At 49.2% G+C, this 55692-nt stretch carries 62 protein-coding genes, 16 tRNA genes, 1 rRNA gene, 1 riboswitch and 1 other annotated feature (1 of these 81 only partly in view); of the genes, 17 read left to right on the top strand and 62 right to left on the bottom strand.

Annotated features, from left to right (window positions below):
- Window positions 1-117, bottom strand: the 5' portion of a protein-coding gene (sda, locus tag AK95_RS23870) for a sporulation histidine kinase inhibitor Sda (RefSeq protein ID WP_006212600.1). It extends 27 nt beyond the left edge of the window; only the first 117 of its 144 coding nucleotides appear in the window; the start codon lies at window positions 115-117; its stop codon lies off the left edge, out of view.
- A 299-nt stretch (window positions 118-416) separates the two neighbouring features.
- Window positions 417-1079, bottom strand: a complete 663-nt coding sequence (locus AK95_RS23865) for a YheC/YheD family protein (protein ID WP_071222402.1) — start codon at window positions 1077-1079, stop codon at window positions 417-419.
- A 221-nt stretch (window positions 1080-1300) separates the two neighbouring features.
- On the opposite strand from AK95_RS23865, the gene AK95_RS23860 reads away from it, so the two are divergent.
- Window positions 1301-1510 (top strand): hypothetical protein, encoded by a 210-nt coding sequence (locus AK95_RS23860; protein WP_071222401.1) that lies wholly within the window; start codon window positions 1301-1303, stop codon window positions 1508-1510.
- Window positions 1511-1600: 90 nt separating this feature from the next.
- Here the strand turns inward: AK95_RS23860 and AK95_RS23855 are convergent, their stop codons facing one another.
- A complete protein-coding gene (locus AK95_RS23855; protein WP_071222400.1) occupies window positions 1601-1882 on the bottom strand; it encodes a hypothetical protein in 282 nt (93 codons plus the stop codon).
- 241 nt (window positions 1883-2123) lie between these two features.
- Window positions 2124-2483, bottom strand: a complete 360-nt coding sequence (locus AK95_RS23850) for a HesB/IscA family protein (RefSeq protein ID WP_071222399.1) — start codon at window positions 2481-2483, stop codon at window positions 2124-2126.
- Window positions 2484-2876: 393 nt separating this feature from the next.
- Between AK95_RS23850 and mqnE the strand changes: the two genes are divergently transcribed.
- Together mqnE and AK95_RS23840 are read left to right on the top strand one after the other, a co-directional pair.
- Window positions 2877-3983 (top strand): aminofutalosine synthase MqnE, encoded by a 1107-nt coding sequence (mqnE, locus tag AK95_RS23845; protein ID WP_071222398.1) that lies wholly within the window; start codon window positions 2877-2879, stop codon window positions 3981-3983.
- 156 nt (window positions 3984-4139) lie between these two features.
- Window positions 4140-5198: an NAD(P)/FAD-dependent oxidoreductase gene (locus tag AK95_RS23840; RefSeq protein ID WP_071222397.1), complete on the top strand. Its 1059-nt coding sequence runs from the start codon at window positions 4140-4142 to the stop codon at window positions 5196-5198.
- A gap of 57 nt (window positions 5199-5255) precedes the next feature.
- Here the strand turns inward: AK95_RS23840 and AK95_RS23835 are convergent, their stop codons facing one another.
- Window positions 5256-5504 carry a YuzB family protein gene (locus AK95_RS23835; protein WP_071222396.1) on the bottom strand — a complete coding sequence of 83 codons (249 nt, stop codon included), beginning with the start codon at window positions 5502-5504 and terminating at the stop codon, window positions 5256-5258.
- Window positions 5505-5586: 82 nt separating this feature from the next.
- Here AK95_RS23835 and AK95_RS23830 point away from each other — a divergent pair, with 82 nt between their 5' ends.
- Entirely contained in the window at window positions 5587-5832 is a 246-nt protein-coding gene (locus AK95_RS23830; protein WP_006212609.1) for a NifU family protein, read from the top strand.
- 199 nt (window positions 5833-6031) lie between these two features.
- Here AK95_RS23830 and AK95_RS23825 read toward each other — a convergent pair whose 3' ends face one another.
- The 8 genes from AK95_RS23825 to AK95_RS23790 all read right to left on the bottom strand — a co-directional run bounded on the left by AK95_RS23825 (window position 6032) and on the right by AK95_RS23790 (window position 12609).
- The gene (locus tag AK95_RS23825) at window positions 6032-6805 is read right to left on the bottom strand and encodes an SDR family oxidoreductase (protein ID WP_071222395.1); all 774 of its coding nucleotides are present in this window, start codon (window positions 6803-6805) and stop codon (window positions 6032-6034) included.
- Between the two features lie 202 nt (window positions 6806-7007).
- Entirely contained in the window at window positions 7008-7850 is an 843-nt protein-coding gene (locus tag AK95_RS23820) for a MetQ/NlpA family ABC transporter substrate-binding protein (RefSeq protein WP_071222394.1), read from the bottom strand.
- A 68-nt stretch (window positions 7851-7918) separates the two neighbouring features.
- On the bottom strand, window positions 7919-8587 hold the full coding sequence (locus tag AK95_RS23815; protein ID WP_071222393.1) for a methionine ABC transporter permease: 669 nt from the start codon (window positions 8585-8587) through the stop codon (window positions 7919-7921).
- Complete coding sequence (locus AK95_RS23810; protein WP_071222392.1) at window positions 8587-9603, bottom strand: methionine ABC transporter ATP-binding protein; 1017 nt, start codon at window positions 9601-9603, stop codon at window positions 8587-8589. Before AK95_RS23810 ends, AK95_RS23815 begins: the two co-directional genes overlap by 1 nt.
- Before the next feature lie 107 nt (window positions 9604-9710).
- Window positions 9711-9857, bottom strand: a riboswitch (SAM riboswitch).
- 121 nt (window positions 9858-9978) lie between these two features.
- Window positions 9979-10698, bottom strand: coding sequence for a Cthe_2314 family HEPN domain-containing protein (locus tag AK95_RS23805; RefSeq protein WP_071222391.1), 720 nt, complete (start codon window positions 10696-10698; stop codon window positions 9979-9981).
- 46 nt (window positions 10699-10744) lie between these two features.
- A complete protein-coding gene (locus AK95_RS23800) occupies window positions 10745-10942 on the bottom strand; it encodes a hypothetical protein (RefSeq protein ID WP_071222390.1) in 198 nt (65 codons plus the stop codon).
- Window positions 10943-11046: 104 nt separating this feature from the next.
- Complete coding sequence (locus AK95_RS23795) at window positions 11047-12021, bottom strand: COX15/CtaA family protein (RefSeq protein ID WP_071222389.1); 975 nt, start codon at window positions 12019-12021, stop codon at window positions 11047-11049.
- A 243-nt stretch (window positions 12022-12264) separates the two neighbouring features.
- Window positions 12265-12609 (bottom strand): thioredoxin family protein, encoded by a 345-nt coding sequence (locus AK95_RS23790; protein WP_071222388.1) that lies wholly within the window; start codon window positions 12607-12609, stop codon window positions 12265-12267.
- A gap of 138 nt (window positions 12610-12747) precedes the next feature.
- On the opposite strand from AK95_RS23790, the gene AK95_RS23785 reads away from it, so the two are divergent.
- Window positions 12748-14145 carry a DUF2515 family protein gene (locus AK95_RS23785; protein WP_071222387.1) on the top strand — a complete coding sequence of 466 codons (1398 nt, stop codon included), beginning with the start codon at window positions 12748-12750 and terminating at the stop codon, window positions 14143-14145.
- Between the two features lie 82 nt (window positions 14146-14227).
- On the opposite strand, the gene AK95_RS23780 is transcribed toward AK95_RS23785, so the two are convergent.
- Genes AK95_RS23780 through AK95_RS23770 form a run of 3 tightly spaced genes read right to left on the bottom strand, consistent with a single transcriptional unit; the run spans window position 14228 to window position 17143 of the window.
- Window positions 14228-15853 carry a putative polysaccharide biosynthesis protein gene (locus AK95_RS23780; protein ID WP_071222386.1) on the bottom strand — a complete coding sequence of 542 codons (1626 nt, stop codon included), beginning with the start codon at window positions 15851-15853 and terminating at the stop codon, window positions 14228-14230.
- 56 nt (window positions 15854-15909) lie between these two features.
- A complete protein-coding gene (locus tag AK95_RS23775; RefSeq protein ID WP_071222385.1) occupies window positions 15910-16389 on the bottom strand; it encodes a DUF456 domain-containing protein in 480 nt (159 codons plus the stop codon).
- A gap of 7 nt (window positions 16390-16396) precedes the next feature.
- Complete coding sequence (locus AK95_RS23770; protein ID WP_071222384.1) at window positions 16397-17143, bottom strand: Cof-type HAD-IIB family hydrolase; 747 nt, start codon at window positions 17141-17143, stop codon at window positions 16397-16399.
- A 258-nt stretch (window positions 17144-17401) separates the two neighbouring features.
- On the opposite strand from AK95_RS23770, the gene AK95_RS23765 reads away from it, so the two are divergent.
- A complete protein-coding gene (locus AK95_RS23765) occupies window positions 17402-17863 on the top strand; it encodes an SRPBCC family protein (RefSeq protein ID WP_071222383.1) in 462 nt (153 codons plus the stop codon).
- Window positions 17864-17925: 62 nt separating this feature from the next.
- Here AK95_RS23765 and AK95_RS23760 read toward each other — a convergent pair whose 3' ends face one another.
- The 3 genes from AK95_RS23760 to AK95_RS23750 form a co-directional block, all read right to left on the bottom strand.
- On the bottom strand, window positions 17926-19983 hold the full coding sequence (locus AK95_RS23760) for a peptidoglycan D,D-transpeptidase FtsI family protein (protein ID WP_071222382.1): 2058 nt from the start codon (window positions 19981-19983) through the stop codon (window positions 17926-17928).
- Between the two features lie 143 nt (window positions 19984-20126).
- Complete coding sequence (locus tag AK95_RS23755; RefSeq protein WP_162487642.1) at window positions 20127-21275, bottom strand: transglutaminase domain-containing protein; 1149 nt, start codon at window positions 21273-21275, stop codon at window positions 20127-20129.
- Between the two features lie 109 nt (window positions 21276-21384).
- Window positions 21385-21831, bottom strand: a complete 447-nt coding sequence (locus tag AK95_RS23750; protein WP_071222380.1) for a hypothetical protein — start codon at window positions 21829-21831, stop codon at window positions 21385-21387.
- Window positions 21832-22011: 180 nt separating this feature from the next.
- On the opposite strand from AK95_RS23750, the gene AK95_RS23745 reads away from it, so the two are divergent.
- Together AK95_RS23745 and AK95_RS23740 are read left to right on the top strand one after the other, a co-directional pair.
- A complete protein-coding gene (locus AK95_RS23745; RefSeq protein ID WP_071222379.1) occupies window positions 22012-23184 on the top strand; it encodes an MFS transporter in 1173 nt (390 codons plus the stop codon).
- A 432-nt stretch (window positions 23185-23616) separates the two neighbouring features.
- On the top strand, window positions 23617-23964 hold the full coding sequence (locus AK95_RS23740; RefSeq protein WP_071222378.1) for a toprim domain-containing protein: 348 nt from the start codon (window positions 23617-23619) through the stop codon (window positions 23962-23964).
- 75 nt (window positions 23965-24039) lie between these two features.
- Here the strand turns inward: AK95_RS23740 and AK95_RS23735 are convergent, their stop codons facing one another.
- The 3 genes from AK95_RS23735 to AK95_RS23725 form a co-directional block, all read right to left on the bottom strand.
- Window positions 24040-24657: an SCO family protein gene (locus AK95_RS23735; protein ID WP_071222377.1), complete on the bottom strand. Its 618-nt coding sequence runs from the start codon at window positions 24655-24657 to the stop codon at window positions 24040-24042.
- A 79-nt stretch (window positions 24658-24736) separates the two neighbouring features.
- Window positions 24737-25675: a heme o synthase gene (gene cyoE, locus AK95_RS23730; RefSeq protein WP_071222376.1), complete on the bottom strand. Its 939-nt coding sequence runs from the start codon at window positions 25673-25675 to the stop codon at window positions 24737-24739.
- 284 nt (window positions 25676-25959) lie between these two features.
- Window positions 25960-26178 carry an alpha/beta-type small acid-soluble spore protein gene (locus tag AK95_RS23725; protein ID WP_015737431.1) on the bottom strand — a complete coding sequence of 73 codons (219 nt, stop codon included), beginning with the start codon at window positions 26176-26178 and terminating at the stop codon, window positions 25960-25962.
- 121 nt (window positions 26179-26299) lie between these two features.
- On the opposite strand from AK95_RS23725, the gene AK95_RS34585 reads away from it, so the two are divergent.
- Window positions 26300-26467 (top strand): hypothetical protein, encoded by a 168-nt coding sequence (locus AK95_RS34585; RefSeq protein ID WP_164817467.1) that lies wholly within the window; start codon window positions 26300-26302, stop codon window positions 26465-26467.
- A gap of 13 nt (window positions 26468-26480) precedes the next feature.
- Here the strand turns inward: AK95_RS34585 and trpS are convergent, their stop codons facing one another.
- Complete coding sequence (gene trpS, locus AK95_RS23720) at window positions 26481-27467, bottom strand: tryptophan--tRNA ligase (protein ID WP_071222375.1); 987 nt, start codon at window positions 27465-27467, stop codon at window positions 26481-26483.
- Between the two features lie 91 nt (window positions 27468-27558).
- Window positions 27559-27802: a binding site (T-box leader), on the bottom strand.
- A 176-nt stretch (window positions 27803-27978) separates the two neighbouring features.
- On the opposite strand from trpS, the gene AK95_RS23715 reads away from it, so the two are divergent.
- Window positions 27979-28968 (top strand): aldose 1-epimerase, encoded by a 990-nt coding sequence (locus AK95_RS23715; protein WP_071222374.1) that lies wholly within the window; start codon window positions 27979-27981, stop codon window positions 28966-28968.
- A 209-nt stretch (window positions 28969-29177) separates the two neighbouring features.
- Complete coding sequence (locus AK95_RS23710; RefSeq protein WP_007131961.1) at window positions 29178-29399, top strand: alpha/beta-type small acid-soluble spore protein; 222 nt, start codon at window positions 29178-29180, stop codon at window positions 29397-29399.
- A 93-nt stretch (window positions 29400-29492) separates the two neighbouring features.
- Here AK95_RS23710 and AK95_RS23705 read toward each other — a convergent pair whose 3' ends face one another.
- Together AK95_RS23705 and AK95_RS23700 are read right to left on the bottom strand one after the other, a co-directional pair.
- Entirely contained in the window at window positions 29493-29897 is a 405-nt protein-coding gene (locus AK95_RS23705; RefSeq protein ID WP_071222373.1) for an O-methyltransferase, read from the bottom strand.
- Window positions 29898-30184: 287 nt separating this feature from the next.
- A complete protein-coding gene (locus AK95_RS23700; protein WP_071222372.1) occupies window positions 30185-31978 on the bottom strand; it encodes a M3 family oligoendopeptidase in 1794 nt (597 codons plus the stop codon).
- 144 nt (window positions 31979-32122) lie between these two features.
- Between AK95_RS23700 and AK95_RS23695 the strand changes: the two genes are divergently transcribed.
- Window positions 32123-32308 (top strand): YycC family protein, encoded by a 186-nt coding sequence (locus AK95_RS23695; RefSeq protein ID WP_071222371.1) that lies wholly within the window; start codon window positions 32123-32125, stop codon window positions 32306-32308.
- Complete coding sequence (locus AK95_RS23690; protein ID WP_071222370.1) at window positions 32305-32535, top strand: hypothetical protein; 231 nt, start codon at window positions 32305-32307, stop codon at window positions 32533-32535. Before AK95_RS23695 ends, AK95_RS23690 begins: the two co-directional genes overlap by 4 nt.
- A gap of 78 nt (window positions 32536-32613) precedes the next feature.
- Here AK95_RS23690 and AK95_RS23685 read toward each other — a convergent pair whose 3' ends face one another.
- Together AK95_RS23685 and AK95_RS23680 are read right to left on the bottom strand one after the other, a co-directional pair.
- Window positions 32614-33309 carry a DUF2225 domain-containing protein gene (locus AK95_RS23685; RefSeq protein ID WP_233355083.1) on the bottom strand — a complete coding sequence of 232 codons (696 nt, stop codon included), beginning with the start codon at window positions 33307-33309 and terminating at the stop codon, window positions 32614-32616.
- 57 nt (window positions 33310-33366) lie between these two features.
- The gene (locus tag AK95_RS23680; RefSeq protein WP_071222368.1) at window positions 33367-33744 is read right to left on the bottom strand and encodes a globin domain-containing protein; all 378 of its coding nucleotides are present in this window, start codon (window positions 33742-33744) and stop codon (window positions 33367-33369) included.
- A 409-nt stretch (window positions 33745-34153) separates the two neighbouring features.
- Here AK95_RS23680 and ylbJ point away from each other — a divergent pair, with 409 nt between their 5' ends.
- Window positions 34154-35383, top strand: a complete 1230-nt coding sequence (gene ylbJ, locus AK95_RS23675) for a sporulation integral membrane protein YlbJ (protein ID WP_071222367.1) — start codon at window positions 34154-34156, stop codon at window positions 35381-35383.
- A 64-nt stretch (window positions 35384-35447) separates the two neighbouring features.
- On the top strand, window positions 35448-36251 hold the full coding sequence (locus AK95_RS23670) for an NAD kinase (protein ID WP_009591431.1): 804 nt from the start codon (window positions 35448-35450) through the stop codon (window positions 36249-36251).
- Window positions 36252-36311: 60 nt separating this feature from the next.
- On the opposite strand, the gene AK95_RS23665 is transcribed toward AK95_RS23670, so the two are convergent.
- Both AK95_RS23665 and lipA read right to left on the bottom strand, forming a co-directional pair.
- On the bottom strand, window positions 36312-36857 hold the full coding sequence (locus tag AK95_RS23665) for a YutD family protein (protein WP_071222366.1): 546 nt from the start codon (window positions 36855-36857) through the stop codon (window positions 36312-36314).
- 27 nt (window positions 36858-36884) lie between these two features.
- Window positions 36885-37778: a lipoyl synthase gene (lipA, locus tag AK95_RS23660; RefSeq protein ID WP_071222365.1), complete on the bottom strand. Its 894-nt coding sequence runs from the start codon at window positions 37776-37778 to the stop codon at window positions 36885-36887.
- A gap of 258 nt (window positions 37779-38036) precedes the next feature.
- Here lipA and AK95_RS23655 point away from each other — a divergent pair, with 258 nt between their 5' ends.
- Entirely contained in the window at window positions 38037-39083 is a 1047-nt protein-coding gene (locus AK95_RS23655) for a M23 family metallopeptidase (RefSeq protein ID WP_397376769.1), read from the top strand.
- Window positions 39084-39189: 106 nt separating this feature from the next.
- Here the strand turns inward: AK95_RS23655 and yunB are convergent, their stop codons facing one another.
- From yunB to AK95_RS23625, 6 genes are all read right to left on the bottom strand, one after another.
- Window positions 39190-40152 carry a sporulation protein YunB gene (gene yunB, locus AK95_RS23650; RefSeq protein WP_071222363.1) on the bottom strand — a complete coding sequence of 321 codons (963 nt, stop codon included), beginning with the start codon at window positions 40150-40152 and terminating at the stop codon, window positions 39190-39192.
- A 160-nt stretch (window positions 40153-40312) separates the two neighbouring features.
- Window positions 40313-40657: an ArsR/SmtB family transcription factor gene (locus AK95_RS23645; RefSeq protein WP_071222362.1), complete on the bottom strand. Its 345-nt coding sequence runs from the start codon at window positions 40655-40657 to the stop codon at window positions 40313-40315.
- Window positions 40658-40660: 3 nt separating this feature from the next.
- Window positions 40661-41086: an SRPBCC family protein gene (locus tag AK95_RS23640; RefSeq protein WP_071222361.1), complete on the bottom strand. Its 426-nt coding sequence runs from the start codon at window positions 41084-41086 to the stop codon at window positions 40661-40663.
- Window positions 41087-41275: 189 nt separating this feature from the next.
- The gene (locus tag AK95_RS23635) at window positions 41276-41701 is read right to left on the bottom strand and encodes a DUF1801 domain-containing protein (RefSeq protein ID WP_071222360.1); all 426 of its coding nucleotides are present in this window, start codon (window positions 41699-41701) and stop codon (window positions 41276-41278) included.
- A gap of 231 nt (window positions 41702-41932) precedes the next feature.
- Window positions 41933-42730, bottom strand: a complete 798-nt coding sequence (locus AK95_RS23630) for a TrmH family RNA methyltransferase (protein WP_071222359.1) — start codon at window positions 42728-42730, stop codon at window positions 41933-41935.
- 74 nt (window positions 42731-42804) lie between these two features.
- Window positions 42805-43467, bottom strand: coding sequence for a potassium channel family protein (locus AK95_RS23625; protein ID WP_071222358.1), 663 nt, complete (start codon window positions 43465-43467; stop codon window positions 42805-42807).
- A gap of 140 nt (window positions 43468-43607) precedes the next feature.
- Between AK95_RS23625 and sspI the strand changes: the two genes are divergently transcribed.
- Complete coding sequence (sspI, locus tag AK95_RS23620) at window positions 43608-43844, top strand: small acid-soluble spore protein SspI (protein ID WP_071222357.1); 237 nt, start codon at window positions 43608-43610, stop codon at window positions 43842-43844.
- Window positions 43845-43928: 84 nt separating this feature from the next.
- Here the strand turns inward: sspI and AK95_RS23615 are convergent, their stop codons facing one another.
- From AK95_RS23615 to AK95_RS23485, 27 genes are all read right to left on the bottom strand, one after another.
- Window positions 43929-45509, bottom strand: coding sequence for a peptide chain release factor 3 (locus tag AK95_RS23615; protein ID WP_071222356.1), 1581 nt, complete (start codon window positions 45507-45509; stop codon window positions 43929-43931).
- A gap of 121 nt (window positions 45510-45630) precedes the next feature.
- Window positions 45631-47178 carry a glucose-6-phosphate dehydrogenase gene (gene zwf / locus AK95_RS23610; protein ID WP_071222355.1) on the bottom strand — a complete coding sequence of 516 codons (1548 nt, stop codon included), beginning with the start codon at window positions 47176-47178 and terminating at the stop codon, window positions 45631-45633.
- Window positions 47179-47315: 137 nt separating this feature from the next.
- Window positions 47316-48164 carry a YwmB family TATA-box binding protein gene (locus tag AK95_RS23605; protein WP_071222354.1) on the bottom strand — a complete coding sequence of 283 codons (849 nt, stop codon included), beginning with the start codon at window positions 48162-48164 and terminating at the stop codon, window positions 47316-47318.
- Window positions 48165-48473: 309 nt separating this feature from the next.
- Window positions 48474-49118, bottom strand: coding sequence for a response regulator (locus AK95_RS23600; protein ID WP_006212655.1), 645 nt, complete (start codon window positions 49116-49118; stop codon window positions 48474-48476).
- A complete protein-coding gene (locus tag AK95_RS23595; protein ID WP_071222353.1) occupies window positions 49102-50175 on the bottom strand; it encodes a sensor histidine kinase in 1074 nt (357 codons plus the stop codon). The genes AK95_RS23600 and AK95_RS23595 overlap by 17 nt, the downstream gene beginning before the upstream one ends.
- Window positions 50176-50216: 41 nt before the next feature.
- Window positions 50217-50861, bottom strand: a complete 645-nt coding sequence (gene liaF, locus AK95_RS23590) for a cell wall-active antibiotics response protein LiaF (protein ID WP_071222352.1) — start codon at window positions 50859-50861, stop codon at window positions 50217-50219.
- Between the two features lie 169 nt (window positions 50862-51030).
- Window positions 51031-51717, bottom strand: a complete 687-nt coding sequence (locus AK95_RS23585; protein WP_071222351.1) for a PspA/IM30 family protein — start codon at window positions 51715-51717, stop codon at window positions 51031-51033.
- 1 nt (window position 51718) lies between these two features.
- Entirely contained in the window at window positions 51719-52198 is a 480-nt protein-coding gene (locus tag AK95_RS23580) for a PspC domain-containing protein (RefSeq protein WP_071222350.1), read from the bottom strand.
- Window positions 52199-52200: 2 nt separating this feature from the next.
- Complete coding sequence (locus AK95_RS23575) at window positions 52201-52878, bottom strand: PspA/IM30 family protein (RefSeq protein WP_071222349.1); 678 nt, start codon at window positions 52876-52878, stop codon at window positions 52201-52203.
- Window positions 52879-52946: 68 nt separating this feature from the next.
- A complete protein-coding gene (locus AK95_RS23570) occupies window positions 52947-53246 on the bottom strand; it encodes a LiaF transmembrane domain-containing protein (RefSeq protein ID WP_071222348.1) in 300 nt (99 codons plus the stop codon).
- 425 nt (window positions 53247-53671) lie between these two features.
- Window positions 53672-53751, bottom strand: a tRNA-Leu gene (locus AK95_RS23565).
- 8 nt (window positions 53752-53759) lie between these two features.
- Window positions 53760-53836: transfer RNA gene (locus tag AK95_RS23560), tRNA-Arg, on the bottom strand.
- A 12-nt stretch (window positions 53837-53848) separates the two neighbouring features.
- Window positions 53849-53922: transfer RNA gene (locus AK95_RS23555), tRNA-Cys, on the bottom strand.
- An 11-nt stretch (window positions 53923-53933) separates the two neighbouring features.
- Window positions 53934-54008, bottom strand: a tRNA-Gly gene (locus AK95_RS23550).
- Window positions 54009-54023: 15 nt separating this feature from the next.
- Window positions 54024-54098 (bottom strand) — tRNA-Gln (locus tag AK95_RS23545).
- Between the two features lie 16 nt (window positions 54099-54114).
- Window positions 54115-54190, bottom strand: a tRNA-His gene (locus AK95_RS23540).
- 24 nt (window positions 54191-54214) lie between these two features.
- Window positions 54215-54288, bottom strand: a tRNA-Trp gene (locus AK95_RS23535).
- Between the two features lie 6 nt (window positions 54289-54294).
- Window positions 54295-54379 (bottom strand) — tRNA-Tyr (locus AK95_RS23530).
- 4 nt (window positions 54380-54383) lie between these two features.
- Window positions 54384-54459: transfer RNA gene (locus AK95_RS23525), tRNA-Thr, on the bottom strand.
- Window positions 54460-54481: 22 nt separating this feature from the next.
- Window positions 54482-54557 (bottom strand) — tRNA-Phe (locus AK95_RS23520).
- 68 nt (window positions 54558-54625) lie between these two features.
- Window positions 54626-54702: transfer RNA gene (locus AK95_RS23515), tRNA-Asp, on the bottom strand.
- 30 nt (window positions 54703-54732) lie between these two features.
- Window positions 54733-54809 (bottom strand) — tRNA-Met (locus tag AK95_RS23510).
- Between the two features lie 87 nt (window positions 54810-54896).
- Window positions 54897-54972 (bottom strand) — tRNA-Val (locus AK95_RS23505).
- A gap of 176 nt (window positions 54973-55148) precedes the next feature.
- Window positions 55149-55223: transfer RNA gene (locus AK95_RS23500), tRNA-Glu, on the bottom strand.
- Window positions 55224-55239: 16 nt separating this feature from the next.
- A tRNA-Ser gene (locus tag AK95_RS23495) sits at window positions 55240-55331 on the bottom strand.
- A gap of 5 nt (window positions 55332-55336) precedes the next feature.
- Window positions 55337-55412 (bottom strand) — tRNA-Asn (locus AK95_RS23490).
- Window positions 55413-55568: 156 nt separating this feature from the next.
- A 23S ribosomal RNA gene (locus AK95_RS23485) occupies window positions 55569-55692 on the bottom strand; the annotation flags it as partial.

Raw genomic sequence — 55692 nt, 5'->3', positions numbered from 1 at the left:
GTCCAAGTTCCGTTTATGAATTTCGGCTAGCAGTAGAGTGATGAACTCTCGTTCCAACTTCAACTCAACAGCCATATGATAGGAATCGAGAAGCATCTCATCCGTCAACATAGCCATCCCTCTCACACCCCTTCCTCAAATTTCCTGAATCTATCATATCAGACATGCTAAAACGGAACAACTGTTCGCTTATCCACAACCTCTTGTGGAAATCCTGTGTATAATTTGTTGGTAAGTGTAAAAAACAGGGTCATATCAAAGTGGATTATGGGGATAAATGTTATACACAGGATATAGGGAACTTCTACTATAAAAAAAATTGATCAATTATAATATCGGTAGATTGTGGTTATTTTTTTATTACCCTATTAAAAAATCATATAAACGTCTCCATTTGGGAAAATTAAACAAAAAATTCAGCTTGGTCTTGTATTTACCTCCAAAATCCAAATCTTACCCTCGTTGTCTAGTCCGTAATCAAACCCCAGCTCCCCGATTCCTGGAAAGCGGGATTCCAGTATCGTTATGCACTGCCTGGTTAATTGGCGCATTTCATTGCGCTTTTCCCTCGCATTAATGTGGGGCAGTGACAGCCGGAGTGCAGGACCACAACGAAGCAGCGTCCCCCCTTTACAAATATTCGTCACAAAAAGCCCTGGGCTCGCGAGCCGCCCAAGCATGGCCCGGAATTCCCATCTCCCTCGATCCTTGACTACCTTTACACGGTAATCCAGCGGACGTCCCTGAATTCTAGCCAAATGAATGCCCTGCTGTATCATGTAGCGCCGTCTCAGCCTCATCCTGCTCAGTACGTATAACAGGGAATTCAATGTATCTACATGAACAGTACGCCTCTTATGGGTTACCAAGTATCCCGTTCCGTCTTTTTGTATTCGGATGACTCCGTTACCACCGGTTCCTATAATCGGCTTAATCACGACCATTTCGTGTTCGGCCAGCATTGAGACCAGGGTATCCCCTCCATACGACTCGGTAGCCGGAATGTAGGGAGCAACCTGCGGATCGGTCAGCAGCGCTTCCGTCTTCAGCCACTTGCTGGCCAGTTGTCTTCCCGCCATGCTGCTTTCGCCTCCTTTTATTCATGACATACGTTATCCTATTCCCCTATCCGCGCTTTGTCTTGGATGATTGTCCGTGATGGTATGCCTAATAATCGAGGTTCTTGCTGCCTCACGGCAGCCTCCCTTTGCAAATGCTGTGATCTATCGTATAGTAAGAAAAGAGCTTTGTCCGTATTAAATCCATCACCATGGATACCTATAAAGGAGGCTTTGTCACCTTGGCAGCGTTGTTTGAAATATTGTACTGGATTGCCATTGTCGGCATGTCGGTAGCCCTGGCAGCCATCACCGTTCTTATCTTTGTCATGGGCTTCAAGTTCATCAAGGATAAGCGCAGAGGGCTCGGAGCGGGCTGCATCGTATTTTCGCTTGTGGCCGCCGGCATGATCGTGCTGATGCTGAACGATACCTTCTTCTTCCCGGTCTGAATAGGAAGAACCCCCCAAAAAAGCAGCCTCTCCTTACCGCGGAGTTGGCTGCTTTTTTATGTTCTTGGAAAGGAAGCCTAACCATCGTGTTTATCTATTGGATGGTTCTCTAATTTCTATTTTATTGACCGTGATTTTCTCGGGGTCATATTGGTCTCCTTCTGCTTTACTCTCAACTTCTGCGAAGACCACATCACCAACATGATAAGTTTCCGCATTTTTTACCGGTAACCAAAAGCCGTCTACATAAATACATGCTTCCTTTAGATTTATCTCTTCAACGGCCCCTTCAATATGGAAGAGATTCTTCTCCCCCGCGCATCCTACTAAAACCAAGAATAGGAGTAACCGTGCGATCACCTTATTTCTCATGAGCAGGATTCCCCTTCATTTAGTTATATAACTTTATTATAAAAAACGACCTCCATAACGGTTATACACCGTCATAAAGGCCGTGATCCACAATCCCAAAACGCTAATTTTAGGGTTGGGTTTATTCCATATCGCGATTGAGGTCTGCGTATTTATCGGTGCATTCCGCAATCATGGCGCCTAGCTTCCGCAAGTCTTCCGATCGTCACATCCGAAACCGTTAACGCTAAAAACCCGCTGATTAGCAAGGCTCCTCGTTCGGTTTGCCCGCATCCGTTGCCGTACGGAATGACGAACCACAGCCGCAAGTGACGGTGGCGTTCGGGTTGTGGATGGTGAAGCCGCCGGTCATGCCGGATTCCTCGAAGTCGATTTCAAGACCGTTCAGGTACTTCAGATCGTCCTTCTCGACAACGACTTTCATGTCCTGCAGGTCCATGTACACGTCAGCTTCCGTTTCTTGATCGTCAAAGCCCATTGCATATGAAAAACCACTGCAGCCGCCGGCAGTGACACCCAGTCGAAGGAACATATTGGGCGTTTCCTGTTCAGCAAGCATTTCTTTCAAACGTTCTGCAGCTGAGTCGCTGATTGTAATCATAGGTCACCCTCCTTTTCGTTCACTCTTTCAGTATACTCCTCTTCGCGAATTCGCTCAAGGTTGTTATGATGGCGTTTGATATGTAATGAATAACCTATTTTCAATTCCTCTATTTGTATTGCTACCCCGAGGGGTCAGGTTTATAATAGGGAAGGAACATGGGCGGCAACTGTTGGATATTTGTCACATCCCTCAGCTAAAAAAGCGGCAAAGGTTATGGCTGGTCCACAGTTGTATATTTTTTCACAAACTTACTTATTTATTCAGCCCATTATTGATGTTTGTTGTTATACCACTATAAACGGACCGTTCCCTTAGGGGAGTGATTCACTTTATGATCGCTTTTTCTGCTGGATCTTCTATGCAGTTCAAGTGTGAACAGGAGGATTGAACATGTCCACAATTGTGACACCATTTACCGATCAGAGAATGGCGGAGATCGTTGCGAAAGTCCAAAACGGCGAACGCCTGAATCTTGAAGACGGTGTGTATTTGTACCAAACCGATGACCTGCTGACCCTCGGGCAGCTGGCTAATGAAGCAAATTTGCGCAAGAACGGGAAAAAAGTTTACTTCATTGAGAACATGAGTCTCTATTTTACGAATGTATGCGAATCCCACTGCGCTTTTTGCAATTTCCGGAAAGATCAAGGCGAGGAAGGCTCCTACACCCTCTCCGGCGCTGAGATGATCGAGTATGTCGAGCAGCATATTCATCCCGGGATTCGTGAATTTCACATCGTTGGCGGACATAATAACCATGTGCCGTTCCAGTACTATGTAGATTCCCTGAAGGCATTGAGCGCGCGTTTCCCGGAAGTAACCCTGAAAGCCTATACCGCGGCGGAGATTGAATTCTTCACTCGCATTAGCGGACTTAGCACGAAGGAAGTACTTCAAGAACTGCAAAAAGCGGGTCTTCAGTCTTTAACGGGCGGCGGCGCCGAAATTCTGTCTGACCAATACCGTCAGAAGATGAAGGTGGATAAAGCCAACGTAGATCAATACCTCGACGTTCACCGTACCGCACATAAGCTTGGCATGAAGACGCACACGACCATGCTGTACGGATCGATCGAGAGCCATGAGGACCGGATCCGCCATATGCTGCAAATTCGGGATCTTCAAGATGAAACCGGTGGATTCATGATATTCATTCCGCTGTCCATGCAGCCGAAGAATAAGAATGCAGGCATCATGCGCCGCAATTCGGCCTATGAGGATTTGAAGACCATTGCCATCAGCCGTCTGATGCTCGATAATATCGACCACATCAAAGCGTACTTCATTAATATCGGACCGCAATTGACTCAAGTTGCTCTCAGCTTCGGCGCTTCCGATGTCCATGGTACGATCCTCAAAGAACGCATCAGCCATGCTGCAGGAGCCTTGACTCCGGAGGGGCTGACACGCAAAGAGCTCGTCTGGCTCATCCAAGGCGCTGGCCGGATTCCGGTTGAACGCGATACCTTCTACAACGAGATCAAGGTTTACGAATAAGTCTTACCAGCAGGATTTAAGCAAACGAGAGACGTTCCAAAAAACGGAAAACAGGTTAAAGAGATAATATAGCGTGGGTAACCTAAGCCGCTTCCAGCGGCGTTTTTCTTGCGAATCGGCGCTCACCTTCTTATCTCTTGAGAAAGGAAGAAATTTATGAAAAAGCTCGTCATTCTCGGCGGAGGCTATGGTGGTCTTGCCTTAATTCAAGAATTATTCAGCAGCTATCTTCCTCCAGACGTGGAGGTCGTGCTCATCGACCGCATGCCATACCAAGGACTCAAAACCGAATACTACGCGCTGGCAGCAGGCACCGTGGCCGATACCGCCGTTCGTGTTAAATTCCCGGTGTATGACCGCCTCCAAATTGTATATGGTGAAGTCACATCCATCGATCTAGAGAAGAGGCTTGTTAACCTGACGAACAACGATCCCGTGGAATACGACCAACTCGCCATTGCTCTGGGATGTACGGACCGATATCATGGCGTTCCGGGCGCTGAAGAATTCACGTTTAGCCTGCAATCTTTCTCTGCATCCCGGGAAACCTATTTGCACCTGAACAACCTCAGACCTTATGGTCAAGTTCATATCATTGGCGGAGGCTTAAGCGGCATCGAACTCGCTGCCGATCTTCGTGAAAGCCGGCCTGACCTTAATATCGCCATTTTGGACCGGGGACAACGGGTTCTTTCTTCTTTTCCTAACCGTTTGTCTGCTTATATTCATCGCTGGTTTGAGGAACACCATGTGGATATCCACAGCGGGGTTTCCGTATCCCGAGTTGAGAAGGATGCCGTGTATAATCTGGATGTGCCTATCGCAACCGACCTTGCTGTATGGACGGCGGGCATCCAGCCCGTAAAGGTCGTACAGGATCTCGATCTGCCAAAAGACCGCAGCGGACGCATTCTGCTGAACGAGTGGTATCAGGTTCCGTCCCATCCGGAAGTGTACGTGATCGGCGACTGCGCCAGCCTTCCGTTCGTCCCAAGCGCGCAGGCAGCCGGGGCTCAAGCCGAACAAGTGGGACATGTCATGAAAGCCTTATGGCGTGATGATACGCCAAAGGTATCTCCGCTGAAGCTCAAGGGAACCCTCGGGTCCCTCGGCAAACATGCGGGTTTTGGACTCATGGGCAGCACGTCGGTGCTGGGACGGGTACCAAGGATATTGAAGAGCGGCGTTCTCTGGAAATCCAAGCGTCATTACTAGCAACGAACAGGCTGCAGACGCTATGTTCTTCCTTACGGAAATGCCAGGTATCCGGCGTCAGTTTTCCTCTTCGCTGTCCTGAAAGCTCTCCAGCTTGGCAATGACAACGTCAAGCAGCTCTTCAGCCGTGGGGGCCTCGACCCATTCGCCATCCACATAAGCGAAGGGCATCAGGTAGCACTGGCCGCAGCTGGTCAGGCAGCCGTATTCGATGACTTGACAATCGTACTTGGCTTCAAGCGTCTGCAGAACTTTATCCGTTCCGAAATAGGAATTGCTTGTGCAAAACTCAATGATAATGGACATTGTTATTAGACCTGCCTTAAGATTGGCATTTTATTTTGCCGGTTTATGTACTATAATATAGGGAGGAAAGGAGTTGAACAAGATGAGTGAAAACACGCAAACCACTGTATATGATGAAGTGGCTGAAGTGCTTGATAAACTTCGTCCGTTCCTGCAGCGCGACGGCGGTGACGTGGAACTGGTTGACGTTGAAGACGGCATCGTTAAGCTGAAATTGATGGGTGCATGCGGTAGCTGCCCTAGCTCCACCATTACTCTGAAAGCAGGGATCGAACGTGCCCTGGTTGAAGAAGTAGAAGGCATTCAAGAAGTAGTTCAAGTATTCTAAATCTTCTTTAACTATAAAGAGTCTTGGTTTCCCTCGTGGAACCAAGACTCTTTTTTTGAAATTAAAGAATATATAAGTTTTCAGCTGAGCATAAGCAATTCTTTAACTGCAATGATATGTTTTAGGGGAGCCCCGCAAAGTATAAAGAATTTGGAATTAGCATCGAAGCATGGACTCCACTTTGTGGGGTGATTTTAGATTATTCCGGTTTAATCAACGGACGGATCGGATCCAGCCCCCCGGATATATCCATGATATTGCCGGTAATGAAATCCGACTTATCCAGGCATAAATACTCGATCACCCTGGCGACGTCCTCCCCGCTTCCCGATCGTCCGCGCGGGGTCAGTCCGTCTTGGATGCCCGATACCTCATCAATGGTCTTCTCTTTATTGGCTCCGCGAATATCCCCCGGACAGATCATGTTCACGGTGATTCCATACGGGGCTTCTTCCACCGCAAGGGTCTTCGTAAAGGATACGAGGCCCACTTTAGCGGCAGCGTAGGCTGAACGCTGAGGCCACGCGCGGGCTTCTCCCGCATGTCCGAATCCAAAGTGGATGATGCGTCCCCACTTTTTCTCCCGCATTGCAGGCAGAACACGGTGGTCCAGCAGCATGACGCCGGTTAAATTGCCATTCACCATATGTACGATTTCGTCGCGGCTGTACTCCGAGAATAGACGGCGTTCCCGAATGAACGGACCTGCGTTGTTCACCAGGATATCGATGCTTCCCAGCTGCTCCTCCGTCTGATCCACCAATGAATACAGCTCACGCTCGCTGGCGATATCGGCTTTAATCGCAATGGACTTCACGCCAAACCCCTCGATTTCGCGGGAGAGCGCTTCCGCTTCATCCTTGCTGTTTACATAATTTATAGCCAAATGACATCCCTGCCGGGCTAACGACAGCGCCGTCATTTTCCCCAATCCTGTCGCACTGCCTGTAATCAGCGCCACTTTTCCCTTCAAGGCTTTCCCTCCTCAGATGGATATCCTTCCTTCAGTATAAAAGATTTGATAAGGCCTAACAACTTGCAAACCCGCAGAGAGGGCCCATTATACAAAAAAAGAAAGGGCTTATCCATAAAGACCTACGGTCTTTTGGATAATGCCCTCTCTTCTCGAATACGATGAAACTTATGTTCAGCATCATCGAGCCTTGGTGCTCGAATTAGAATGCCGGAATGACAGCACCTTTGTACTCTTCTTCAATAAAGGCCTTCACGTCCTCGGAAGTCAGCGCCTTCGCCAATTTTTGAATGGCGTCGGAGTCTTTGTTGTCCGGACGAGCTACCAGCAGATTGGCGTAAGGGTTCTCTTTATCTTCGATAAAGAGCGCATCCTTTGTTGGATCCAGTCCCGCTTCAAGCGCGTAGTTCGTGTTGATGACAGCCAGATCCAGCTCATCCAGCATACGCGGCAGCATCGCGGCTTCAACTTCTTTGAACTCCAGGTTCTTTGGATTTTCCACGATATCCTTAGCAGTAGCTTCAAGCTTGGTTTCATCCTCCAGCTTAATGACGCCATTCTTGGACAGCAGGGTCAATGCACGGCCCGCATTCGAAGGATCGTTCGGAATGGCTACAACCGCACCATCTTTCAGGTCATCCACAGATGTAATGGTTTTGGAGTACGCACCTAGCGGCTCCACGTGCACGGCGATCACGGACTCCAGGTCCAGCTTGCGCTCTTTGATCTGGTTATCCAGGTAAGGCTTGTGCTGGAAGAAATTCGCGTCGATTTCTTTGGAGTCCACTTGCGTATTAGGCAGAACATAATCCGTGAATTCCACAATTTCCAGGTTTACGCCTTCTTTTTCAAGTGCCGGTTTGATATGCTCCAAAATTTTGGCGTGCGGTGAAGGCGAAGCGCCTACTTTCAAGGTTACGGCCTCTTGAGCGCCGCCTCCTGATGTTCCCCCTGGCTCAGCCGCGTTATCCGCAGGCTTGCTGCCGCATGCAGCCAGCACCGTAACCAAGGTCAAGCTGATCAATGCTAATGTCCATTTTTTCATTTCTAAAACTCTCCCTCCGAAAAATATATTATTTATATGTTGTCTTCCTTGAAGCCTCATCAATCCCGTTATTTTCTTGTAAAATGCCGCACCAGACGATCCCCTGCCATTTGCAGCAGCTGTACCAGCACGATCATCAACACGACGGCCAGAATCATGATCTCGGTCTCATAACGGTAATATCCATACTTGATGGCCAAATCGCCCAAACCGCCGCCGCCGACTTGACCGGACATCGCGGTATACGATACCAGGGTTACAATCGTGATGGTCATCCCAGCCAGCAAGCCCGGGCGAGCCTCCGGAAGGAGAACCCTCCATATGATTTGGCTTGTCGAAGAACCCATGGCATGAGCCGCTTCAATGACCCCTTTGTCCACCTCATTCAAGGCGGTTTCTACGAGTCTGGCGAAGAAGGGCGCCGCGCCGATCACGAGCGGTGGAATGGTTCCCAGCACGCCATACGAAACACCCACAAGCGATTTGGTAATCGGGATCATCGCAACGATCAGGATAATGAACGGAACCGAACGCAGGATGTTCACAATGAACGACAGGATCGAGTAACCGAGGCGTACCACACCGGATGTGGATCTAGCGGCCATGTAGAGCAGCACGCCAATCGGCAGTCCGATAATGAAGCTGAACAATGCCGATGCCCCCAGCATCCGCAGGGTATCCAAGGTTGCCGTCCATATTTCTTTCCAGTCGATCTGGGTAAAATCGAGTCCGAACATTAATGAATCACCTCCACGTCTAATCCTTGTTCCAGCAGCTTCCGGATCGTATCTTCGATGGCACGCTCTTCCCCTTCGAAACGGACAATGAGCTGGCCATACGGCGTTTCTTTGATCGTGGAAATGGTGCCCTGCAGAATTGCAAAATTCACGCCCGTCTCATGGACGGTATGGGACAGAATCGATTCGTACGTTTTCGATCCAAGGAACGTAATCTGCACCGCCCTTGAAGGTCCGTTTGCCTGTCCCTGGATAGCCAGCCGGAGCGCTTCGCCGCTGTCCATCTCCTGACGGATAAATTCCTGGGTTACCTCATGCTTCGGCTTCAGGAACACTTCCGTTACCGGCCCTTGCTCCACGATGCCGCCCTGATGAATGACGGCGACCCGGTCGCATATGCTCTGAATCACATGCATTTCATGGGTAATCAGCACGATCGTCAGATGAAACTTTTTGTTAATGTCCAGCAGCAGGCGCAGGATCGAATCCGTAGTCTGCGGGTCAAGCGCAGAGGTCGCTTCGTCGCACAGCAGCACTTCCGGGTCGCTCGCGAGCGCTCTGGCGATGCCCACCCGCTGCTTCTGGCCCCCTGATAGCTGGGACGGGTATTTGTCCCGATGCGCCTCCAGGCCAACCAAAGCCAATAACTCGGATACTTTGCGTTCCAGTTCGGCCTTCGGCGTCTTGATCAGACGCAGCGGAAACGCAATGTTATCGTACACCGTCGCCGATGACAACAGGTTAAAGTGCTGAAAAATCATGCCGATTTTGCGGCGTTCCGCCTGAAGCTGTTTCTTGCCAAGCGACGTTAAGTTCTTACCGTTCACCCACACCTCGCCCGAGGTGGGACGCTCCAACAAATTGATACAACGGATCAATGTACTTTTACCTGCACCGGAGTGTCCGATCACTCCGAAAATTTCTCCTTTTTCAATCGACAAATCCAATTCGGACAACGCAGTTGTTAAAGTTCCGGCTTTTCCGTACTGCTTCGTCAATTGCTTGAGCTCAATCAATCCGATAATCCTCCTTTTTCCGTAGCTTCATATCTATTTACCCAAAAGAAAAGAGCCTCTTTTTGTAGAATCAAAAAGGGCCCTCTTTACGTAAAAGTCAACGCCTTTTCTCATCTGTCAAAGCCAAGGATATCCTGTAGCTTTGAAGGAATTAGCACCATGTCACTCCAAGCGTCATCGCGTTAAGCAATTACACGCTTAGAGTCGGTTGCCGGGCTTCATCGGGCCTGTCCCTCCGCCTCTCTCGATAAGAAAACATCTATATGAAATTTTTCCGATTAATTTGATCTGATTTGATAACATTTAATGAATGCAATAGTTAGTATAGATTCTTTTCAGGTTTTTGTCAAAAGGAATTTCATGGCGATTTTGTGCCTAAGTCCTGACTCCATTTTTCGCCCAAAGCTTGTTCGTATATTTATAAGAGGCCGCCAGACTCCGGCATACCATATCAACACCCTGTTTGAGATCGTCCAGGTGCTGGCCGATATCCTCCAGCTCGATCTTGTCCGACAGTCCTTGATGACGCTGCCACAAATCATCCTGCATCTCGGAATTCATGTAATGGATTTCGGCATTGCGCCGTTTCCGAAGGGTGTTCAGCGGTGTTTTGTAACGATCCTTGATCTCCTCCAGCTCTTTGGCCAGCTCTCCGTGGGCCTTCAGGAATTTAAACTGCCGCAGGACCGTAAAATAAGAGAAATGTGCCTTCACCTTGGAGGTATGAAGATCATACAAATCGTTCAACACCGTCCCCAGCTTGTCAAGGATCGAGAATACGCGGATGAAGCCGTTTTTGTAAAAATACACATACCGTTGATATTCCCCTTGCTCCTGAATCGACATGTCATCGATGTAACCCGATTGGATCGATTGACTGAAATGCCTGGCCGCATTCCAGCTCTGTTCCAGCTCATCCAGGGAAACGATCAACCCCCGGGTCCAAATCTCAAGCTTGCGAAAATCATGCGTCGGATCCTGATTTTTCTCCATTTCCTTCTGCAGCAGCCGGGTTGTTTGGACCATCGATTCGATGGCTTCCTCAAGCAGGCCGTTATTCTGCCGGGGCTGTTCCCCAAGTAACATACGAAGCATGGCAGTACCCCCTCGCGTCATCAGATTAACCTTGGTTCTTGGATCGCTATTTGCCAAAATAGGGATTCCACCGCGTATCAATCGTTTTCACGATATCCTCACGCAGGAATAACTCATCCGGGTATCCCGGTTTCATTCGTTCATCCGTAACCAGGGGATTGTTCTTATAGGATGCCCCCGAAATGACCAGACAACCCCCATCTCCTTGAGATCGGACAGGTCGAGCGGATGGCTTGGTTATCATCGGCTCCCCCCTTACTATACAACAAAGCCCTCGAGGCAAGCTCGGGGACTTTGCATAAACGATGTTGTCTGAATTCGATCTTTTTTCATGGTTTTTGCTTCTTTTTATACGATCTTCTCGCGAGGCTTGCTATGACCCGGCCGCATTTCGGCTTTAACCGGTCTGCTGAGCTGCCAAACCCTGACGCTTAAATAACACAGTACGCCGAATAAGGCGGAGATCAGCAAGGTATGTCCCAGTGCGGAGAATACGTAAACCTCCTCGTTATGCATCGTTGCCATAATGAGGGCGCCGCTGAACACCTGCAGCAGACAGAGCACGGTTGCCGAGATGCCCAGCATCTGGATCTCCCGGTTGTCGCGGTTGCGCCAATATGAAAAATGCCCCATCACCGCCACAACGATCAGCAGCAGAAGCGCCGCCACGCGGTGCATAAAGGCAATGCCTACCCCTCCGCTCAGTTCCGGTATCACTTCCCCGTTACACAGCGGCCAGCCGGAGCACCCTTCCCGGGAATCGGTATGGCTGACGAATGCACCGATATAAACCACGATGTAACTGTACAAGGCTGTGCCCCATACTAAATTGCGGAAGCCCTTGCTTACTCGAGGCAGACGCTCCAAGTCTAGGGGCTCCTTCGCCTGTTCTACCCGCCGCATACCCAGAGCCAGCATGACAGAGCTAGCAAAGGCAATCAGCGAGAAGCCAAAATGCAGCGCCATAATCGCAGCCGATTGAGGCTTAACCACCGCAAGCGCACCCATGATCGCCTGTACAATAACGAATACCGAGGTCCCGATAACATAAGCCATCAAATCCCGGCGATCCCGCTTGTACTTCCAGAACGCAATCAGCGAAGCGAGCGCCGCCAAACCCGCCATTCCGCTAACCGCCCGGTGGGAATATTCAATCATGGAGGATACCGTGTAAGCGGGAACAAATTTACCGTTGCACAGCGGCCACTCCTGACCGCAACCGAGTCCCGAGCCCGTCTTTGTCACAACCATGCCACCGAACGTCGCGCAGAACATAACTAAGCATGTTATGTAACTCAGCCATTTTAGTTGTTTATCATTCAATTATCTCACCTGCTGCTCCTAATCATTCACTATTTAAACCTTTACAGGATCGCATCGTACACAGTCCACATTTCATTATACCTGATTCTGCCGCTACGGTCACTTGAGCGATTGTGACAAAATGTTCAAATTTGAGAAAAACCTTCATGATCCAGGTACTTGACTTCATCGCCCTACTTCTATCCATATGTAAAACAACACCGCCGCCAGTTATCAATCAAGGCGGCGGTGCTATGGTCACTCTTACTTATGAATCGTACTGTATACGTCCACGGCACGCTGCAGGAAATCTTCAATTTCCTCGCGCGATTTGCGGAGTTTGTTAACATAGCGAACCAGCTCGCGTCCATCGGAGTATGCAACAAAGCTGGGGATACCCAAAATATTTTGCTGCTGACTCACGTCACCGACAGCATCGACGTCAACCTCTACCAGAGTCAATTGGTTTGAGAACTTCGTCTCAACCTCCGGCATGAATGGATCGATAAACTTGCAATCGCCGCACCAGTCTGCTTTAAATACGGCAACAGTCAGTCGCGGAGACTGGATTGCAACCTGAAATTCTGCTTCCGAAGTGATTTTTTCCATTGATTATCTCCCCTTTACGTCGAGTTCCTTCACCCTTAGTGAATCAAAATGTTGAGTGGAAGTCAAATTTTAGAGCATACTGACATTATGATGTTCACAGGCAGGGATTAACCATCAGAAAGTGCAGGTGACCCCCGAATGCACTCGAACGGAGTCAAAAATAAAAAAAGCCAGGGCAAAGATGATGTATGGTCATGGGCGGCAGCCATTCCGCAGGCCCTGACAGAATCATGGTCGGGGATGATCGCATCATGGCGATTCTCCTTAAAGCTCCGGACAAGCAGACACGAATTGCAATGGGACCCTGCAGCGGTAAGGGGAATTCGCGTAAAGCTCAAGGAAATCCTCTCCTCCCATCCCTATCTGCAGCAGAGCGTTTCCCGGTTTCCGTCGTTCCCTTCCATGCAAGGGTATAGCGATATTCGGATTCATGAACCAGGTGCAGATGTTCAGCTATCTCAAGAAGAGCAGCAGTTGATTCATCATATTCAGGAGGCCGCAGCCGCAGCCAACCGGAGCAACGTAACGCGTACGCAAGCCTATTTGGACTGTTATATATCGCATCCTGAGCTGCATTGGGCCTTCCTGGCCCATATGGTATCGCGTAATGCCGGGTGGAATATGAGCGATCTGAAAGGCGGATTGATGTCGGATCTCACGGATCCGACATTCAAGAGCAATCTGTACCGTTTCCTGGAGCGCTGCAATGCGCTGATCTTCCAGGACGCCTATCCCCAGCTGCTTCTCTATATACACAGTCGAAATAAAGGCAAGCCCCTATTTCATTTACTCCCCCACTTTCATGTTTCGTCGTTTATGACACCGTTCTGGGAACAATTCTGGCAGGATCAGAGCAGTTCGCCGCTTACGGTGGCACTCATCATTAATGAGCAGAACTATATAGAGGGGCGTGTGGCGAGACATCCTTTTTACCAACAACATATTCTGGAGAATCCCTTCTTTCGGATGCATGAGCTGACCCGGTTGAATCAAATCGTGTTTCCGCTGGGTCTAGTCCGACGAACAGAGTCGGGGGAAAGCGCTGGGCCAAAGCCCCTATCCCCAACCAGGCCGCTGGCCGGACTTACCATCCCCAAGTTTGACGACCTGTCCATTCGGATCAAGGCTGGCCGTTCGCTGTATGCTTTATTGTTTGGGTATGAGGAGATTTACCGCGCTGTGCTGGCCTTCGCGCGATCCACCAAGCACCAAGGATCGCGCGCTGAATACTGGCCGGCCTTATTTACGCCGACCCTTGAGCAAGCCATGAATCATGGCCACGCGGGATCTGACCTCATCACTTCCGAATGGCTCCCGGGTGGCCAACGTCTGTACAGCCCTTATCTTGAGGAGATCTGGGAGGATGAACCCCCCGAGCCGATTCCCCGGTACGACTGGTTTCAGGGCCGGACGATGTTTAGGCATATCCGCAAACCGTTACGGCCGCTGCTGCCGGATATTACCCACGCCCATCGGGCCGCTCTGGAGAAAACCTCCATCGTGCATGATGTGTCTGATCAGTTCCATCCGCATTAAAATGAAAAGAGACCGTCCCGATACTGCAAGGAAGGTCTCTTTTCGGTTCTATATACACGATAAGTGAAACTTAGTCTATGTCTTATCCCCGCTCCCGCATACGTGCAGGCTGCAGTCTCATAAGCGGACGGAACACCTTCTGCAAAAGGCGCGGGTAACTGCTCAGCTCCGATTGCCGCAATACGCCAAACACCACCAGCAGGACAAGATATATAATGACTACGCCCACGCCTACAACCAGGCAAGTCAGCAGGAATGCCAACCGTGCCGGCATGACATCGACCATTTGAATACCGGCCAGATTCAGGCCATATCCGATTCCCCCGGCAGCAATCACCGTCAGCACGAAGCCCGTCCAGCGTTTGCCCAGGATGGAGAAGGATACAATCCCTTTAATCGATCTTATGTTCAGTATCGTAATGACAAGGAAACAGAGCGCCGTGCTCCCTATGATCCCGTAGATTCCAAAAAACGGAGCAAGCAGGAAGCTGGCTGCAAGCTTGACCACAACCCCAACCATCACGTGAATCATCGAGAGCTTGGCCTTGCCAATTCCGAGAAGAATGGAATTTGTGGTCATCATCGTGATTTGGAAAATCGTACCGAACGTCAGAAATCCAATTATCCCACTGCCGCCCAAGGAACTAAACAGCAAACCATTAATGGAATAGGATGCCACGCATAGCGCAATCACCATCGGCATGCCTGTTAAAATGGCAATACGCATAGCCAGCGATACTTGCTGTTCCAGATGCTCCTGATCTTTCTTCGCAAACGCTGCAGAGATGATCGGAATGAGCGAGGTGCTGAGGGCAATGGCTAGAATCGGTGGAATCCCCGCGACGCTCTGCGCCCGATTTCCCAGTACAGCGAGGGCTGCGGTCGCCTGTTCCAAACCAATCTGTCCGATCAACAGCGGCTTGACGATCGAGCTGTCAATAAAGTAAACAGCCGGAACCGCCAGGGAAGACAGCACAATCGGTATAGACAACGTGAATATATCCCGGTATATCCCGCCAAGCGGAATGGAACGGTCCGCTGCCGGCATCTTGAGCTCACGATCACTTCGACGAAGATTAACCGTGAAGTACAGCATGACTGCAAATGCTCCGATACTGCCGAGTACGCCCCCGAAGGAGGCGCCGGCTGCAATCCAGGTATCGTCGTAACCCATCCGCAGCAGCACATAGGCCAAACCGATCGCTGTCACAACCCGTGCAATCTGCTCAATAATCTGAGATATGCCGCCAGCCGCCATATTATTGCGTCCCTGGAAGTATCCCCGCATCATGGCGATGGCCGGAAACAGCAGCAGTGCTGGGGCCAATGCCTGAATGGCCGCGGCGGCCTCCGGCTGCTTAGCAATATGGGTAGCATAATAAGGGGCTCCGAAATAAAGCAGCAGCGTCATGACAACGCCTGCTGCTCCGGCAAAAATAAGCGCAGCATGATAGACACGACGGGCCTCCGCTGGCTTGTTCAAAGCATGACGCTCGGATACCATTTTGCTGAGCGTACTGGGAATGCCGGCCGTTGCTACCGTTAACAGCATTAAATACACGGCATTGGCGATCGTAAATGAGGCATCCCCTATATCATCCAGCATATGCTCCAGCGGCACCCGCTGGACAAGCCCCAGTACTCGGGCTACCAACGCAGCAGCGGCCAAGATGATCGTACCTTTAATAAATGACTCTTTCTTTGACAAAACCGTACCCTTCTTTCTCCTCCAAAGCGCCTCTTACAGCGATTCCTAAGCGTCTATTAGAAAATCCAAATGAAGAAAATAACAATCATCGCGAGCTGTAAAATAACCTTCACCACAATGCTGCTGAACAATCCAATGACCGATCCGAATCCAACCTTCATGGATTTGCTCGGTCCCGAACCTGCCAGCATTTCACCCAAAAATGCTCCCAGGAACGGTCCGATAATCAATCCAAAAGCGGGAATAACGAACGGCCCGATAATCAAACCGATGGTGCTGCCCCATATCGAGGCTTTGGAACCGCCGAGCTTCTTAACCCCCCAGGCGTTAACCGCATAATCGGCAATGAAGAGCACCACCAGAATGATGGTCTGAATAATCCAGAACCATGAATTGTAATGCTCGAATGTAAAGAACCAGCCGTAAACAAACAGCGCCAGGTAAATGGCGACAACCCCCGGCAGAATAGGGTAAATCGCCCCGGCCATCCCAATGATAAACAGAGCGATAACGATAATCCAGCCCAATATGTCCATCAACATCTCACCTTTCGATCAAAATATGATCCCTGATGACCTCAACGATGCCGTCCTCATTGTTGCTGGAAACCACAAGGTCCGCTTCATCCTTAACCGTCTGCTGGGCATTGCCCATCGCCACGCCGAGGCCGGCCTGCTGAATCACAGCCAGGTCGTTCAAGCTGTCGCCTACGGCTACGACTTCGGACATGCTAATGCCGAGCAGCTCGCACACCTGTCCGATTCCGGTCGCTTTGTTAACGCCCTGCGGATTGATTTCCAGGTTATCCGGCGAGGAGTTCGTGATCTCCAGTCCGCCCATATCCTGCAGGCGCATCAGAATGTTGTGACGCACCTCATGATCATTCGTGGTGTAACCGAATTTCAGCCATTCCTGATTCGCGATATCGTCGGTCCAGTTCTCAGAGTTATACAATCTTTCTACTGAATACGCCCAGAACCATGATCCGGTTTCAATGGCCAGTGCGTGCATTTGCTCCACGAGCTTGCTGTCGAGCAATGCGCGGCGGTGTAATTCATATGGCGCACGCCATACCTCGCCTCCGTTCACCGTTACCATCGGTGTCGTCAGTTCAAGCTGTTTGGCATACGGATACGCATCCTGAAACGGCCGGCCTGTCGAGAGACAGACATGAATGCCGTGCCGTACCGCTTCCTTGATCCACTTCACCGTTTCCTCAGACACTTCATGATCGTCCCGCAGCAGCGTACCGTCCATATCCAGTGCCAACAATCGATATTTATGTTTCATGGTATTAACCCCCTTACGAATCACAAGCAAACATAACGACATTTTACCACAAAAGGCATGACGTCAAAACATTCCCCTATGAATAGCCGCCCCCGGACATGCCAAAACTGAGGTAACGCTAGTCTCAAGTAGTATTTCCCAAGCTCTCGAACAAAGCACACGACCCTTGAAATAAATGAGCAATGTAAAAGAAAGAATATGAATTCCTATATGCTACGATATTACTGAAGACAACCCGAAAGGAGTCATAAAATTCATATGACCAAACTCAATGAGACCCCTGTCGTGACGGCAGAGATGTTGATTCGAAGACCCGTTTCAGAAGTATTCGAGGCTTTCATCGACCCTGAGATTACAACCAAGTTCTGGTTTACCAAAAGCAGCGGCAAGCTGGAGGAAGGCAGCCATATTCGCTGGGATTGGGAGATGTATGGGGTACATGATGACGTTTACGTTCAACATATCGAAGTCAATCGCCGCATCACGATCGAGTCTTCAGACCAGACCAAAACCGAGTGGACATTCACGCCACGGGGCGATCATGAGACCTTTATTGCCATTACCCACTCTGGATTTACAGGCAGTGCGGATGAAATGGTAAAGGGAGCTATTGATTCCATGGGAGGATACACTATGGTACTCTGCGGCCTCAAAGCGCTGTTGGAGTTTAACATCGTCTTGAACCTGGTGGCGGACAAAGCCCCGGACGCCCATGTGTAACGGATAAAGAAAAGGCAGCCAACCCATTTAGGGCTCTTGGCTGCCGTTTTGTAAATATCCTCTTATTCGTTACTGCCATCCCCATTCTCACCCTCGGTTTTTTTAGGGTGAGGCGTACCGTCCAGGCCGTAAATCTCGTCATACGCGTCGAAAATTTTACGGGCAACCGGCGCGGCACTCTGGGAACCGAAGCCGGCTTCAGGTATGACCACGGCGACGGCCAGCTTCGGATTTTGCCGTGGAGCAAAGGCGATGAACACCCCGTTTTCCACCCGGATCCGAGTACCGTTTTTATAAATATCCTGCTCGGATGTTCCTGTCTTCCGTGCAAAATCATATTTAAAATCTTCAAATGCTCGAAGTCCTTGCGTATTCATCCCTGCAATGACTTCATTCCAGTACTGCTCCGGGAAATCCGCTTTATTTAATACCTCGCGTTTGAATTCCTTGATCACATTGCCGTCCTGATCCACAATCTTGCTCGCAAGCTGAGGCCGAATGCGTTCTCCCCGATTGGCAAGCGTGCTGGCATACTGTGCCAATTGGAGCGTCGTATATTTACCGGACTGTCCGAATGAAGCATATGCCATGGCAGCCAGATAACTTCCCGCCTGCTCGATATTGGTATACTCGATGATTCCTTTATGCTCCTTTGGCAGACCGGATTCGGTAGAAACCCCAAGCCCGAATTCCCTCATGTATTCATCCCATATTTCAACGGATTTGGAGCCGTATTTGTTATACAGTCGTTCTCCGATCCAGTCAACCATAAAGGCGTTGGAGGAATGTTCAATCGCTTTTCTCGCATTCAGAGATCCATAGGCTTTACCGCCTGAGTTCCGGACTCTCGTATTATCCTTACCGAAAAATGCTGCCCCGCCATCATAATAATAATCGTTCGGTCCGAATAGTTTCTCATTAAGTCCAATCAATACCGTCAAGGGCTTCATAGTGGAACCGAGCAGCACAACCGATTCCAGATTGTTGCCGGATCGACCGGAACTGTATGGAGAAATCGTCCCGTTGCCGTAATACTTCATAACGGTTTCCCAATTAGCATCATCGGTCCCATTCTCCCACACATTCGGGTCATAATCCGGCATACTGGCCATGGCAACAATGTTTCCGGTGTCCACTTCCATCGCTACGGCATACCCCGTTTGCGCATTCGGATGCGTTTTACCGGAAACCGGATTGGCGTGAAGCCATTTCAGCTGATCAATGATCGCCTGCTGCGTCACCTTCTGGATATCCTTGTGGATCGTCGTATGAATATTGTAGCCCTTCTCCGGGGCGATCATGGTTGGCACCCCGTCCGCCATGTTCTGCGGATTAATCGGAATGCCGATATATCCGTTCTTGCCGCGCAGCTCATCCTGGAACATCATTTCGAGTCCGTCTACACCGACCTTCTCCTGCTCCGTGTAGATGAGTCCCGGATCTTTTTGCTTCTTATTCTGCTCATCGATCTGTTTATACTTATCCAGTGTCTTATTTCCGCGGAATTCTTTCAAATAACCAATCGTTTGAACGGCGATTTTGTCCGGGTTGTATTGACGCTGACTCTCTTCGACAACCTCGACTCCAGGATATTCATTTTTATGCTCCATAAAGTAAGCCACTTCTTTAGTCGAGAGATTTGCCTTTATGCGTCTCGGCTCATAACCCGGCTGCTTGTTGAACTCCAGGTCCATCGCTTTGATCACATCATCCACCGTCAGCTTTTCGGCTTTTGGATCACCATACTGTTCGAAGACCTTGACCATTTCCTCGGCCAGCTTTTGGATCTCCGGACGGTTCTTCTTTCCTCGCTCGGATGAACTGTAATCCTTTAACAGCGTTAAATATAGTGCTTGGGAAGGTGTCGAGTAGGCAAGCGGCGTTCCGGAAGCATCGATGATGCTGCCCCGGATCGGCTGAAGCGGGAAATTTTTAACCTGCCCGCCGGTTTCGAGCTCTTTTAACTCAGGCCCCTCAACGAACTGCAGTATAGCAAGGCGTATAATAATGACACAGAATATGATAAAAGTGCTGAAAAAAAATAGATTAACCCGCAAGTTAAACTGACTGCCGGCATCTTGTTCTTCTTGTTTGCGCTTATCCGGCCTAAACCCTTTCACGTATGCTTCTCCCCTTTATCCACAATCACATAAACCCATATTAACATAAACGCCCCCCCACTTCATCTGGAAGGGCCCTCCTGATGGGAAAGGGCGGACTTCCCTTGCTCCAAAGTCCGCCCTTCTCCATATCAACACACCGATCAAAACACCTGCTCCTTAATATGCGTCTCATTAAAGCGAGGCGGGTTAAACCAGCTTCCGCTCTGTGCCCAGGTCGGGTCCAGCGGTATCCATCGCTTCTCTTCACTCAAGTAGACCTCATTCCAGGCATGCGGACCATAACCGCCTTGACCATTATATCCCCTGCCGGTTACGACCCGGACTTTCAGATCCTGAGACCGGGCCATCATGGCATACAGACGGGCATAATCAATGCACACCCCTAACCTTGTATCGTACGTATCCTGCGGTGTCTGCTCTTTCCATATCCGCTGCTCTTCATACAAGGTCACTTTGTCGTGATCATATGTTATCCGGCTGCCAACCCAATCATAGAGCTTTCGCGCTTTCTCTTCATCGGTTGACGAATCCTTCACGACATGGGCTGCCGTCTGCTCAATACCCTCGGGAATCTTGTGGTCGATGACCTCATACTTCCGCTGAATGATCCCGTTCAATTCTTCCTGAACGGATTGGGTAAAGACCGGCAGCTTCTCGCGGACGAGAGAGCCCGACAAAGGCTCTATTACTGCCCTCGCTCCCTGTTGATAAACGGGTGAAGCCTCAACGTACCGGCTAAAGCCATGATCGGGATTCAAACTGACGTAGATGAATAAGATCGCAATAACAATAATGCTCCGCGCTGCGCCCATGATGACGCCAATTCCCGCACCTGTTAGCCGGCTCAGCAGCGATGCCGATGTATCTTTTCTCGTTTCGAAGAGTCCCAGCCTGCCTCCCATAATCAGGGACACGAGCAAACGCAGCATAAATACGATAAGGGCGTAACTTAACATAAACAGCACCGCAAACCGCAGCAGCGGGAAATCCGCCAGCGATTTTACAGCTGTATAATAAATCTGTTCCCAGAAGCGCAGCTCTCGATTCGGTAAAGTGGAGACCGTACCCAGCCAATCGCCTGCTTTAGGTGATAACCATAATGTAAAAGGAACGGAGATCGCTAGCCCGACCAGGCGCAGCACCGCGTCCCCCAGAAAAAAAACAAGCTTCCCGGCTGACCGGGAGGCTCCGCGACTCCATCCCTGTAATAGTGAAAAAGCCACAATCAGCAGCAGCAAGATGGTGATTCCGTTCCCACCCAGCACACTATCCTTCCATGCCGACATCAACGGTATCCCCTCCTCTCCCCATGATGTCTTGTCAACCGATGTAATCGAGCTGCAGCACTAACAACGCTGCCGCCCTCGTACATTCGCTTCCGATTGCGTTCTATCTTTTTTATTTAGAGGCCGTATTGCTCTTGGCATCGTCGATAAAGCTCTGAATTGTATCGTTGATATCCCACTTCCCTACCGAAACACCGCGGAAAGTCACTTCAACCTCTTCGGAACCGGCGCTTCCTTTCAGCTCCAGATTGGGAGCTTTAATGGAGTAGGTACCGTCCTCATTCGAGGTATATTTCGCTTCCTTCGCTTCATTCATCATCATGTTCAGCGCTTCTTTTTTTATCGTGTCCACCGTTTCTTCCTTCACCGTGGTTACAACCTCGCCGATTTTATCTAAGGAAATCCCGCTGTACACTAACAATCCCACGATGATAAGTACGGCCAGCGCCCATTTAATGACGGTTCTCACTACGTTCAGCACAATAAACAAGACAATTAAGGCGATGGCAATGACCAGCCAGTTTTGTTTGAGAAATTCGATCCAGACCTGAGTATCCAATACAATTCACTCCCGTTCGTCGTTTCAAAAGCGGCGGTTCATGGCCGTCTTATTAATTATACATGATACCCCGCAAAGCTGTCAGCCAACCGGGTCTTTTCACAAAAAGGTATAAGCTTGCCCTTTCGAACGTACAAGTAGTAGTAACAATATCAACTTGCCGGATAGGAGGGTGCCATATTGAAAACCGCTTTATGGCTCTATATGTTTTTGTTTCTGGCGTTTTTTGATTTGCATGCTCAGTATCCTGTACTGACGCCATTTGCCATCTCTCTTGGCGCAGCCCCTACGTTTATCGGCTGGATGATGGGCATTTATGCTCTGACCCATCTGCCAGGCAATCTGCTTGCAGGCAATTTGATCGATCGGCACGGCAGCAGACGCTACATTATTTTCAGCTTAACCGCCGCTGGTGTGATCCTGCTGCTCCAGGCTCATGTCCAATTGCCCTGGCAGCTGCTCGTGCTTCGCTCGATCAGCGGATTCGTTCTGGCCTTTTTGTCACCGGCCTGTCTGGCACTGCTTGCGTCACTCTCCCGGGATCCTGTTACGCAAGGCAAATATATGTCCGGTCATGGCGTAATACACACTCTTGCCTCTGTCTTGTCTCCGGCCGCCGGCGCTTTCATTGTAGCCAAAGCAGGATTTTCCGGTACATTCCAGAGTCTGGGCTGGCTTTTGATTTTCACCGGTTTGATGGCGTTTCTCAGTCTCCCGAAACCTCTGTCAGCCACTGCTAAGGATAAAGGTCAGGCTGCTGTTCCGATCAACAACGGGGCACCGGCGCGGCTTCCTTTTAGCTTGCGTTTATATTTGATTCCGTTTGCTATCGCATGCTCTCAAGGAATCCTGTTTTTTGAAATACCGCTGCGAGAAAGCGGGCTGGCAAGCATTATGTCCACCGGACTTCTATTCTCCGTCATTAGTCTTGGAGCTTTGGTCACATTAAGCATGCTATTTCTTAATCGTTATGCGCCCCATATCAGAGTAGCCATCGGCGTATTGGGGCTGGCGATTTGCTTCTACGCTCTGGCCGCAGCTCATCATGTACCGATTATGATCATCCTGTTTGCACTCGGGCTAGCTAAAGGATTGCTGTTTCCGGCGTTATCCTCATTGTTCATCGAGCTAAGCGGCGGAGGCAGACTCGGGAAAGTATTCTCATTTCAATCCATCGCCATGTCGCTTGGTTCCTTTGTCGGCCCGATTGCGGCTGGACAGCTTCGAACGGTGGTGTCACCTTATTTCATCGCGTTTCTGATGCTGATGACCGTTCTGCTGCTGCTCCCCAAACGCAATCGTGAAGCCCCTTTAACGGCCATCTCACCGGAAGCCCCAATCTCAACCGTCTAAGGAAGCTGTACCTGCTTGAGTCAGCGCCCAAAAAGATGCGGATGGGCCAACACACAGTCCATTTGGGTAAATCCACATAAGATACAGTGTGGCAAATGACCACGTACATCTAACCAAGGGGTGAAGTAATCATGAGTCATGTTCATCATCATAAACATTGTCATACAGGAGGCCATGGAAATTCTGTAGGGATGGTTCTTGTATTGTATATTCTGCTCGTCATTATCTTGAGCTGTTTCTACTAGAATACATGGGTTAACCTTGTTGCGGCCATCCAGTGGATGGCCGTTTATTTTGCCTGCTTTGCATGATCGGCAAGAAACAAGTTACACTATACATACACCATTCGACATAACCATCATTCGACGGCGGATTATCATTTCCCGGGGAATGCTGCCAAGGATCTCCGTATCATGACAGAGGTGAAAAAAGATGCCGATATTCATCATCGTAGAGGGCAAGAACGACAGGAGTAGACTACGCCGATTGCTGACATCAGATATAACCATCTTGTGCACGTTCGGAACGTTAAACACCGCCAAGCTTGAAAGCCTTCATAAACAGGTGAAGGATCAAGAGGTCTATCTTTTTATGGATAACGACAGCTCCGGCAAGAAAATTCGCGGTGCCCTGCGCGACATCTTTCCTGATGCCGAACAGATTTATACGCGCCGGGGTTACGCCGGAGTTGAAGGAACGCCTGACGAGTACCTGATTGCCCAGTTAGAGAAGGCCGGGCTGGAAGAGTTCATCATTTACCCGCCTCCTGCTGAATTCTGATGACCTTGTTTTAAAATAATAAAAAGGCGTCTCCATCCTTAACGATAGAGCGCGCCTTTTGGTTTTACCTTTAGGTTATTCCTTAATTAAGGACTTAATGTCCTTCACAATATCCTCGGTCTTCACTTGGGCCGGGTCTGCTGCATTATAAGTCTTCCGAATATTGTTATCCCGGTCAACCAATGCAATGGAATTGCCATGCGTGAAATTTGTCGAGTTATTGCCGAGCAGCGGGATTTTGAAAGAGTCCTGCATCAGCTTCCGTGTTTCCTCCTGATCTCCACGAAGGAAGTACCAGCCGCTATAATCAGCATAGAAACGGTCCCCGAATTCCTTAATCTTCTCTTTTGTATCGGTTTCCGGGTCAAAGGAAATGGACACGAAGTTAACCTCTTTACCGAAGAGGCCCTCTTTCTTCAAGTCTTCCTGTATTTGCGAAAGTACCAGTGTCGTAATCGGGCATACATCCGGGCAGCTGGTGAAATAGAAGTACATAAGCTTCACCTTGCCTTTGGTATCATCCGATGTGATCGTCTTTCCATCCACATTCTCCATGGAATAAGCGGCAACCTCACGAACGATAGGAAACTTTTCTTTTCCGAATCCCAGCGAATTGTATACCAGGTAAATAGCTGCTATTACACAGACAGCGAGTAGTACCCAAGTCCATTTGTAACGTTTGAATGCATTCATGACCTTCCCCGTTCTCCCTTCGTCTCAGGCAATCCCTGTTCTTATCAGGTTTAGTGTAGCGTTTAAGCCCTTCCACCTATTAAAAGGTGGTATTGAGTATGAGAACGATCAGGCTCAAGGTCAAGTAGTTGATGGAGATAATAAATACCTTTTTGGACCAAGCTTCATCGTCCTTGGCACGGAAACCTTGGAGTGCGGCGTAGAGCCACCAAACAGCCAGGAAGAGTCCGATAACCAGAAAGAAAATACCGGCGTACCCATACGTGTACATCAGAATAGGAATCGGAATAAGCAGCACCAGGTAAGGAATCATCTGATACTTCGTGCGTTTAATTCCTTTAACAACCGGCAATAACGGGAAGCCCGCTGCGCGATACTCTTCAACGCGGCGAATGCCCAGCGCCCAGAAATGTGGCGGCTGCCACAGAAACAGAAGTGCGAACAGCAGCACTGCAGCCATATCTACGCTTCCTGTCACGGCCACATAACCGATCACCGGAGGCATCGCTCCGGAAATAGCGCCTACCGATGTGCTCCATGTTGATGAACGCTTTAACCATAATGTGTATACCACAACGTATACGAACATTCCGATCGCTCCGAATATCCCGGCCAATACCCCTGAGAACAGGAATAACATAGCTAGTCCAACGACCCCAAGTATGATGGCATACCAAAGAACAACCTTAGGTGTCAGCCGTCCGGTTGGAAGTGAGCGATTCCGTGTGCGCTCCATCTTCATGTCGAGCTCTCTGTCGAAATAGTTATTGAAAACACAGGACGAAGCCATAACAAGCACGGTTCCGAGAAGTGTCATAATCATCAATCCAAATTGGATATCCCAACGCGATGCTAGCCAAAATCCGGCAAAAGCCGCTATCAAATTTGACCGGATGATTCCGGGCTTCGTCACCGTGATAAAATCTTTCCAAGTCCCCGCCTTATCGGGAGGTGCAGGCGCTGCCGAGGCAAGTGCTGCGGATTCTGAAGGAGCCTGGTATCTCAAGTGATTATCCACGTGTAAACGTTCCTCCTTGTATCTGTCGTTATGGAGGAAGTACTGCCTCCGCTATAAAGTTTATCATATCATTAGTAAAAAGTGTTTAGCAATCCTTCGGAATTCGTTCCATCTATATGACAATTCAGTGACATTTGGAAGCGATCTATTCTTGACGTTATGCCGTTGTTTAAGGCACAATTTGTCTATGTAGCAAAGTGAGTGTCGATCCCTTAATATGAATACAAAGCCCGGAGCGCAATGATAGCGCTCCGGGCTTCCATACTCACGTTATGAGAAAGAGATTACAGCGTGCGGCCAGACCCCGAAAGAGCCTGTTCAGCTTGCTGTACCAAACGTTTTGTAATGTATCCACCCAGGGATCCTGTTTCACGGGAAGTATAGTTACCATAGTAACCGTCCTGAGGAATCGTTACGCCTAGTTCTTGAGCAGCCTCGAGTTTCAAACGTTGTAATGCTGCAGTAGCTTGAGGTACAACCAAATTGTTGCTGCGGCGTGCCATATTAAATATCTCCCTTCACTGAATGTCTGTTATTCCAGTGCAAGCTTGCAAACTTATTATGGCTCCTTCTTGCAACGTTATACGTATTTTTTGAATTTTTATCTTTGGAGGTTTTTTTCATATGAGTAAAGGCTTATCCCTATGGTTTGCGGTCTCTTCGATCGTCCTGCTGACCGCTTCGGCCATATCCATCAGCTACAACGGATTTCTGGCCGTCGGTCTCGCTCTACTCTCCATTCTCAATATAGGCTGGGGATTCATTATCAAGTCCAAACGCAGGCCTTCTTAAGGAAGCACCCTGCTTATTTACGAGCCAGAAAGCCCATCTTGTCCTTGACGCCATCCAATATTTGAGCTGCAGTCTTCTGTGCCTGCTCTGCTCCCTTGGCCAGAATGTCATGGATCTCACCGGTTTGGCGAATTTCGTAGTATCTGTTTTGAAGTGGTTCCAGAGCGGCTACTACAACTTCGCCAAGCTCCTTCTTGAATGCCCCGTACATCTTTCCTTCAAAACGCGCCTGTACTTCCTGCAGAGATACTCCGGCGCACTCGGAATAAATGCTCATCAGATTGCTAACCTCAGGTTTAGCGGACGGATCATAGACCACTTCGGCCCCGGAGTCGGTTGTAGCCCGGCTGATTTTCTTGCGGATTTGATCCGGCGTATCCAGCATCGCAATATAACTGCCCTCAACCGGATTACTTTTGCTCATCTTTTTAGAAGCATCGTCCAGCGACATAATTCGTGCGCCTACCTCCGGAATGAACGGTTCCGGCATATTGAAGTAGGAACCAAACCGATGGTTGAACCGTGCAGCTAAATCGCGCGTGATTTCCAAATGCTGCTTCTGGTCATCCCCTACCGGTACCAGATTGGCATTATACAGCAATATGTCTGCAGCCATGAGCGCTGGATAGACAAACAAACCGGCTCCTACGGAATCTTTACCCTCCGATTTGTCCTTAAATTGTGTCATTCGTTCCAATTCGCCCATATTGACCATCGTTGTCATGATCCATCCCAGCTCGGCATGCTGAGGAACATGGGATTGGAGAAAAATATTAGCACGGTTCGGGTCGATTCCGGCTGCAACGTACAGTGCCGCAACCGATTCGGAGCGATCTCTAAGCGAGCTAGGCTCCTGCGGTACCGTAATGGCATGCAGATCGACGACCATAAAGTAACAATCATGCTCATCTTGGAGCTTAACAAAATTTTTAATGGCTCCGATGTAGTTGCCCAGTGTCAAATTGCCGCTCGGCTGAATTCCCGATAATACAGTTTTCATGACTAGCCCTCCATTTATTTACAATATTCTTTTAATCCAAAGTCTGCCCCGCTCAAGGAATTATATATGAACGCAAAAAGGCCTCACATCCGCAAGGGACGTGAGACCGTGGTGCCACCCTAATTCGCTGCAGTAAACTCTAATACTTAAGCTGCAGCCTTCCATTCTTGTAACGGAGAATACCCGGCCGGCATATTAAGGAATATCAGTATAATCCCTGTTCAGCCTGGCACTCAAAGGTCCATTCAGCAAAGCGGATCCACCGGTTCACATCAACCACCGGCTTTCTGAAGGATGGGCCGCACCTGCTTACTTGTCCTTGTCATCGTGTTTCAATCATTTTGGATCACTATTACATGCAATGATAAAACTCTTGCTCTCCCTTGTCAATTCCATTTTGGAATCAAGTCGTCCGATGTTTTGAAGCATTTCTTTTACCCTTTCCATAAAAATCTGTTATGATGTGGTTAATCGTCCAGACCATGATTTCTGTTAGTAAAGGAGCATCGATATGAATCAAGTGACCAAAGGCCAGTGGAATGGTTACGACACCTATATTTTAAACAGCGGCCGTCTTGAAGTGACTCTCCTTCCTCGTCTAGGTAACAATGTCATTGGAATTAAAGACCTTGAAAATTCACGCGAAATCCTTCGAAAACCAGATGAAAGTGAGCTTGCCTTCTATCTTCAGAAGCCCTATCACTTCGGCATCCCGATGCTCATTCCGCCAGGCCGGATTTCCAAAGGCCAGTTTGAGTACGGCGGAACATCGTATCAATTTGATCAAAATACCGCGAACGACAATCATATCCACGGTCTCCACCGATCACAGGCTTGGTGTGTCAGCGACATAGAGGAAGATGATGATGGGTGCGCCGTTTCGACAGAGTTCATATCATCGGATGATCCGAAATGGATCGCCCAATTCCCAGTACCGCTGAAGCTGGAAATGACCTTTCGCCTTCAGGGCGCCCGCTTATCGCAGAGTCTTCGTGTAACGAATCTGGGTTCCAGCCCTGTCCCGTTCGGGATGGGTTACCATACGTGGTTCCTGCTTGATGGCGAGCCGCATCGCTGGACGCTGGATCTGCCTGTAGAGGGCATTTATACCTTGAATAATGAACTGATCCCAACCGGAGATTTTTCACCGCTTGGCCATCTGGAACAACTAAATTCCGGATTAAACCTGAAGGAAGCCGACCTGGATACGATATTAAAGATTCCAGAGGGCAAACCGGCTGAAGCCATGCTTCAACGTGATGATGGTTATCAAATTCATTATTCGGCTGACCGCGCCTTTTTCAAACACTGGGTGCTCTATACGAAAGGCGTCGCAGAGGACTTCCTTTGCATCGAGCCGTATACCTGGCTTCCGAACGCGCCCAATTTGAATCTGCCGAATGAAGAAACCGGACTGATTCATCTGGAACCGGGACAGACCGTGAACCTGAATACCCAGATCAGCATCCAAAAAACAACACCGGAGGCAGAGCAAGGGTAATAGCAAATCCCCGGTGAACCATAAGATCTTCATATACTTAATGTTTCAACAAGAGCAGCCCTTTGTTTCAAAGGGCTGCTCTTGTTTGTCTAGATAACGGCAATTTCATTCGGATAATTTTACCAGCCATTGATCTGCCTCCAGCACGAATGAGATTCCTAGGATTCAGTCATAATATCCACATACAACATCAAAGGAGGTGACATGACATGGCTCAAGGTCGTTCTTCTAACAATCTTGTCGTACCTCAAGCAACTGCAGCTCTTCAACAATTGAAAGTAGAAGCTGCTCAAGAACTGGGTGTGACGCTTCCACAAGACGGTTACATGGGTAACTATACTTCCCGTGAAACAGGTTCTTTGGGAGGTTACATCACCAAACGTCTGGTTCAATTGGCTGAGCAGCAATTATCGGGTCGTTCGAACCTGTAATTCGCATCTCTTCCCTCCAGCCGTAATTAGAAAGAGGCGATCTTCTCCCCAAAGATCGCCTCTTTCGTTATATGTTCTATATGATAAATGATTTCAGGATTCCGAAGCAGCTTCGGCATATGTATTACGAGGGTACCGAATCATCAAGTTTGCCATGTTATAGTTGGATTCAAGGACAGCATCTACAACAACAATGCCTTGTCGTACCATAAATTCATAACTGATTTCGCCGTGTGTCCAGTGGCGTTTATGTTTCAGACTTTCAAGCGCCATCGTACGAAAAGAGAATTGTTGAGCTTCACTTAGCCCCTCCTCAAGTGGAGCTATGACTCCGTTACGCCCAGCCAATGGATTGTGCCGTATGCCAAATTTACCAATTACATTATTTCGTATTTGTACAAATACTGTCCCTGAACTAAGACCTCCCAACTCTTCTTCCAGCTCTTTAAAAACGATGTCCAATTGTCTAGCCAGTGATAATTGATCTAGTTTTACCATCTCTTCTCCCCTCCTTTATTAGTAAATCTTCCCTATTATTAGGGCTTATGACTCATTATAGGGTAAAGGAATCAATGTATCAACAATATTCAACACATTTGGGTATTTATTACTAAAATTGCACAAATAATTTAGGTTTTGGCCCCTTTTTTGCGTCAACTTTCATTCTTTTACGACAAAAAAAGAAGCCCGAATCGGGCTCCTCCATAGGTTGGAAATTGCATGTATTGAGAGGTAAACGTCCTCTAAGGAAATTCTTATCTGTTATTCCGATGATAATCAACAAATCACGCCATATGCTCCGTCATTTGCAGGAATTGTCTAATGTCGGATACGCAGGAATCTGCTGCACTCTGCCAGAAATCGCGCTGGGTCAGATCCACATTCAGGTGTTTCTTCGCCAGATCCTCCACGGACATCACGCCGGTGTCACGAAGAAGTGCATCATATTTGTCCGCAAAGCTCGGCCCTTCTTCCAATGCCCGAACATAGAGGCCCGTACTGAACATATAACCGAAGGTGTACGGGAAATTATAGAACGGCGTCCCGGTAATATAGAAATGAAGCTTGGATGCCCAGAAATGCGGATGGTATGATGTCAGAGCATCACAATAGGCTTCCTTCTGCGCTTCCACCATCAATTCCGATATTTCCTCGCTGCTGAGCAGACCGCTCTTCCGCTTGTCATAGAATCGAGTTTCGAACAAGAAGCGTGCATGAATATTCATAAAGAAGGCTACGCTGTTCTGAATTTTCTCTTCCAGCAGGGCCAGCTTTTCTTCTTCGCTGCCGGCTCCCTTCACCATCGCATCAAAAACAATCATTTCGGCAAATGTAGATGCCGTCTCGGCAACATTCATCGCATATTTTTGGTTAAGCACCGGAATTCCGCCCATCAGATGCTGATGATAGGCATGGCCGAGCTCATGAGCCAGGGTCGAAACGTTCGAGGCCGTTCCGCCAAACGTCATGAAGATTCGGGTCTGGCCGCTTGCCGGGAAGGAGGTACAGAAACCGCCAGGGCGCTTGCCGGGACGATCCTCCACCTCAATCCAGCTCTTGTCGAACGCCATTTGCGAGAAATCAGCCAATCTCGGGCTGAACTTGCGGAATTGCTCCACAATGTTAACAGCTGCATCGTCATATGAGATTTTGGTTGCGGATGTGCGCAGCGGGGCATCTACATCAGTCCAAGACAAACCTTCCAGACCAAGCAGCTTCGCTTTGCGGTTCAGGTATTCCACAAGCACCGACTTCGTGTCTTGGATGACCGCCCACATGGTATCCAGGGTCTCACGGCTCATTCGGCCAATCGCGAGCGGCTCCTTCAAGACATCCTCCCAGCCACGGTTCTCGTACAGCTTCAGGCGGTAGCCGGATAAATGGTTAAGGGTATCCGCACAGTAATCAGCGGAGTCTCCCCATGCCTGCTCCCACTTTTCAAACATGGATTGACGTACTTCCCGGCGAGGATCATGCATTTTATTGAATGCCTGTCCTGCGGACAACATGACCGTCTTACCGTCTTCCTCATAGGGGATTTGGATTTTCTTAACGATGGTATCGTAGAACTCTCCCCATCCATGATAACCGTCTACGCCAAGCGATAGAGCCAGGCTCTCCAACTCGGGACTCATCTTGTCTTTGGCGAGATTACGGCTTTCGTTCAATACGAAATCAAGCTCGGACACCTTATCCGTACCGGTCCAAGCCGTCCAGAGTTCGTCATCCATACCACGGAGAACGTTATCGAATTGGTTCTTAACCGATTGCAGGGTTGCGGACAACGACGTTACCCGTCCGGATAATTGAACCGCCTTCTTGTCATTCACATTCTGCGCGGTCAGACAGCCCACGAATGCGGAGACTTCACGGATGCGGGCATAGGCATTCTGAAACTGCTCAAGGAAGCGCTCAAGGCTGGCTGCGCCCTCCATGGTTTCCGGAACAGTCAGTGCTTTAACGGCTTGCTGAAGATTATGTACATCCTGCTCAAGTGCCTCAAGAAAGCTCACGAGCTGCGGTGAAGAAGAGCCTCCGGGAAATATCGATTCCAAATCCCAAGTTTGTTGAAGTGCCATTGAACATTCATCACCTTTCAAAATAAAATATGAATTCAAGCGGAATACCATTTGTGTGGACTTAGGGAAAAGTGTATAACTATATATAACTCAATTTATGTTATCACTGTTACAACCAATTTACTGCTGGAGGAGCTAGAAGCCATGAGACCTTTGCAAATATCACCGGAGACGGCGGTTACACTGTCCAAGCAGCTGGGCGTTCCGCTGGAACAGCTGATGCACATGCCTCAGCATATATTAATGCAGAAAATTGCCGAGCTTGCCAAGAATGAAGAAGCGAAAGCAACGAAAAAAGACGATGAGTCACCATCATCGGAGAACTCATGATTCCTTTTTCCAATACTTGGCCCTATGATGTCGTGGGAAACGACGTATATGTACACAGCTGCCCATTCTGCGGAACCGACAATGTATTGCTGCCGATGAAACCCAAAGAGCTGATAAGCGTAAGGGAAGGGAAAAAGAAGCTGCTGATCTTCCCCTGCTGCCACAACAAAGTAACCGTGCTGGACAGCGATATCGACTACTTGCTCACGGATCAGCGATTACGCTGATTTTGCCGTAGAGCATGAGTTTAGCTATTCGTGTTAGTCCAACAGCCTGCTGACCCACCCTTCAGCGGGCTATTTGCATTATGACTCTGCCTTGAGTGCCTCGTTCTTCTGCTCCCGTATCTGCTCGGATATCAGCTTCCATTGCTCTCTGGATGCGCGTATCATCGCGGCGTCCATAATCTTGTCATCCTGGACCACTCTGGAGAACCATTGAACCGCCTCCTGAAACTGTCCCAGCCTGCGGTGGATCTCTCCGATCAGATACAGCAGCCTAGCATCATTCGCCCCTACCCCTTCCAGCTCGAACACTCGAACATAGGATTCCAGGCTATAACTCAAGAACCGCTTCTCTTGATCCTCGTTGCCCTGATACCGGTACAGCCAAGCGATATGATGCAGCAGGCTGGCCACAATGCGATCCCGCTCCCCGATGACTTGGGCGCAGAGGAGAGCCAGCTTGTACGACTCCAGAGCATCCTCCAGATTACGCGAGCCGCCCATATCCCTCTTCTCCCAGCGGCATCCGACTTGCTCGTGAAAGAGCGCCTTCTGCCGTTCGTTCAATTTCAGGGTCGAGTTTTCCGTGGAGGCAAAACCGCATTCAGGACAGATCCGCACCACGTAAAAATCGGGATTCTCCGATTTATAATAAGCGCAAAAATCCGTATCGGTACGGTATGCCTTTTTAAAGCTGGGTCTTACCCTGGATGTTTCATATTCATGCTCACAGTGCGCGCAAACCACCTTGATGGAATACAAGGGTTCCAATTTCACGCCATTCGCCATCCCTTCATTCGTGTCTAATTCCTGTTTCGTAATAGGTCTTTGGAACTAAGGAGTATTCACGAAATGGTGGGCGGGGCCGGACAGACGCTGCAGCACAAAATCACGTAATTCATCCTCCACGCCAATTTCGATTAGGGCTCCTGCCATGCAGCCAAGCCATTCTTCGGCATGGCGATCCGTAATCGGGAATTTCATGTGCCTGGCCCGCATCATCGGATGTCCGAATGCTTCCGAGAACAAGGCTGGGCCTCCAAAAAACTGGCTCAAGAACATATATTGCTTCTCCATCACCGGCATAATATCTTCCGGAAACAATGGCGAAAGCAGCTCATTTTGCTGCACTCTCGGATAAAAAGCTTCGACGAGCGAACGTACACCCTCGGCACCCCCGAGGTTATCATAGATGCTTAAGTTCGGATTCATATCCGCTAATCTCCCATCTGTTTTATGTTACGCTTTCGATTGGATGTACCTATCCATTATACCAAAAAAACAACAAAAAAAGGCGCTAAGCAATGGTTAGCACCTTTTAGAACTTATTAATAACTGCGCCAGTCCTCTTCACTCTGGACGAGAGAAGCACGTATAACATAAACGAAGGCGCATACTAGGATACCTGCGACTATGCTCATGATCATCACTCCATCCAAACATAATACGAAAGATGTGCTTTGATGTTTTTTATTATAGCACAAGATCCCCGAAAATAAAGCACAATTGTAACCGCTTTCTCATGTTTTTTATACTGTTTGTCCTATATCTTGCATAGATTTTTAACAACGGACCTATATTTCCATCATTCACATCGATGCCAGGGGGCGTATTTCTTATTATGACCATGAAAAAAATGGGCTGGCTCTTGCTCGTGACGGCACTGCTCAGCGTAATTGTCCTAATGGCTTTATTTCCCGAAGCGGCGCTTCAATCCGCACTCCGTGGCCTGTCGATATGGTGGGACGTGCTGTTCCCTTCCCTGTTCCCGTTCTTTGTTATTTCCGAGGTGCTGCTGGGGTTCGGCGTAGTCCACCTGATTGGCACGCTCCTGGACCCTATGATGAGACCGTTATTTCGTATTCCGGGGGCCGGAGGATTCGTTGCAGCAATGGGATATGTTTCAGGATACCCGGTCGGTGCCAAATTAACCGCCAAGCTATGGGAACAAAAAATGGTAAATCGGGAGGAAGGTGAGCGGCTTGTCGCTTTCACCACCTCTTCTGACCCTATATTTCTAATTGGTGCCGTCTCCATCGGCTTCTTTCATGACCCCAAGATCGGTTTGATCCTTGCCTTGTCCCATTATGGCGGAGGTTTCCTTGTGGGGTTGATTATGAGATTTCATGGCAGGCATGAATCCAAAACAGCAACCGATTCACTCCGCCTGTCCCAGGCTAATACAAGCAGACTCAAGTCCGCCCTGCATGCCATGCATGCGGCGCGTGAACAGGATGGCCGGGACCTCGGCACCCTGTTAAGACAAGCGATACAATCATCGCTTCAGCTTATTATCGTCGTCGGCGGGCTAGTGGTTTTCTTCTCCGTGTTTCTTGAACTCTGGACCCGCGCCGGTGTTATGCCTGCGCTGACTGAAGTCATCAGTTTGCTGTTATCTCTGGTTGGGATGCCTGAATCCTTATCCACTGCCATCGTAGGCGGATTATTTGAGGTCACACTCGGTGCCCGATATGCCGGGGAAGCGGGGGCTGCAATTCCATTGCCATACAAAGCGGCGGCGGCGGCCTTTATATTGTCATGGGGCGGCTTGTCCGTCCATGCCCAGATCATTAGCATCCTGAACTCTACCAACCTCAGATATTTCCCTTTTGTCATTGCAAGACTGATTCATGGTGTGATTGCCGCGGTCGCTGTATTGCTGCTGTGGAGAAGTGTCATGGGATCTTCGATACCGACCATGGCCCTTCCGGCTGTTTCGGATTCCGCCCTAAACGGGTATACCCATATTATGGCGGCTTTCTGCATCCTGCTCGGTTTCCTGATTGCGGTTGCGTTGTTTATTCAGATCATTCGAGGACTGCAGCAGAAAATCCGCAAATTCCCAAGGTGAACATTGTGTTCTTCTCCAAGATTGATTATCATCTTTATATAACCTTACAAAGGAGCTTATCAACTTGAGATATTATGTTCTGGACCGCGGTGACCCATTGTCTGTCGAGCTGACCCAGCAATTTCACAAGCTGGCGGAACAGCGGGGGTTTGTGCTGGATGCAGAATCTCCGGAGATTGTGGTCTCGATCGGCGGAGACGGTACGATGCTGCATGCTTTCCATACTTTTATAGACCGTATTCCTGACCTCGCTTTTGTCGGTGTCCACACGGGCCACTTGGGATTCTATGCTGATTGGAAGGCCGATGAACTGACAGAGCTAATTGATCATATGAGCGGGGAAGGCGAACACGGCAACGTGAAGCCGCGCCTCGTCAAGTACCCCCTGGTTCAACTGGAAATTCATAAGAAATCAGGAACGTCCTCTTACATTGCTTTAAACGAATTCACGCTTAAAGGCGTTGACGGTACCGTTGTCGCGCAGATTGACATCAACGACGTAACCTTTGAGATGTTCAGGGGAGACGGGATTTGCGTGTCCACCCCATCCGGCAGCACGGCTTATAACAAAAGTGTCGGCGGAGCGATGGTGCATCCTTCCATCGATGCTCTGCAGATCGCGGAAATCGCCTCGATTAACAATCGGATTTTCCGTACGCTGGGCTCACCGCTGCTCCTGCCTAAGCATCATCATTGTGATATATTCTCGCGTAAAGAACAGCGTCTGCTGCTAACTATCGATCATGTGAATATCTCGATTGACGACCTCGTATCCGTGCGCTGTCAAGTGGCGGAACAGCAGGTCAGTTTTGCACGCTATCGGCCGTTCCCGTTCTGGAATCGTGTCCGTGATGCATTTCTTGGCTAATATTAAGAAGAACGACTACCTAACAAAAGAACGGCCACCATTACTGGTGACCGTTCTTTTTTATTGCGCCTGTTCAGCCGGAGGATTAGGCTCCTTGGAAGGCTTTGCGTCCTTTTCTTTGGATTCCTTAGGATCGCGTGGCTCGCGTCTGGATTCCTTCGCTTCGCGCCGCTCGCGTTGGTCCTTGTGCTCCTTGCCCGGTTTGGGGCCATCCTGCTGGGTTTCCTTGCTTCCCTTCGCTTCCCCTTCCCCCTCACCCTGGGTTTCCTTGGGGGATGATTCACGAATCTCTACAGGCTCTTTGGAATTGGCATGGTCTTTGTTATCCTTCTGCTCCTTGGTTTTCTGAAGCACGAAGTGAGCACAACCAAAATTGCAGTATTCGTTAATGTAATCGGACATGCTGGAGAAGGTAGAGTCCTTGGCAGCTTTAGGATGATTATCCCGATAGAAACCTTTAAGCCGAAGCTGATTGTAACCCCAGTCTCCCACGATGTAGTCATAACGGTCCAGCACCTCGCTGTACCGCTCCCGGAAAGCTTCCAGATTCCAGCCGTTTCGATGGTCCTTTAACACTTCATAACTTTTGTTTCCGATAACGATCATTGAAAGCTTCCCCTGCCTTTCCAAAGGTTAAGACTGCACGGTCTCTTCCTTGTTGCGTTCTGCAGATTTCACTTGCTCGTGTGCATGATAGGAGCTGCGCACCAGAGGACCGGACTCCACGTGGCTGAATCCGCGCTTCATTCCCTCTTCCTTCAAGATCGCAAACTCCTCCGGCGTATAGTATTTTTCCACATTCAGATGCTTTGGCGAAGGCTGCAAATATTGGCCGATCGTCATGATATCGCAACCCACCGAACGCAGGTCGTCCATCGCTTCCAGAATCTCATGCCATTGTTCGCCGACACCTAGCATTATGCTGGATTTGGTCGGAATATCCGGCTGCATCGCCTTGGCATTCTTCAGCAATTGCAAGGAACGGGTGTACTTGGCCTTGGCACGTACCCGATCCGACATTCGCTCGACCGTCTCAATGTTATGGTTCAGAATGTCCGGCTTCACATCCATTACGATCTTAAGCGCTTCTTCGCTTCCCATAAAATCCGGAATCAGCACTTCCACAGAGCATAACGGCAGACGTCTGCGAATGGCTTTAACCGTTTCAGCGAATATGTAGGCCCCGCCATCTTTCAGATCATCCCGTGCTACGCTTGTTACTACGCAGTGACGCAGGTTCATCTGTTCCGCCGCTTCCGCCACGCGTTCCGGCTCCTGAAGATCCAGTTCCGTTGGAAGACCCGTGTTGACAGCGCAGAATCGGCAGGCGCGGGTACAAATATCACCCAGGATCATGAAGGTTGCCGTACGGTTAGCCCAGCATTCATAAATATTCGGACAGCGAGCCTCTTCACACACCGTGTGCAGTGTCTTGGATCGCATCATGCTTTTGATTTCTTTATAATTATCGCCAGTAGTCAGCTTGATTCGAATCCAGTCAGGTTTTGGCTGTTTGGTTTTAGACAAAGAAAAAACCTTCTTTCGAATTTATTGATGTAACTCAAGACATACCCCATCGTTTGCTGTCCCATATTATATCATGAAAACCATCATATTACTTGTTTCGCATCGATATGAGATTAATCTAGTTGCGGCATGGATAAAAATCCTTGTTTCGATTCACCCTACAGTGTAGGCATGACTGTCCGTCCTTAATTATGACAATCCAAAAGGAAGGAGAAGGACACATTGAGGATTTTCCAACCATTGAGCGCAAGCGGTATTATGATTCGCTGCACTGCTGCAGCTGTGGCTGCCTTGACAGCTGCCTGCTGCATGTGCGGGCCTGTGTCCGCATCCGCCTCTGTTGCGGTCAGCACCGCTGACGATACGGTGAAAACATCGGATGTTAACGCCATTTTTGCAGACCGGAAGTCGTTATATGATGAGATTTCCACCGTTACCCAAATTCCTTGGTATCGCCTGGCTGCCATTGACCAGTATGAACGGACACTAACTAGAGTCCACCCCAAGGATCGCAAACATCCGGACCGGACGCTCGGAATCTTCATCCCCTCCACAAGATGGGCCGGGGCGTTAAATCCCAATCAGGAAGATGTAAATCCGACGTCGATCAGCGTGTTTTCCGGCATCGGGCTGGATGGGGATGGAGATGGCAAGGCAGATCCGAATAATGATATCGACCTGCTATATACCGTTGCGGCAAGGCTCGCCCCCTACGGTCATGCTGCCGATGACTTCAGCATCGGACTCTGGTCATACTACCAGAATACGCGGGCTGTTCAGCGCGTCATGCAATACGCCAAAATGTACGAAACCTTTGGAAAGCTGGACTTGTTTGACCATGCATTCCCTCTCCCGGTCAAAAGCAACTATTCCTACCGAAGCACATTTGGCATGGGACGCAACTGGGGAGGCAGAAGGGTTCACGAAGGAACGGATTTGTTTGCCTCATACGGAGTCCCCGTTCGAAGCACCTGTTACGGCGTTGTCGAAATCAAGGGCTGGAATAAATATGGCGGGTGGCGCATCGGCATCCGTGATTTGAACAATCATTACCACTATTACGCCCATCTGCAAGGCTTTGACAAAGGAATCTCGCTCGGGGATGTCGTTAAGCCGGGTCAAACCCTTGGCTGGGTTGGGAGCTCCGGTTATGGCAAGCCGGGAACCCAAGGCAAGTTCCCTCCACACCTCCATTACGGCATCTACCGGGATACCGGATTGACCGAATGGGCATTCGATCCTTACCCGCTGCTGAAGCACTGGGAAATGGAAGAAAAACGCTCGAAGAAAAAAACGCGCTCCTGAGTTCAACCCAGGGGGCGCGTTTTCTCCGTTAAGGACCTCCATAACTGCGAAGTGAATCATGGAGCAGGCTTCCATATGCTGGCGCCAAATTAATGAATCAGCGCTCTTAGCCTCCAGTGTTGTTTTCCCCCGTCTGCCCGGATAAGTCTGCTCCGCCAGGTAAAGGTTTTAGAGGTGTCGTTGTTCCATCTGGAGGATTCGTCGGCGGAGTTACAGGCGAGATTTCCTGCTCCGTATTATGGCTATTCTCATTGGTAACGGGCGGCGGTATCGCTATGCTCGGCGCGCTTGCCTTATTCTCGCCGACGGCCTTTCCTTGCCCGTCATAATAATACATCGGCACATCGCCGACCACGAGCAGATAAGAAATGGGAATATCGGTTTCCACAATCTGCGGCTCCATGTCAAAAGGAACGACAACCGCTACCTCTGTTACAATGTGGACGAATACCTCCACCAAAATCATATTAATGCCCGCACCCTGCTGCCTGGTATCCAGTTGAACCTTCACCGCTCCCTGCGGTTCGATCTTCAAAGGAATTTGCGGACCGAATGAAGCGATAATCGGGCTTTTCAGCACCTGTCCCAAGGGAATTTGCTCCTTACGCTTATGAATATCGTCCAGTGTGCTCTGAACAACCTCCGTTGTATGGGACGTGATTTTTAAATGCTCGGCATAATTCAGCATGAATCCCGTCACTTTGCCCGAGCTGTCCGTTTTCCAGTTGACCAGATTATCGAAATCCTTGCCCTGCGTCACCTGAGAGGTGATCGCTTTATTGATGGCTTCAGTGGCAATCTGTTTAACCCTGATTTGGGCTAAATGCATGATCGGCGGTCGCAGATTCTGCTCAATATACATAAAAAACTCAACGATCCCAAACACAAGGAGCAGAGCGCCGATCAGCCACCATTTTTTCGTGCTTCGTCGTTTGGCAGCCTGAGGACGCCCTCGGCTCTGCGGTACGGGCCGAAAGCCTCTTCGCGGTGGTTTATAAGCTCTCCTTGGTTTAGGCCACGACAGCGACGGAAAGGCCAAACGCCTGCTTCCCCATCTCTTTCGTCTCATGCTTGGTCCCCCCTATTTTCGCCCCGAGGAGCATGTTTACCATGGCAAGCTCTCCTGTATAGAGGGTATGCGGACAAACGGCAAAAAAGAAGAGCAAGGAGGGGATCCTCACTCTTCTTCCTTATGGATATTCAATTTCAAGAAGGACCGCATCAAGGATCTACTTGTCGTTCTTTGGATTGTCTTCTTGATCCTCCACATAATATTTCAGCATCGACAGTTTATTCTCCCAGAAGCGGTCGAAATAAGCGAGCCAATCCTTTAATTCCTTAAGCGGTTCGGCATCCAGCCGATAGCGCGTTTCGCGTCCAACCTTGCGGTCCTGCACAAGGCCCGCTTCCCCCAGAATTCGGAGATGCTTGGAGACGGCAGTCCGCGTCATGGAGAAGTGCCCTGTAATTTCTTTAACCGGCATTTCCTTATCACTTAACAAGCCAAGCAGCTTACGGCGTGTCGGATCTGCGATAGCTTGATAAACATCATGCTTCGGAGCGGCTTGCGACATGGATTAGGCCTCAACGTATCCCGCAAGCTTCTGAACAATGCCTGCCCAGCCGTTGTCCATACGGCCCCGCACGATATCGTGTGCTTCCCCGAACTCGGTCACTTGATCCGCTGTCCATCCGCCGTGAATGAGCGTAAATTCCGTATGATCTCCCTGCTGTACCAGTTCGAACGTAACACTCCAATCCTTGCCCCAGTTAAAAGATAAGCGGTTAGGCTCGTCAATAAGCGTGACCTTGCATGGTGAATTGCCGAAAGGGCCTGCATTCAATTGAAACTCAAAGCCTTCCACCGGCTCAAAATTGTTAGGCATAAACCAGGCTGAAATTCCTTCAGCCGTTGCCACGGCTTTCCACACCTTCTCGATGGGTGCTTTCAGCACCAGAGTATGACGAATATCCGGCAGCTTGCCGTTTGATGGGTTGTCCATATCACATAAACCTCACTCATGTTTAATATTATGAAACCATTTGGTTTCCCTTATTGCATTATAGGACACCAAACGGTTTTACGTCAAATAGCAATATTCACCTGTACCCAATCAGCACACCCTATTGTCCAGCCTCCCATAAAGCCTTGTAAACCAGGCATCTTGCCGGCTTCTCATGCCTAGAGCTCGCTAGGACTGAGCCGGGTAGGTCTTGTTCAAGAAGGCAATCGATTCGCAAATCAGCTGCTTTAAGACGTCCACATCAATATCCGCCACTTTATTAATATACACGCAGCCTTTCCCGGCCGTATGTTTACCGAAACTCGGCAACAGCTCCTCCCGCTTCTCATCGCCCGGCGCAAAATACAGGCTGATCTTCGCCTTGCGCGGCGAGAAACCTACCAACGGTGCATCGCCTTCGTGCCCGGTAGCGTAGCGGTAATGATAGGAGCCGAAACCGATGATGCTAGGGCCCCACATCTTGGCCGGAAAACCGCTCGTCTCCTCAAAAATCTCCAGCAAACGATAAGCATCCTCCCGTTTTTTTGGCGAATCCACTTGCTCTATAAACTCCACCACGCTGTGATCCGTTTCTTTTGTTTTTTGCTCGTACATTGGGGTTTAACTCCTTTCGAGTACTCCTGTTATTATGACCAGCCTTATCAAAAATAAGAAAAACCTCATCGACGTTCTTGTTAGAAAACAGACCGTATTTAGAGGAAGCTTCCTTGCGATATAAGGAGGTAAACCTCTAATGCTTACTTATCTCTTAAATAAAAAAAGCCGGAGATGATTAGCCATTGATTTCTAATCACTTCCAGCTTCGTCGAGGAGCCGCTCCGGTCTTTATTGTCCTGCATATTCTCTTTGCCGTAAAGCTTCGTACATCAGCACCGACGCTGCCATAGCCGCGTTCAACGATTCGGCTTTCCCGGGCATGGGAATACGGATCGCATCGTCCACGAGTTCCGCAACCTCAGGTGAGACACCGCGCCCTTCGCTCCCAATCACGATCCAGCTTGTCCCTTTGAAATCATACTCGAAGCAGGAATGTTTCCCTTCCAGCAGGGTTGTAACCAATCGGGCCCCCCGTTCCCTGGCTTCCGGCAAAATGCTTAGCAAATCGCCTTCGAGCACCGGTAGGTGAAACAGGGATCCCATGGTAGAGCGCAGCGTCTTGGGGTTGTACAAATCCGCGCAGCCGCGTCCCAGAACCACGCCAGCAGCCCCTACGGCATCTGCGCTTCGTATGATGGTTCCTACATTCCCCGGGTCCTGAAGACCGTCCAGAACGATGACCAATCCGTTCTCGCGCAGGATCAGGTCCTGCCATTGACGTGCTTCTTTGCGGACCACGGCAAACACCTGCTGCGGTGACGGCGTGTCACTGACCTTCGAGATGACGGCATGGGATACGCCAATCCATTCAGCACCTTGTCCTGTATCCGATATATGACGAAGTTCCTGGGGAATGCCCTTCTCCACATCATACGCAACACACTCGATGTCCACTCTGGATGACAGGGCTTCCTGTACGAGATGAATGCCTTCCACCACATACTTGTTCTGCTTGTCTCGATGTTTTTTCTCCTGAAGCTGTGCCCAGCCCTTCACTCTGGCATTCTGCGGCGATAGTATCTCCATGGTTAATCCATCCGTTCTTTACTTATATATAAAACCGAGTCCCACTCAACCCAGCATACCCGCTTGCGGACAGCTTACTTCGGATAAGCAAGCTCCATCTTCGTTAAGTTATTCTTGTGCCCCACAATAATGAGAATATCGCCTTCCTCAATCCGGTCATCCGGACTTGGAGAAATGTTCATATCCGCATCTCTTCGAATCGCCATGACATTGCAGCCGAATCGTGCCCGAATATCCAGCTCTATCAGATTGTGACCGACCAGATCTCCTGTAGCAAGCATCTCCATAATGCTGTAGTCGTCCGACAAATCGATATAATCCAAAATATTCGGTGACACCAGATGATGGGCAACCCGCAGCCCCATATCCCGTTCAGGGAAAATCACCTTGTCCGCACCGATTTTGTTCAGCACTTTTCCGTGCAGTTCATTCTTCGCTTTCACGATAATGGCCGGTACGCCAAGATCCTTCAAGATCAGCGTAGTCAAAATGCTGGATTGAATATCCTCCCCGATCGCCACGACAACCACATCAAAATTCCGTATGCCCAGCGCCCGAAGCGCATCTTCATCGGTCGAATCCGCCGATACGGCATGCGTGACCATACTCGCGATTTCCTGAATGCGCTGTTCGCTCGCGTCTACGGCTAATACATCAAATCCCATGCTGCTCAATTCCTTAGCAACACTCGTGCCAAAACGCCCCATACCGATTACTGCGTACTGCTTCTTAGCCATTTATATATCCCCCCACGAGCCTAGGTCATCCATAATCATAATGATAATAGTATATCATACTGTCCCGAATACTTGAATGTAACTGCCCCGGAACGGGCACATTACACAATGACCCTTTCATAACAAGGAGGAACATGTCCATGTCCATATTGTTAGATCTAAGGCAGGCCGTCATTCATAAAGTCCACAATCAGGACGAAGAAGAGCTGCGCTCCATGATCGAGGGTTCCGTTGACGGGCCTGAAGCTGCCCTGCCGGGACTCGGTGTAATGTTTGAAATGATGTGGAAAGACATGGATGCTACCCAGCAGAACAGCCTTGTCTCTTCCCTCCATGATCATCTGAAAACCGTTACGCCCGGCAACCTTCAAGGATAATCCCATGGTCAACAAAAAGGAACAATCCCCTAAGCTGTGAACGCTGGGGGATTGTTCCTTTTTGCTGCATATTTATAACATCGCTTACGGAGCGGTCTCAAGAAACTGGGCGGTTGGATTCTTGTCGATGGCGGTTCTCATCGCATACTCATTTTCGAACAAGACAACATAGTTATCCTTCTTGTCTTTGACCAGCGTTGAGTTTATCCGGAACTTGGACGGATCAATATTGTCGTCCACGATCCAGCGGGCGAACTGATACGGCATGCGTTGAAGCTGGACATCAACGCCGTATTCTCCCTTCATCCGGTACTCGAAGACTTCGAACTGGAGCTGTCCGACAACCCCGAGAATGGTCTCGTCAAAACTCACGGTGCGGAATACCTGAATGGTGCCCTCTTCCGTCAGCTGATCAATCCCCTTCTGATATTGCTTATGCTTCAACGCATTCTTCACCGTTACTTTCGCAAAAATTTCCGGTGAGAACGTTGGAAGCTCGTCGAATACAACTTCACGACCTTGACTGAGTGAGTCCCCAATCCGGAAAATGCCCGGGTCAAACAGACCGATAATATCGCCAGGGTATGCCTCCTGCACAATATCTCGATCCTGCGCCAAAAATTGCTGCGGCTGCGCCAGCTTGATTTCCTTGCCTACCCGAACATGCTTCACGCTCATACCGCGTTCGAACTTGCCCGATACGATTCGCAGGAACGCGATACGATCCCGGTGAGCCGGATTCATATTGGCTTGAATCTTAAATACGTATCCGGAGAACTTCTCATCTGTGGGTTCCACCACACCCTCCGTACTGCGGCGTGGCTCCGGCTTCGGCGCAAGCTGAAGAAAGTTCTCCAGGAAGGTCTGGACGCCAAAATTGTTGATCGCACTGCCGAAGAATACAGGCGTTAGCTGACCCTGCATAACTTTTTCCAGATCAAATTGGTCTCCGGCAACATCCAGCAGCTCGAGGTCTTGACATAACTGATCATGCAGGTAATCGCCTGCCATCTCGCGAATGATTGGATCCTCATAGCCTTCGACCTTTTGTACCTTAATCGTGGAATGGTCGTCGCCCTGGAACAATTCAACCTGATTTTTAACCCGGTCGTACACGCCGCACAGGTCACGCCCGGAGCCGATCGGCCAATTCATCGGTACGGAGCGGATGCCGAGAACCTGCTCAAGCTCCTCCATCAGATCAAACGGGCTGCGCCCTTCGCGGTCGAGTTTGTTGATAAAGGTAAAGATCGGAATGCCCCGCTTCGCACAAACCTGAAACAGCTTGATGGTTTGGGCCTCGACCCCTTTGGCTACGTCAATCAACATGACGGCGCTGTCAGCGGCGGTCAGCGTACGATAGGTATCCTCACTGAAGTCTTGGTGACCCGGCGTATCCAATATATTAATCCGATGCCCTAAATAATCAAATTGCATAACAGACGAGGTAACCGAGATTCCCCGCTGCTTCTCGATCTCCATCCAGTCACTCGTTGCATGCTTGCTCGCTTTACGAGCTTTAACCGATCCAGCCAGACGAATGGCGCCCCCAAACAAAAGCAGCTTCTCGGTCAGTGTTGTTTTACCGGCGTCAGGGTGGGAAATAATCGCAAACGTGCGGCGCTTATCCACTTCCTGCTGCAGTTCATCTATTTGCTTTGCCATTTCACTTATCCCTTCGTAACTAAAGTCATGTATATCATTGTACCACAATTTATACGCAAATCATCCCCATGCGCCATGCGCATGAGGATGATTTTTAACACGTAAATTTTAGAAAATGATCTTAGTTTTTCAACCACACCACATTATCCTCAAGCTGACCGTTTACCGGCCACCAGTGGAATCCGTTTTCCTTCAACAGCTCATCCGCTTTGTCAGGTCCCCACGATCCAGCAGGATACGATTCCAGCTCGCCCTGGTTCTCTCTCCATGCGCTGGCGATACGATCCACGAAGGACCATGCCGAAGCCACTTCATCCCAGCGCGTAAAGTAGGTGGAGTCTCCACGAGCAGCGTCATGCAGCAGACGCTCATACGCCTCAGGAGAGTTAATGCCCACGATGCAGCTTTGGCAGAAATCCATCGCTACAGGAGCGATCTCGGATTCAGATCCCGGCTTCTTCGCGTTAATCTTCACATAAATGCCTTCCATCGGATTGACGCGAATAACGAGCAGGTTAGGCTCCAGGGAATGCTTTTGGCCTAGGTATACGTTGGTTGGCATCCGTTTGAACTCGACAACCACCTCGGTTGTCTTAACCGGGAGGCGTTTGCCCGTACGGATATAGAACGGTACGCCAGCCCAGCGGAAGTTATCCACGAAGACTCTGGCGGCAAAATAGGTTTCCGTATTGGATTCCGGATTCACTTTGTCCTCTTCACGGTATGCCGGCAGATCTTTGCCGCCCGCGGAACCGCTCGTATATTGGCCGCGAACCACGTTGTTCTTCACTTCTTCATGAGTGGCATACGGACGCAAGGAGCGAAGCACCTTGACCTTCTCATCGCGGATATCCTCTGCAAGCAGTCGGCTAGGCGGCTCCATCGCAATCATGGTCAGCAGCTGCAGCATATGGTTTTGGCCCATATCCCTTAGAGCGCCGGCATGATCATAGTACCCGCCGCGCTCCTCGACACCAACCGTTTCACCAAGCGTGATTTGGATGTTGGCGATATGCTTGTTGTTCCACAGCGGCTCGAAGAAAGCATTCGCAAAACGTATAACTTCGATGTTCTGTACCATTTCTTTACCGAGATAATGGTCAATCCGGTAAATCTCTTCTTCCTTGAACACTTTACGGATCTCTTCGTTCAGCTTGGCAGCCGACTCGAGATCGTAGCCGAACGGCTTCTCGATCACAAGACGGTTCCAGCCTTCTCCGTCGAGCATACCGCCCTTCATCAGGTTAAACGATACGCTGCCGAACAATTCCGGTGCAAGCGCCAGATAGAACAAGCGGTTGCCCGGTATATTAAATTTTGTTTCCAATTGCTCCGTTTGTTCGCGAAGCTCACGGAAACCGTCAATATTGTTAATATCTAAAGATTTATATTCAAAATGTTGTGCAAATGCATTCCATTCACTATCCTGTTCCGAACTATATCGGCAGAATTCCTGAATTGAACGATACACGTCCTCCCGAAACTCTTCCTGGGTGCGCGGACGCCGCGCCACGCCGATTACCGCAAAATCCTCATCCAGTTTTCCTTCACGATAAAGACTGTAGATCGCCGGAAACAACTTACGTCTTGCCAAATCACCAGTCGCTCCAAAGATGAAAAATACAGCTCCCGGTGTCTTCATTGTATCTAGATTTTGATTTTCAGCCATGGCTCCTCATTCTTTCTATGAATTATAGTGTATTTTTATGCATCGGCACTTAACTCGATGTGATGACATTTTAGCATATTCATTTCAAGTATGCTATCTCATTCCGCATTTTTTCATCCGAGTTTCAGAAATCATTTTCAATATTCTATTGTAATGACAGGAAATCCGATCGTTATTCTACTGCTTTTCTTCATCGAATCTTCATGCACCGCGATCTGCATATGAATCGGCGTGTCGCCACTCATCACAAAAGCACCCAGTGAAGGAACCTCATATGAACGGCTTTGTGTTGTGTCATCTGCATAATCCTCAACGGGGCGAAGCGAGAGTTTTTGGGCTACAGCCCCTTCTACCTGAGCCATCGTTCCATCAACGCTAGCCGTCTCCGATGCATATCCTTGAATGGACGCATTCCAGGAGTTCGGTATGCCTGCTTGCTTCATCATCTCTTGAATCTGCTGCTGTAGGGTCATCATTTCCCGGGACTGTCCTGCTGCGTCTCCTACAAGCATGGCTCTGACATAACTATGACCCTCCGTCGTGAAAGCCCAGTCCAGATGCACCGATACACCGGAGAGCACGCCTTCTGCTTGGAATACTTCATTTCCCTGAAGCTGGGACGTTGTAATCCCGGAGAGCCCCATTGTACGAGCCAGCTGCTCAGCTGTTGTCTTAGCTTGATCCTTGGGTATGGAATTTATCATTTCACCTTGAATTTTTACCGTGAGTATTGCCGAAGGCTCCATATGTTCTTGCCCAAGCGCCGCCAGAAGCGTTAGATCGCTTTCTGCTGCTTCCCCGGCTCTAGTTATTCCATTGACACTTGATTCTTCCGTTCCGCGCAAAGCTGAAGCTGACGCTTCTCCTGCATACGGAGCGGATTCGTTTCGATTGCTGTCCGCTGTTCCCGCAAAACCCGCCATCATACCTGCTGCCCCGCACAGCAACAACATCATCACAATGATCTGTATACGCATCTTCCGCATGGTCAGTCACGCCTCCCCGTCCGAATCTATCAATCTAGTAAAAGGATGGCCTTGGCACCACGGATTTATACCTCGCTTTTTAAAAAGATCCTCCATCGGGCTGTATGTAGAGATTTCTTCTTCCCTGTCAATAAATAAAAAAAAGCTCCCGATCCGGGAGTCTTTACGCCTCTCTCTCATTGTTTACATGGATATGTTTATAACTCACGCATCTCATCATGGATCTGCTTTCGTACTACGCTCAACAACCTCAGAGCATCTTGGATATGTTTATGTCACGACCATCGCATAAAAAAGAGCCGGCATTCTTTACTCAGCCAGCCCATTTTTATAAGCGTAGATGGCAGCCTGGGTTCGATCCTCTACCCCCAGCTTGCCTAAAATATTCGTTACATGAAACTTCACGGTTTTGATGCCTATAATCAAATCATCAGCAATATCCTGATTCGACTTGCCTTGCGCCACCAGTCGCAGCACTTCCATTTCCCGGTCCGTAAGGTCGTTATGCGCCGGAGCTTCATTTTGCGGATGCCGGAATCGATTCATCATCTTGGAGGCAACCTGCGACTCCAGCACCGACTGCCCGCGTGCGGCAGCACGTATAGCATCAGCTACTTCAGAAGCACGGGATGTCTTCAATAAATAACTGAACGCACCTGCTTCAATAACCGGATACATCTTCTCATCGTCCAGATAGCTGGTCAGTACAATGACCTTAAGATTTGGAAACTGATTCATCAATTGGCGCGTCGTCTCGATTCCATCCATTCCGTCCATCACCAAGTCCATCAGCACCACATCAGGATGATATTCCTGCGCTAAGCGTATCCCTTCCTCGCCGCTGCCCGCTTCACCAACCACCTCGATGCCGTCCTCTGTACCAAGCACAGCCGCTAAACCGATCCGGACCATCTCATGATCATCCACCAGCAGCACCTTAATCGGCGTTTCCATCTACATCCCCCCGTTTGCGTTCTTCGTTTATGAGTGGCACAACGATCTCAATTCGAGTCCCTTTACCCGGTGCTGTTATGAATTGTACCGAGCCCCCGATCTCCGTCACCCGTTCCTGCATCGTCGATAGACCGTAGGAAGTCTGTTTCTTGTCATCCAATTCAAATCCGATCCCATCGTCCCGCAGCATCACCCGAACGGTGTTCTGCCTGCGGTGAATACGGATATCCATTTTCTCCGCTTTCGAATGTCTGAGGGTGTTCGACATGGCCTCCTGGATAATCCGGAACAGATGATTTTCGATCCCTTTGAGCAAATGTATGTCATCGTCCATTTCAAACGTAATTTCCATAGGTACTTTGATTCGCAATTCCTTAATCAGTTCACGCAGTCCCTGCTCCAGTGCCTTTCCTTCGAGATAAACCGGCCGCAGATGAAGAAGAAGCGCCCTCATCTCGGACTGGGCCACAGCCGACATTTCCTCGATCAGAGCCACCTGGCGCTGCGCTTTGTCAAAATCCTTATCCAGCGTCCTGCCCACAGCGGTTGCCGTCATCGAGATGGCAAACAGCTGCTGAGAAACCGCATCATGGAGCTCGCGCGCCAGACGCTGCCTCTCTTCCACAATCGCCGTAACCCTGGCCTGCTCGGCAAGCTGGGCATTGTTCGTAGATAACCGCTGCAAGGAAGACACCTGATCCTCCCAGCGTTTGCTGATCTTCACCAGCTGTTCTCCAAGCCGGCCCACTTCGTCTTCGCCGATGTCCGGCATGACGTCCGTAAGGCTGCCTTTTTCCCAGTTCACCAGCGTTTCCCTCACAAGATCGACCCGTCGTTTTACCCGGTATCCCTGGAAGAAGCCATAGATCGCACCCAGCCCAATCGGCAGCAATACGATGGTAATGCCGGCTTCGATCCGGTTCTTCCACGTCTCAAACGGTTGAAGATAACCATATGTATATAATAAATATAGGACAACGAGCATGACAACCAATCCCAGAAGGGTCCCCTCACGCATACTTCGGGTAATCATATTTGCTTTCTTTTCCGTTTCCACGGGGCAACCCTCCTGAATGGTTTACACAAAACTTACGTTTATTATGTCATTCTTATATTCAAATCTCCGCCTAAATAAGAAACAATAAATTTCACTTTATATTCACTGGTCTCATAATTGGGTGATTTATACCGCACGCGGTTTAATATGCCGGTTTCCTTCCGGTCGTCCAAATGAATCGAGCCAAACAGGATGGATGCTTCGATCTCCACCCCATAATAGTCCGGGATCATCAGATCAATATCCCCCAGCATTCCATGGAACATCAGGACCGTTTGGCGTTCCTCCGGAAGGGCCAGGGACAGATCCACATCCGCCTCTCCCAGCACATGCCACACACTCAGACTGCGCATCACCCACGGAGCCCGGTCCCAATCAAAGTTGGACATAAAGTTCTGCTTCTGAATGTACTTCGTCGTGGTATGAGCTCGTTTGGACTTGCCATAAAAAATACCTAGCGATATCAAGCTGATGCCGATAATCAACATGAGATGCTCCAGCAGCAGCAGTACGGCACCTACTCCGAGCAGAATGTATCCCTTCTTCACATGTCCATGTCTGATCTGAAGGACACCTGCAAACATGAGTAACAGGGCGACAATGGTGAAGAAACCAAACCATCGGCCGAAAAGCATAATAAAACCCAAGCTGATTAAACCAACTGCTATCCAGCGGTTTCTGTCCATGTCGCACCTCCTTGATGACCAAGATATAAGCTCGGAAAAGCCATATCAGTGAGACGTTCCCCACTGTATGGCTTTGCCTGTACTATACGACAATCTCATTCGTATAGCATATCATATGAACATGGTGTTCGAATACGGTTTAATCTTATTTTGCTGACTTGCTAAGGAATTACTCGGACTTCGAAGAATTCCCCATTTTGTTTTTCAAAGCTTGCAGCTGCTCATCCACCTTCAATTGCTTCTCAGCGTCCACGGGGCTTGTGTATACTGCGTTGTTAGGACGGTATGGGGCGCGAAGCACATCAGCTTCTGCTTCCATTTGCATGATTTTTTCCTCCATGCGATGGAAGCCCATCGAAGCACTGCCGCTTTCGATCGTGTGCAGGCTGCTCACTTGAGACATTTGCTTCTTCGCTTTAGCCATTTGAGCGCGGGCAACAAGCTCATTGCGCTTGTTGCGCATTTTGTAGAACTCGTCTTTCATTTCATGCAGCTGAGCTACAAGCTCTTTTGCTTGCGTCTCGGATTGCAGGTGCAATTCCACGTACTCGGTTTCTTTTTGATCGAAATAGATTTTTTCTTCAAGCAGCTTGCGAGCCACTTCTTCTTGACCATTCTTCAGAGCCAATTCAGCTTGAGCTTCACGTTGTGCCGCCATCTTCACAGCCTCATCGACGCGCTGCTTCATACGACGCTCATTAGCCATTTGCTTCGCAACCGTTACCTCTGCTTCATGAATTTCTGCCTCCATGTCGCGCAGGTACTGGTTCAACATTACGATCGGATCCTCTACTTTATCCAGCAGTTCATTCACCGATGCTTTCGTCATATCCTTAATTCTTTTAAATACTCCCATGTTATTTATCTCCCTTCTCATAGTTCGAAAGTTTTTTCTTCAATTCTTCGATTTCTTTTTGCATTGCTTTTCTCTCAATATCCTTCATCATCGCATCCAGATCGGAATCCGTTGACGCGTTGTTTCTTGTGCCATTGGGACGGTCATATTTGGGGCCAAAGCTACTATGCTCATTAGGATAGCCTTGACGTCCATAAGAATCATTATAGCTGTTGTAGCCTGGTCCAGGGCCCGGATGATCGTTGTAACGGTATCCGCCGCCATGTCTGCCCTGTGGACCATACGGATCGTGATAATACGGCTCCTTAGGTACTACAAGGGATGCAATCAGATAGATCAACAGCGTTGTACCGCCTGTAAAAAAGATACTGACTACAAATATGATTCTAAGTAGGGTAGATTCGACTCCGAAATGATCGGATATACCGCCGATCAACCCTGTGAACATTTTGTCTCGGGTGGAACGGTACAATCTAGTCATGGTTACTCCTTTCCGCTGTTATTCAGCTTTTGCTTCAGGCGGGCAAGTTCTTTTTCTAATACAGTGGAGACCGATTCACCAGCCTGTTCCATGTATTCCTGCCCCATGCGGCGTAAATCGCGAAGACTTCTGGCTTCCAGTTCCCAATCGCTGATACGGTCTTCGAGGCGATTGAACATCTTCGGTACGTCATGACCGCCGCCGTAGGAGCCCGTACGTTCATTCATTTTCTGCTGAAGACGAAGGGTTTCCACTCGGGCAACATAATATTGACGTTTGCTGTATACCGTCTGATATTCCATCCGCAGCTCGCCGAGCTGCTCCTCGATTTCTTTTAGCGACTCCAGGCTTGAGGACAACAGGCCTTGATACTGCTCGATCTTTTCCTCATAGATCAGTTTCTCCTGCAATGCCAGCTTGGCAAGATGTTCTTCGCCGGCCTTCAGTGCAAGCAGTGCCTGCTCTTCGCGTTTATATCGCATGGATTCGGCTTGATCCACCTGCTGCTTCAGCTGTCTGGAATGTACTTGGCATTGCTGCTGCAGCTTCTCAGCCTCAGCAATGTCCTGTCTGGTTGAATGTAGGAACTGGTCGATCAATCGAACCGGATCCTGGCTCTGCTCGAGCTTTTCATTCAATGTTGCTACGGTTATGTCTCTTATCCGCCGGAAAACACTCATATTGGCTTAGCCCTCCTCATCTATCATGATCTGTTGTTCATGCATGTTATTTAATGTAGTGGTTTTTATCAATAACGGGGTCTACCATTCTTCAATCGGGACAACCCGTAGATGATCAAGATAATTCCAAAGATCGGACCGATCAGCCAAGACAGTTTACCCATCAACCAGATCACACCGATACCGAGAATAACCCATCCCATCAAGGTGTTACCTCTCCGGATCCCGTAGTATCCCAAAGCGACCATCAGGATTGGAATTAGAAGACTGAACAACCACCCAAGCAGAGGACCGAATACTCCAAGGAGAACCAAGATCCCTACACCAATCAACAGGATACTCATTCCATTTCCTTTTGAATTTCTCATTTATACACCGCCTTTCTGTTGTTTGATCGTTGTTTCTTTTGTTCAACCTTATGACTCTATTCTAGGTAATTTCGAGTTTGGCTAAAACGGCCTGGGGACGGTTTTTGGACCTAGACCTAAGGCGGGGCCTTCTACAGACCTACGTCCAACCCTGCACTGGATCGATGATTCGATGGGTTAGCCTGTGTAGATGAGTTCATCTGGATAATCTTTGTTTTACCTATAAAGAACGTGGTTTCTAATGATAGTTTAGATTTAAGGAGTGTAGCTCGAGGAAGCTCCGAAGGTGATAGAAAAACCCTCGCGATTACTGGAGAGGTAACAAGAAGAATGGAGTCTAATATTAAAATCACGAAGAAGCAATCGATGTAGATGCAACGAAAAAAGGAATGCAGACGTTTAACGTCTACATTCCTTTTAGATGATGCCGGTGAAGGGACTCGAACCCCCACGGTTTCCCTCACGATTTTGAGTCGCGCGCGTCTGCCAATTCCGCCACACCGGCTTACATTATGGCGTGCCCTAAGAGATTCGAACTCCTGACCTTTTGATTCGTAGTCAAACGCTCTATCCAGCTGAGCTAAGGGCACATAAGTTTGTAATGGAGGCGCCACCCAGATTCGAACTGGGGATAAAGCTTTTGCAGAGCTGTGCCTTACCACTTGGCTATGGCGCCAGAAATAAAAATGGAGCGGACGACGGGAATCGAACCCGCGACCCTCGCCTTGGCAAGGCGATGCTCTACCGCTGAGCCACGTCCGCAAACATAAAAATCAATGGCTGGGGATATAGGATTCGAACCTATGCATGACGGAGTCAAAGTCCGTTGCCTTACCGCTTGGCTAATCCCCAATATGATTTTGTAATATGGGGCGATCGAGGGGAATTGAACCCCCGAGTGCCGGAGCCACAATCCGGTGCGTTAACCACTTCGCCACGACCGCCATATTGAAACACTGTGATACGATTGGCAGGGGCAGCAGGAATTGAACCCACACTAACGGTTTTGGAGACCGCTGTTCTACCTTTAAACTATGCCCCTAAAAACTGGTGGAGGATGATGGATTCGAACCACCGAACTCGAAGAGAGCAGATTTACAGTCTGCCGTGTTTAGCCACTTCACTAATCCTCCAGAATGGTGCCGGCGAGAGGACTTGAACCCCCAACCTACTGATTACAAGTCAGTTGCTCTACCAATTGAGCTACACCGGCATATAAAGTTATAAAACGTACATGGTGGCTCGGGACGGAATCGAACCGCCGACACGAGGATTTTCAGTCCTCTGCTCTACCGACTGAGCTACCGAGCCTTAAAGCTCTTCGCGAACTTTGACGGAACCCATATCGGATACTCATCTCATCCCAAAGTTGTAAAGAATGGCGGAACTGACGGGATTCGAACCCGCGATCTCCTGCGTGACAGGCAGGCATGTTAGGCCTCTACACCACAGTTCCACGAGGCATTATCGCTATTGCGATATAAATTGGTTGCGGGGGCAGGATTTGAACCTACGACCTTCGGGTTATGAGCCCGACGAGCTACCGAACTGCTCCACCCCGCGTCATTAAAAGGGTTGCTTGTATGGGGTCCCCGAAAAGTAATCGAAATTACCTACGAAGCATGTGCTTCACTTTTTGGGGATAAATCATGGTGGAGGCTGAGGGGATCGAACCCCCGACCCTCTGCTTGTAAGGCAGATGCTCTCCCAGCTGAGCTAAGCCTCCGTAACAAAGCGACTTTTATTATATCAAAATCTGATATAAGAAGCAAGTGTTTTTTTTAATAAAGTGGTGACCCGTAGGGGATACTCTCACTTCGTTCGAGACTGCGAAGTCTATGCTTACGAAGTTATCCTCCGACGAACCGACGGGATTCTCATCCCCTGATGCAATTAAGAAAGTGGTGACCCGTAGGGGATTCGAACCCCTGTTACCTCCGTGAAAGGGAGGTGTCTTAACCCCTTGACCAACGGGCCTTGCTTAAAATAATAGTGGCGGAGAGAGAGGGATTCGAACCCTCGAGACGCTTTTGGCGCCTACACGATTTCCAATCGTGCTCCTTCGGCCAACTCGGACACCTCTCCATAAATGGCTCCCCGAACAGGACTCGAACCTGTGACAACTCGATTAACAGTCGAGTGCTCTACCAACTGAGCTATCAGGGAACAATATTCAATTCAAGTGATTGATCACCTGAAAACTAGATACGAAACGATCTTTGCAGCACATTAGAATTCGTAGCATTCACCCGATGTGGTATCGGGGTCCCCGGAAAGTATTCGGCGTTGCTTCAAAGCTTCGCTTCACTTTTTGGGGTGATTTTGGATAAGCCCTCGACCGATTAGTATTGGTCAGCTCCATGCATTGCTGCACTTCCACCTCCAACCTATCTACCTCGTCGTCTTCAAGGGGTCTTACTAGTTGGGAAATCTCATCTTGAGGGGG

It is taken from the genome of Paenibacillus sp. LC231 (assembly GCF_001860525.1).
In the GTDB taxonomy this organism is placed as follows: domain Bacteria; phylum Bacillota; class Bacilli; order Paenibacillales; family Paenibacillaceae; genus Paenibacillus_AQ.
Note: the sequence above shows the minus strand (reverse complement) of the source record. Positions and strands in the feature narration are given on the sequence as shown.

Coding starts and splice junctions, on each gene's coding strand:
- AK95_RS23865 (WP_071222402.1), bottom strand. CDS start 1,079: ATGGCGGGAAGACAACTGGCCAGCAAGTGGCTGAAGACGGAAGCGCTG.
- AK95_RS23855 (WP_071222400.1), bottom strand. CDS start 1,882: ATGAGAAATAAGGTGATCGCACGGTTACTCCTATTCTTGGTTTTAGTA.
- AK95_RS23850 (WP_071222399.1), bottom strand. CDS start 2,483: ATGATTACAATCAGCGACTCAGCTGCAGAACGTTTGAAAGAAATGCTT.
- mqnE (WP_071222398.1), top strand. CDS start 2,877: ATGTCCACAATTGTGACACCATTTACCGATCAGAGAATGGCGGAGATC.
- AK95_RS23840 (WP_071222397.1), top strand. CDS start 4,140: ATGAAAAAGCTCGTCATTCTCGGCGGAGGCTATGGTGGTCTTGCCTTA.
- AK95_RS23835 (WP_071222396.1), bottom strand. CDS start 5,504: ATGTCCATTATCATTGAGTTTTGCACAAGCAATTCCTATTTCGGAACG.
- AK95_RS23830 (WP_006212609.1), top strand. CDS start 5,587: ATGAGTGAAAACACGCAAACCACTGTATATGATGAAGTGGCTGAAGTG.
- AK95_RS23820 (WP_071222394.1), bottom strand. CDS start 7,850: ATGAAAAAATGGACATTAGCATTGATCAGCTTGACCTTGGTTACGGTG.
- AK95_RS23815 (WP_071222393.1), bottom strand. CDS start 8,587: ATGTTCGGACTCGATTTTACCCAGATCGACTGGAAAGAAATATGGACG.
- AK95_RS23805 (WP_071222391.1), bottom strand. CDS start 10,698: ATGCTTCGTATGTTACTTGGGGAACAGCCCCGGCAGAATAACGGCCTG.
- AK95_RS23800 (WP_071222390.1), bottom strand. CDS start 10,942: ATGATAACCAAGCCATCCGCTCGACCTGTCCGATCTCAAGGAGATGGG.
- AK95_RS23790 (WP_071222388.1), bottom strand. CDS start 12,609: ATGGAAAAAATCACTTCGGAAGCAGAATTTCAGGTTGCAATCCAGTCT.
- AK95_RS23785 (WP_071222387.1), top strand. CDS start 12,748: ATGCACTCGAACGGAGTCAAAAATAAAAAAAGCCAGGGCAAAGATGAT.
- AK95_RS23775 (WP_071222385.1), bottom strand. CDS start 16,389: ATGGACATATTGGGCTGGATTATCGTTATCGCTCTGTTTATCATTGGG.
- AK95_RS23770 (WP_071222384.1), bottom strand. CDS start 17,143: ATGAAACATAAATATCGATTGTTGGCACTGGATATGGACGGTACGCTG.
- AK95_RS23765 (WP_071222383.1), top strand. CDS start 17,402: ATGACCAAACTCAATGAGACCCCTGTCGTGACGGCAGAGATGTTGATT.
- AK95_RS23740 (WP_071222378.1), top strand. CDS start 23,617: ATGCCGATATTCATCATCGTAGAGGGCAAGAACGACAGGAGTAGACTA.
- AK95_RS23735 (WP_071222377.1), bottom strand. CDS start 24,657: ATGAATGCATTCAAACGTTACAAATGGACTTGGGTACTACTCGCTGTC.
- AK95_RS23725 (WP_015737431.1), bottom strand. CDS start 26,178: ATGGCACGCCGCAGCAACAATTTGGTTGTACCTCAAGCTACTGCAGCA.
- AK95_RS34585 (WP_164817467.1), top strand. CDS start 26,300: ATGAGTAAAGGCTTATCCCTATGGTTTGCGGTCTCTTCGATCGTCCTG.
- trpS (WP_071222375.1), bottom strand. CDS start 27,467: ATGAAAACTGTATTATCGGGAATTCAGCCGAGCGGCAATTTGACACTG.
- AK95_RS23715 (WP_071222374.1), top strand. CDS start 27,979: ATGAATCAAGTGACCAAAGGCCAGTGGAATGGTTACGACACCTATATT.
- AK95_RS23710 (WP_007131961.1), top strand. CDS start 29,178: ATGGCTCAAGGTCGTTCTTCTAACAATCTTGTCGTACCTCAAGCAACT.
- AK95_RS23705 (WP_071222373.1), bottom strand. CDS start 29,897: ATGGTAAAACTAGATCAATTATCACTGGCTAGACAATTGGACATCGTT.
- AK95_RS23700 (WP_071222372.1), bottom strand. CDS start 31,978: ATGGCACTTCAACAAACTTGGGATTTGGAATCGATATTTCCCGGAGGC.
- AK95_RS23695 (WP_071222371.1), top strand. CDS start 32,123: ATGAGACCTTTGCAAATATCACCGGAGACGGCGGTTACACTGTCCAAG.
- AK95_RS23690 (WP_071222370.1), top strand. CDS start 32,305: ATGATTCCTTTTTCCAATACTTGGCCCTATGATGTCGTGGGAAACGAC.
- AK95_RS23680 (WP_071222368.1), bottom strand. CDS start 33,744: ATGAATCCGAACTTAAGCATCTATGATAACCTCGGGGGTGCCGAGGGT.
- ylbJ (WP_071222367.1), top strand. CDS start 34,154: ATGACCATGAAAAAAATGGGCTGGCTCTTGCTCGTGACGGCACTGCTC.
- AK95_RS23665 (WP_071222366.1), bottom strand. CDS start 36,857: ATGATCGTTATCGGAAACAAAAGTTATGAAGTGTTAAAGGACCATCGA.
- AK95_RS23655 (WP_397376769.1), top strand. CDS start 38,037: ATGATTCGCTGCACTGCTGCAGCTGTGGCTGCCTTGACAGCTGCCTGC.
- yunB (WP_071222363.1), bottom strand. CDS start 40,152: ATGAGACGAAAGAGATGGGGAAGCAGGCGTTTGGCCTTTCCGTCGCTG.
- AK95_RS23645 (WP_071222362.1), bottom strand. CDS start 40,657: ATGTCGCAAGCCGCTCCGAAGCATGATGTTTATCAAGCTATCGCAGAT.
- AK95_RS23640 (WP_071222361.1), bottom strand. CDS start 41,086: ATGGACAACCCATCAAACGGCAAGCTGCCGGATATTCGTCATACTCTG.
- AK95_RS23635 (WP_071222360.1), bottom strand. CDS start 41,701: ATGTACGAGCAAAAAACAAAAGAAACGGATCACAGCGTGGTGGAGTTT.
- AK95_RS23630 (WP_071222359.1), bottom strand. CDS start 42,730: ATGGAGATACTATCGCCGCAGAATGCCAGAGTGAAGGGCTGGGCACAG.
- AK95_RS23625 (WP_071222358.1), bottom strand. CDS start 43,467: ATGGCTAAGAAGCAGTACGCAGTAATCGGTATGGGGCGTTTTGGCACG.
- sspI (WP_071222357.1), top strand. CDS start 43,608: ATGTCCATATTGTTAGATCTAAGGCAGGCCGTCATTCATAAAGTCCAC.
- AK95_RS23615 (WP_071222356.1), bottom strand. CDS start 45,509: ATGGCAAAGCAAATAGATGAACTGCAGCAGGAAGTGGATAAGCGCCGC.
- zwf (WP_071222355.1), bottom strand. CDS start 47,178: ATGGCTGAAAATCAAAATCTAGATACAATGAAGACACCGGGAGCTGTA.
- AK95_RS23605 (WP_071222354.1), bottom strand. CDS start 48,164: ATGCGGAAGATGCGTATACAGATCATTGTGATGATGTTGTTGCTGTGC.
- AK95_RS23600 (WP_006212655.1), bottom strand. CDS start 49,118: ATGGAAACGCCGATTAAGGTGCTGCTGGTGGATGATCATGAGATGGTC.
- liaF (WP_071222352.1), bottom strand. CDS start 50,861: ATGGACAGAAACCGCTGGATAGCAGTTGGTTTAATCAGCTTGGGTTTT.
- AK95_RS23585 (WP_071222351.1), bottom strand. CDS start 51,717: ATGGGAGTATTTAAAAGAATTAAGGATATGACGAAAGCATCGGTGAAT.
- AK95_RS23580 (WP_071222350.1), bottom strand. CDS start 52,198: ATGACTAGATTGTACCGTTCCACCCGAGACAAAATGTTCACAGGGTTG.
- AK95_RS23575 (WP_071222349.1), bottom strand. CDS start 52,878: ATGAGTGTTTTCCGGCGGATAAGAGACATAACCGTAGCAACATTGAAT.
- AK95_RS23570 (WP_071222348.1), bottom strand. CDS start 53,246: ATGAGAAATTCAAAAGGAAATGGAATGAGTATCCTGTTGATTGGTGTA.